Source organism: Streptomyces sp. NPDC001406, assembly GCF_042895285.1.
Lineage (GTDB): Bacteria > Actinomycetota > Actinomycetes > Streptomycetales > Streptomycetaceae > Streptomyces.
The window spans coordinates 286247-341206 of the sequence record NZ_JBIAWG010000002.1; the positions used below are offsets into that span (position 1 = coordinate 286247).

Below are 54960 nucleotides of genomic sequence, written 5' to 3' on the forward strand. Positions count from 1 at the left end.
TCGCCAGGAATCATCCGATGGCGGTGGCCACCGCGGCGGCCGTGACGCCGAGTGTGCCGAGGGCAGGTGGAATGAGGGTGGGTGCGCGAGGGTCAGGAGCGCGAGGGCGTACGCGAACAGCTTCAGCTTCTGCATGGCGGTGTCGTTCGTTCGGGGTTCGGGCGGTGCTGTCCGCCCTTCGGTGATGACCTCCCGTTGTTACTAATTAGTAGCCGACAACAACTGTGATTGTTGTCGCTAAAGTTGGCGCGACATCAGATCACAACGCGAGGCGGGGCAGAGGTGGCCGTGAAGCGGTGGGAAGACATGAACGAGTGGGAGAGCCTGGCTCATAGGTTGAGATGGGCCGGGCACGAGGCACGCGACGTCGAGAACCTGGTGCGCCTCGCCGGTGCACAGAAGGCCGGGGCCCGCGTCATCGAGCGCATCGAGCAGAAGCTGGCCGAGCACAACATCGGTCACCTGCCGACCAAGCTCCCGACCGACAGCACGCGCCGCGTCCTGCTCTACAGCAAGGATCACAACGGAGTCGGCTACCTCCTGAGTCTGGTCCACGAACTCGCTCTCCAGGACCCGGCGGATGAGCGCAACACGACGGTCCACAACCTGGACCACGTCCTCAAGGAAGCCACGTCGTTGAAGCTGAACGCCGACCGCCGTGCAGGAGGAGAAGGCCGGCCGTGGAAGCTGTGAGCGCCGTCAACGGGCAGATCGCGCTCGCCTTCTACGAGTTCATCGACGCGCGTCTCGACGAGGAACTGCACACCAAGTACCCGACGGCAGAAAGCACTCTGGCTGTGAAGGAGTACCGGGAGAAGTACCGCGCCGCGAAGAAGGAGCACGACGACCTGGTCGATAACAGCCACTACGGACCCTCTGCGGAGGCGCGGCAGTGAGCGCGACAAAGGGAAGCGGGCCGAGCATCAACTTTCCGCCCGTGCTCAACGGGCTCGACTTCTTGGAGAGCACTGTCGATCTGCTTGCCGCGCAGGAAGAGGTACCGCCCCGGAACCTGAAGTACGCCGTGGTGCACCTGGCATCCGCGGCCGAGACGTTGTTCAAGGCGCGGCTCGCGATGAAGAATCCCGCCCTCGTGTGGGCAACGCCAGACGGCTACGACCCGGCCAAGCATGCACGAGGGGACTTCAAGAGCTGCGGCTGGGAGGACGCCCGCAAGCGAGTCATCAAGGAGTGCGACCTTGACACCACGCTGCTGGAACCGCGGCACTTCAAGGCTCTCGCTCAGATGCGCAACCGCTTCGCGCACGTCGGAGTCACGGAGGGCTCCATCACCGTCGAAGTGCTCACGACGCCCGTGCTCGACAACTTGCTCACCTTCGTACGCGAGGACCTGCTGCCCTTGGTAGAGGAAGAGGAGCTGACGCTTGCCGAGGAGGCCGTGGAACGCATCCGCCCGGGGCTTGGCCGCATCCAACGTCTCGTAGACCGGCGCATGGAACCCGCCCGGGAGCTGTTGGGCCAGTTTCCCACCATCCTCGGTTGCCCTGTCTGCGCAGCTCTCGCAGTCCCCGTACAGGGCGGCGCCGATCTCACCTGCGTGGTCTGTGACTCCCACCTGGGCCCGCCGACAGAAGCAGCCTGGATCTACGCGGACACCTCAGAGCACGAGATCATCACGGGCGGTGGCCCATCCCCGGTGCACCAATGCGACGAGTGCGGCACAGAAGCCGTGACCGATGTCCCAATCGGAGGTGACGGCGAAGCCTCCACGCTGCTTTGCCTCTTCTGCGGGATCGAATGCGCTGGAGTCTGCGGATACTGCGGGCTCGCCGTCAGCACCTTCGCCATCCCGGAAGCGGACATGTGTGGCAACTGTGTCGAGCACAGAATGCAGCGCTACTGACCACCGCCATATCGAAAGACTGCACCCCCGATTGCTGGAAGTGGAGCGACCGATGACTGATACGCCGTGGAAGACGTACGCCGAAATGATCGCCGGGCAGGACCGGGGTTGGCGGCAGACGAGTGTGCAGGAGCTGCTGGCGGTGGCGGGCGAACGTAAGGCAGGGCGGCGCATCATCGCGGGCATTGAGCGCGAACTCGCGGGCCAACGCGTCGGGCACTTCCCTACGCAGCTCCCGACTGACCAAACTGCCTTCGTTCTGCTCTACAACCAGGACCGGCAGGGAGTCGGAAGCCTCCTGCACCTGGTTCAACAGCTCACCGAGACGGGCACGTCCACCAACTCGCAGATCATCACCCTGCACGCGCTGCTGCATCAGCTCCAGGCGAAGCCCGAGGAAGACGTGACCCCGGAATGAGCCTGCGCGACCAGGACGAGATCGTTGACGCCGAACTCGTCGAGGATGGTGAGCTGCTGCCCTATGCCGAGCCGGCCGGGCGGCCGCTCGTCGACGCGCACACGGTGCTGATGCCCGGCGAGGAGATCCCGACTAGCACGGATCCGGGCACTACGTACACAGAGCGGGACCTGTACGTCAGCGAGGAAACCGCCGCCGCCATCAAGGAGGCCGAGGAGGAGGGGTCACCCCAGCGGCGCACTGCCATGCGGCTGTTCGAGGCGTGGTGTGCGGAGCAGGGGCGGGTGGCGAAGCCGTGCACGACGGCGACGTACACCGAATACGGCCGTCACCTGATGGCGCAGGGCCTCAAGGTGAGCACGATCCGGCACTACATGTCCCTGATCCGGACGTCGATGCCGGCCGGGAAGAAGCCGGACAACAGTCTGTACCTGATGCTTCTGGCGCAGTACCGGCGGAAGAACAAGCGGGCTCTGCGCAGGAAGGAAGCGTTCCCCATCACGCTGCCGTACCTAGTCCCGATGATCGAGAAGGCGGAGGCCGACGACCGGCCGATCGGCTGGCGCGATTCGGCGATGTTCGCTTTCGGGTACCGGTTCCTCGGCCGCAGCATCGAAGACGTCGACCTGGACCTCGAGGACGTGACCATCCTCGACGACCGAGTGCTGGTGTGGCTTGCCGAGGACAAGACCCACAAGGGCGAGGAACAGACGCTCGTCCTCCACGACCGGCCGGACCTCAACTTGATCTTCCGGTTGCGCCGCTGGGTTGGCTACCTTGCCGAGCAAGGCATCACGACCGGCCCTGTGTTCCGAGAAGTTCTACGGAGTGGCAGAGTGGCCTCGCCGGAGACCCGGGCGAGGCGGGGTGCCACCAAACGCGGCGCCTACCTGCGCCCGCAGACCGTCAACGAGCGGGTAAAGCTGTGGTTCGCGGCGGCCGGGCTCAAGACCGATGGCAGGCCCGTGTCCTCGCACAGCCTCCGCGCTGGCGGTGCCACCGACCTCGGCGTGAACGGCGCAACGGACGAAGAACTCGAGGAAGCAGGGCGCTGGAAGAAGGGTTCGCGCATCCCACGGGAGAGGTACGTGCGCCCGGCCAAGGACACGTCCAAGGACCCTTTCAGGAAGATCCCGGTGCACAGCCCGGAGGCTCAAACGTCGAAGTGATCCGCCCAGATCAAAGGGCCCTTACCCGTTCCACGGCTCCGGAGAACGCGACGGAGCGAGTGATGTCCCTGGGGTGATCAGACTTCCTCTGCGGTGGGAAACATCTGATACCAGGAGAGTTCGTGACCAGGTTCGTCAGTGAACCACGCCCAGGTGTTAGGGGCGAGGTCTTTGAGGCGCTTCCTGGCCGGGGCGGCGTTTCGAGACCTGAAGGCGCTGAGAAACGAACAGTGATCCGGTTTGATGTTTTGCTGTGCGGCCCACTCCAAAAGCGCCTTGCGGCGCCCAGTAGTCACGGCTCCGTCTGACGCTACGGCTTCGATGATCCAAAACACGACCGGGTCTGGGTTCGCGTCGGCGATCAAAACGTCGGGGAGTACGTCTTTGGGATCAATCTTGATGCCGAGCGCCTGAAGCATCTTCTTGTCCCCGAGGTGGACTTTGTCGCCTGGCTCAGAGATTGCCAGAACTACCGGCTGCCCCAGGCGAACTGGAGCCCACTCCTCGATGACGCCCTTGATTATGAGGGAGGAGCCGCCAGGTTCGAGAGTCCGAGTCGTGCCGTCGGGGAGCGTTACAACTACGGCATGCTGGGCGGCCTCCGCGTTAAGGGCGCGGAGCGCTTTGAGTTTGGTACCAGGGGTCATACGCTTGTCGCGCCATTGGGCGGCGGCTTCTCTGAAGAGTTCATCCGGCATGTCGGGATCGAACAGGTCTGCGAAGTCGTCGAGCAGTGACCAAGTGGGTTTGCTGCTGTTACTGGGAAGCCCAGACCGCTTTCGGATCGCGTTATGTTCCCGCCAGGCCCGGAAAGTCTCGTCGCGAAGGGTTTCGCGACTGTTGTCTTTGTATTTGGGCTGGAATGGGATGCCCCATGATTCTTGGAGGTCCTGCACGTACTTCTGATTCTTCAGCGCGGCAGCGCGCCAGGCGAGGCGCTCATCGTCTGCCTCGTGCTCAAGCGTGGCCGTGGACATCCATACGACGGTGGAAGGACGTGCCCACTGGACGGTCTCCGCCTCGTCGCTCGAACTGCATACCGCTTCCACGTAGATCAGAGCGGCTACTGCCATTCCCGCCAATGGCGATGAAAGTACCGTGTCGAAGGCCGCGCGGGGGAAGATGACTTGAAGTCGCCGTTCGGCTTCTTCGGGACTAATGATCTTCCTCAACTCAGCTGCCTTCCGGCCGGTAAGCGGCGGCAACGGCGGCTTCGAGCGCGTCGCCCTCAAGGTCGTTCCACTTGGCCACCACATCACGGTCGGGCAGCGGGATCGATTCCAGTTCGTATGCGCTAAGCGCGACGGAACCCGAGATGCAGCGCACTACCCTGTCCAGTGCTCTTGTGGCCAACAATCGCGTCATAGCTTCGTTTGTGAGTACGGGGTCAGCAGCGGTAGGCCGCAGAACGTTGACGTGGTTCTCAACCGTGACCCGCCCATGGCGAACTTTCAGCGCTTCGTCGTCGAGGAGAGCGGCTACAAGTCTTCGTGACTGTTCAGGAGCCGTCGTGCGCTGTACCAGGATTGCCGGCTCATCCAAAACCATGACCTTGAGGTCAGACGCCGCAGTGAGCGCCAGGTATCGCATCGAGTCACGAGCCGCGTCACGGTGCAAAATGCCACCGTCGAGATCTGCTGCCCAAATGACGTGAGACCGAGACGGACCCCAGTTTGCGTGCAGGTCGGTGCTGCGGCGATTCCAAACAAGTGGCCCGGTCGAAGCGCGCCAACCTAGTGAGGCGAGGGACTCCGTCATGGCGGAGGCAGCAGCAGCCACGGGCGCGTCATCCGACCGGCGCGGCAATACCCATGGCTCGCCGGTCCTCTGTGTCTTCACACTCGCGATCGTGGTCTCTGCGCTGCCTAGGCTGCTGATCCGCGTCTTCTTCCGTCGGCGACGCTCGAAAGTGGCCAGGCAAGTCTCTTGCAGGACGGAAGTAAACACGCCGCTGCGGTCCTCAACGAACGTGACGGCACTCATCCCAGCTTCGCGGCCCAGGTAGGTGCGCAGCTTTGAGAAATAGCGTCCGCTGGTGAAACTCGTGGGGACAAGGGCCGCCAGAACGCCCGTCTCGTCCAAGGAGGCCACGGCCGCTGCCATGAAAAGGCCGTACAGGTTGGCGTGCCCGTACAGCACATGCGCGTAGCGGTCGCGTTCGCCGGGCGAGAGTCGAACGCGACCGTATGGCGGGTTCATCATGACGACTCGCGCCTGCTGGTCGGGGGCGGCAAGCCCGTCGCCAACGCGAGCCAGCGACGGCAACGGTTTGCGTACCTTCTCGGGGACGCGGGCGAGGGTGGGAAGCATCTCCGCCGCCAGAACGACGTTGGCGACCCATACGGCAGCTGGGTCGGTATCGACTCCCTGGATCAGGTTGGGGAGACCCGCCAGCGTCAGCGCCGGATCGACGCCGAAGGAGGCATGGAGATGTTCCCTCAACGCTGGTAGGAGAAGGGCTCCGGCGCCACATGCTGGGTCGCGCACCAACCCGGGAAGAACCTGCTTCTGCGGAGGAAGATCCAGGGACGTGCGTGCCAGCCTCCACAAGTGTGAGGCGAGCTCGGGTGGCGTGTAGTGACGGCCGTGGCGCGCGCGCGTGGCAGACGAAAGGGCCTCCACATACGCAGCGCCCACCTGCTCTGGCGTAAGAGATCCCCAGGAGTCGCCTAGGGGAGGATCGCTCGGAACGTCAACGGGCGGGTCTGCTTGGAGCGCCGTTTCGATGTCCAGCCAGCGGCCGGTGAGGCCCGCTGCCGCAGCCTGAGCCCGCCACCAGGCTGGAATTGCGGCCAGCACCGCGGTAGCCGTAGGCGTCAGCTCGGCGGGGCCGCTCTCCGCAATCTCACCGCGAGAACCTCTGGAGCCTAGAGGACGCGCGGCCGAGGCGTTCTCCACAGCCTCTGACAGAGCCGCGACGACGAGTAGGTCGGCCATCAAGTGGTGTCCTCCGGGATAGGAATCGGGCCAACACTACCCAACGGATCATGCCACGTCTGGCATTGGGGGAGAGCAGGCCGGCGAGACCAGGCCAGTGCCCCGTGAGGACGCGAAGCTAGTGGTCTGAGTCACGCACTGTTCGGTGGCTGTCCCGCCAGGGGCGGCTACTGCACCAGCAAGTAAGGTGATCACAGGCCCGGTACCGCATCCCCCGTCGGTACCGGGCTCCTTGTGCGTCGTGGATGATCAGGCCGCCTTTCCGCGCTGCTGCGCGGCCAGGACACGGCGGACGATTGGATTCGCTCCTGGTGCGGAACCAGGGCGGCTGGCGTCAAAGTGCGTAGTCGTGCTGAATGTGCTCGCCCTGGGCGCGGGCGGCGATGGAAGCGACGGCCTGATCGAGGGCGTCGAGGAAGGGGTCCGCGGCGGCGTCGAGGACCGCAGTCCGCACGAACTCCTCAATGTTCTGACCGGCCGCCGCTGCGGCGCGCTGCACCTGGTCGAGCTCAGCGGCTGTCAGGGGCGCGGAAAGAGCCTGAGCCTGAGCGAGATCCATACGGGGACAGTACCAGCGTCCTGCGGACCTTCCGGTCGCTCTAATTGAGCAGACCGCGGCGGCGTGGCTGGTTCAGCGGCTCGGGCTCGTACACGGCCAGCAGGGCGGCCTCGGCCCGGTCGGGACTCTTCATCCCGCGGGCCTTCATGGTCTTCTTCGACTCGATGATGCTGTACCCGGCGGTGTTCGACCCGAGCTTCGGGGTGGAGAGCTGGATACCGGCCTGCCGGTCGACGCGGAGGCGTAGCCGGCCGGTGCCGGTCGACGGGTCCGGCTGCAAAAGTGCCCTGGTCGCGAGCCACATCTCGTCACGCTTGCGGTACGGGCGCATGACGGCGCCCGGGTCGTCCTGGGTGGGGGACTCGGACACCATGACGCCCACGATCTGCGCGTGGTGGGTGCCGTTGTCCGCCCAGACCTCCAGCATGCTCGTGGCGCCGTGGCCGATGCCGTTCTTGTCGATCTTCACGCGGACGGGGTGTGGAGAGTTCAGGGCATCCGCGAGGCGCTGCGCGGCGCGGATCTCCTCGAGGATCTTCTCCGCGACCTTCACCTGGTTGTCGTTGGCGGTGCCGGAGCTGGCGTGCCGCATCTCGATGGCGTCTCCGACCGCCCTGTAGATCGTGAATTCGTCGCCTCCGTCGGCGGCGACGTCGACGCCGAGCCTGATCCAGGCGCCTTCCTTCACGGTGTGCTTGGCGCTCTCCCCTTCCAGGCCGAGGTCACAGAGTCGGTGCCAGCCGGGGCCGGTCGGGTCGTCGTTGTTCTGGGCGTCCTCGACCCAGGTCACGGGTATCGCGAGGCCGCCTCCGCCCTTGGGGAACTTGGCGTGGACCTTAGCGATGACGTAGGGGTGATCTTCGCCGTACTCACGGATGGTGCGGTCCACCCAGTCCTGATCGGGGAGGTGGATGGCGAGGGAGTGCGGGGGGACGCCGTCGGGGCAGTCGTTGCAGTATGGGACGCGTTCCTTGGTGATGGCCGGGGAGTCGAAGGTCGCGATGGGGATGGTGACCGTGGACGGTTCCTCGGGGTCCTCGCCCTCCTCGCACAGCGTCTCGAACCAGCTCCGCGGGTCGTCCATCGCGGGGTTGCCGATCGCCAACATCCTCGCGTCGCCGGTCAGGAGGTTGTTGGTGCCGTTGCCGATGGTGCGGGCGATACCGCCGGCCTCGTCGACGACGATGAGCAGCTTGGGCGTGCCGTGGATGCCCTGCATCGCGGCTTCGTCGTTCTCTGGCGCGGTGAAGCCGTACGCGACGATGACGTCGTTGCCCCACTGGTCGGGGATCTTCCACTGGGTGGTGTCGCAGTATCCAGGCAGGCCCGCGCGGGCGACGGTCTTCCTGATGTGCGGCCAGAGCTGGTTACGGACCTGCCGGAATCTCGTCGCGGTGGTGACGATGACCATGGTCCCGGGGGCGTTGACGGCTCCGGCCCAGGCGACGAGCCTGCCCGCGATCCAGGTTTTCCCGACGCCGAAGCCGGCCGGGACGGCGATGCGCTTCTTGAAGGGGACGGCGTCGACGATTTCGCGCTGACGGCTCCAAATGCTCTCCCCCAGCACGTCCTCGATGAAGCCGCTGGGGGTGTCGTGCCAGAGCCCGTACATCGAGCCGGTGGCCCGTTCGACTTCGCGCATGACGTGCGGCCGTTCGCGGGCGGTGATGTCGTGCTTGAAGGCGTGGCGGCGGGCGGCCGCGGGGGCGCGGAGCAGGATGTCGGCGATGTTGGAGGCGTCACGGGATACGACGCCGGGCTGACGCCGGTTCCGCAGGTCCCGGGCTGGTGGGACCACGCGGGGGCGTGCGGGGGGCGAGAGCTTCGTGCGGGACATGGCGGGGAAGGTGCCGCCGGCAGGGATCTAGTGTCGCGGCCTGGCCGGGGCCCATGCCCAGACCGCCGACCAGGCCGCGAGATCCGGCACGATCTTGAGAAAGAAGCCACCCCGCCAAGGGGACTTGTGCCGGATGTCTGTTGCCGGGGCGAGGGCCCTGCACCGGGGAGGTGGAGCAGGGTCTTCGCCCCGGCCGAGGGGGCGCGGCTGGAGTGCTTTCCCCGAGGGGGTGTCGGGGGCAGAGGGCCAGCCGCACTCTGTAGTACGTCGCGCGCCGAATTCCGTTACGCTTTGTCGGCGGTCGGGGGCTTCCTGCGCCAGAACTCGGCGCGGATGTCGTCGAAGGGGGAGTTCATCACCAGCAGGCGCTCGACGCTGATCGGGCGGCCGTCGAAGGTGACCAGTACATCCGGTGCAGTGCCGTCGAGCTTCCCGCCCAGCCCCCTGATGAGGGCAAGGAACGCGGCGACGGCTGCGCACTCCAGGCAGCAATCCTCCCGGGTTCCCTCGTCGACGGGCGCGGCCGGTTCCGGCTCCTCGGCGGCGGACTTGTCGGTGGCCGCGGCGGCGCGGGTCGCATCGAGGCTGGCGATCAGGTCCTGCTCTTCCTCGGCGCTCCGTATCGCCTGGCGGAAGATCTCCATCTCCGACTCGACCACGGTGCGCTCCATCGGGGAGAGCTGGAACCACGGGGTGGATTCCTGGCCGGCGCTCCGGAGGAACGCCCGGCGGGTCTCATAGAAGTGCCGGGTCAGGTTCGGCGGAAGCATCGTGCGCGTGGGCATGGATCGCATCGTCATGTCTGGGGGAACGCCAACAGCCGGATTTTGTGACACCCCTCCTCCTCGGCGCCCTGTCGCTGCGGCTGTCCGGTGGTTCGTTCGAGGGCCTTCGGAGGTCGATGCGCGCCGATGTCTGAGCGAAGCGAAGGCATCGGAACTCTTACTTCATTGTGGTGCTTGATCTTGTTACTAAAGGCGCCTGATCCACCGGCACCCGGTCTCCCGGCGGCCCCTACACCGGAAGCCGGATTTTCAGGCCCCGGTGACCGGCGCCTGATTTTCAGGCGCCGGTCTGACCTGCGGTGCAAAGGGAAGGCCGGCCCCGAAGGTGCTCGGGACCGGCCGCTGGAACGAAGAGGAGCAGTCAGCTTTCGCGCGCCAGGCGGGCCGTCCGCTGCTGCTGCCAGATCAACTTCTTGGCCACGCCGGCGTGCTCGGCGATCTTCTCGCCATCCCAGCCGTAGGGCTCCTCGGACAGGGCGAGGGCGGCCTCCCGCATGAAGACCACCGCGGCTCCGCGGCGGGCGCGCGCCGCGGCCACGACCCGGGCCAGTCGCGGCAGCTCGTCGGAGGCGTTCTCGACGCGCGGCACTCCGGCCTCCTCGGCGAGCTTGGCAAGCTCCGGGGTCGGCACGTGGGCGGGAACCGGCTCCAATTCGACGTGCCCGCTCTCGGTTCGCTTCCAGTTCCTGCCGTACAGCGCCTTGCTCAGGATCTCTCGGTAGGCGGTGGGGGCGACGCCGATCGTCGTGGCGAGGCCCTTGACGCGCTCGTAGAACCACAGGGAGGCCACGGCCTTGTCGCGGTCCTCGAGGTGCAGGGCGATCTCGGCGTCCGCCTGGCGGATGATGTCGGCTGCGCGCTCAATCCGGTCGTCAGGGCGGGCGATCCGGCCCAGCTCCGCGTTCACGGCCCCTTCCTCATGCTCGCGCAGGGCCTTGAAGTCGGTCCGTTCGATCTTCTTCTTCGAGTAGGTGATTCCGGCGGTGGGCATGGCTGGCGATTCCCATCTCAAGCTGTGACGCTTCTGCGCCTCGCGCAGACCGGGGTACCCCCGCGCCTGCGCACAGCCCGAAAGAGTACAGCAACGAGACTCCCGTGTCAGAGTGGAGCGCGACGCACCGACACTGACCTGCACCGGAGCGCCGCGAACGCCACGCCGCCCACGATCAGGACGCGCCCTTGCCCGTCTCGTGCCAGTGTCTGGCCGGGGGCTGGGTCGCGGGGCGTGTCCGTGACCGCGATCCGCCCTACGCCGAGGTTCGGGCCGTTCGGTATGCGCACAGCCCACAGCAGCACCGGACCAAAGCGCAGCCCGCGCGGCCGCCGCACCCGGGTCTGCATCGTGATCCGAGGGCTCACCGGGCGCTGTCCTTCCGGCGGGCCTCACGTTCGGCGTTCCGCCGCTTGTAGTCGGCCCACTCGTCGCGCGGGAGCAGAGCGCAGACCATCAGCGAGCGGCGCCCGATGCTGACCTGCAGACCGCTACGCCTGGCGTCGGCCTCCGGCCCGTACCGGGTGAAGCCGACCGCGAAGGACGGCGGGGAGTTCTTGCGGCTGACGAAGAACACACCGGCGGTGAACCGGCCGACGTCGACGAAGTGCGGCCGCCGCACGGACAGCCACAGCTCACCGATGAGGAACACGATGGCCGTGACCAGGGACACCGCCCACCACAGCAGGAGGGCGAGCAGCACGGACACGGTCCACTCACCGACGCGGAACGCGCGGGAGCGGGTCAAGGTCGGCCGGTAGCGGATCGTGCCGGGCAGCCACCGGTACCCGAAGAAGTCGGCGCCGTCCGCCCAGGAGTGGTGCATGGTCGAGCGCGCGGAGTACGACGCACCGTGCGGCTCGTCGTGCCCGGCGCGCCGCTGGCAGCGGAGACCGACCGAGGAGAGCGCCCAGGAGGAGCACTGCCGTCGCCAGAGCCGCCCGAGGCGCCTCATCGGGCGGTCGCCACGGTCGTGGAGCGAACACCGTCAGGGGTGAGCCGGTACTCGCGGCCGTCGGGGTAGCGCACCAGGACCTTGTCGGGCAGCTCCGGCCGGCGGACCTTCCACCCGGCCTCGTACGACTCCCGGGGGTGGTCCTCGAACCAGCCGTTGCACGTCGTGCACGCGGTCAGGAGGTTGTGGGCCTGGTTGATGTACTCCTCGCGGGCGCCGCCCATGCCGCGGTTCACGCGGTGGTGGATGGTCAGGTCCTCCCGTGTCCCGCAGCGCACGCAGGCGCCGCCGTCCCGGTCGTAGACGATCGCTTTCACCACGTCGGTGGGGCCAGTCCGTCGTCGTGCCACAACACTGGTCTCCTCGTCTGCCCCGGGCGCCGGACCGCTGAGTCGCGGTCCTAGTCGGGCACGCCCTGGGCGAGGCGGGGAGAGTGGAGCGCCGACGAGCCTTGCGTCGCGCCCTACCCGCGGGCGTCGCGGCGCAGCCGGAGGCGGCACAGCTCGGCGTACTCGGCCTTGGCCTCCACACCCATGGAGTCGAAGCCCTCCAGCCGGGCAGCCTCGAGCGTCGTGCCAGTACCGGCGAACGGGTCCAGGACGAGTCCGCCGGGCGCGGTGAGCAGCCGGACCAGCCACCGCATCAGCGCGACCGGCTTCACCGTGGGGTGCACGGTGCCGTCCGGCAGGCGCGGCCGCTCGCTGGTGGGGGCCTTGGCCTGGTAGCGGAACGCCGGGTAGAAGCGGGAGGCGCCGCCGGAGTCCGCGCCCCGGACCGGCTTGCACGCAGTCTGGCCCTTGAAGTCGCCGTAGACGTCGCGGAACTTGTCGGCGTTGCGGCGCCGCGGGTTCGCCCCAGAGGTAAGCCGCCCCGACTGGCCGTCCAGGTCGGCAACCGGGCAGCCGTCCGCGCAGCCGTCGACGATCCATCCCGCCTCGTCGACGGCCCACGCGTGCGACAGCAGAACGTTGGTCGGCCAACGCCCCTCCGGGTCGCCGGGCGGGGTCTTGCACGCCGCGGTGTTCATCGCCCCGGTCCCGTACGCCAGGACGTTGGAGGCGACCGTGCCCTCGAGCGTCTTCCGCGCCAGGACGATCGGCTCATGGCTGGGCTTGAGGGCGGTGTTCCAGCCGTCCCAGCGGACGGCCGCGGCGGTCGCTGGCACGGTCACGTCGAACGTGTCGGACTGGAGCTGCGGAAACACCCCGGAACCGCCCCGTTTCCGGTGCCCCTTGCCGATGACCTCCCGGTCATCCCACGCCTCCCCGGGCGCGTTCTTCCGCCCGTTCAGCTCGTGCACCAGGTTCTCGACGCTGAACGGGGCCTCGAACCCCATCTCCGCCTTCAACTGCTCCCACTGTTCGACGGTCGGGACGGCGGCGGTCTTGGTCTGCGTCGTCCAGTGCTGCGCCATACCGTTGAAGCCGAACAGGGCGTCGATCTGCGGGTTCGTCCAGCCGACGGAGTCGCGGAGCGCGGCGAACTCGGCGGTGAACCGGCGGCGGGCGGGGCGGTCGTCGCGGCGCCGGTCGATCAGCTTCCCGACGTCCTGGCCCTTGGGGAAGCCGGTGCCGTACAGCCAGTGCAGGGAGTCACGGATCTCGAAACCGGCGTCCTCGACGGCCACGGCCATGCGGTGGTATGTGCGGGTCGCGCCGAACGCTGCCAGGTGCCCGCCCGGCTTGAGGACGCGCAGGCACTCCGCCCACATGTCCACGCTGTACGCGATGCCGGAGGCGTCCCACGCCTTCCCGAGGAACCCCAGCTCGTACGGCGGATCGGTCACGATCGCGTCCACGGAGGCGTCCGGGAGCGTCCGAAGGTGCTCGAGGGCGTCGGCGCAGTACACGACCGGCTCGGGGCCTGTCAGCTCCTCCACGGGTATCAGGGCTTCCTGCCCGGCGGGGGCGAGGTTCGTTGCCGCCACGAGGTTCGTCCGTCCTGCCCCGGCTCGTCGGGCCGGCCAGGAGCGGCGGCCACGGGAGGACGGCTGGAGCGAGGCGGGACCATGGGCCGCCGAGGAGGCTTACGTCGCGATCAGACGCGCGTGAAACTCTGTCCTGGCGGGTTCTTACGGCCTTCGAGGCTGTAGAAACCCGCTCATGGGCTGCCGCCACTCGTTGGTGGCGTCACGTCGCCGGAGCACCTCCTGCACGACTTCCCCCGCCTCCCTGTCGAAGGCGCCGTCCCGGAGCATCACTCGGTGGCACACCATGTCGCTGCTGTCCTCCTTGAACTCCATCCACTTGCCGCTGTCGTACCGCTTCCAGTGACGGTGGACCTCAAGGATCCCGAAGGCCTCCAGCGGCCTATGCGTCTCGTACGCGTCCCGGCCGAGGCCGTAGAAGCCGTGGCGTACGTTGCTCAGCACGAAGCCGAGGGTCATCGGGGTCCCGCCCTCGGGCTTCACCTGCATGCCGTCGAACTTCAGGACGTCGAACCACATCAACAAGGCCGCGATCTCGCTGTTGGTGAGCGCGTAGATCCAGCCGTTGGTGAAGAACCCCACGGGGATCTCAAGGAAGTGCTCGTCATCCGCCGGCACCGTGTACGGGATGCTCGCGGCGCCGGTGTCCTTGCTTTTCCCGTTCTCGCACAGGAGCAGGACACCGCGGCTGACCTGCCCCTTGGTCCCGGTCGCCGACCTGAGCAGCTTCATCCCCTCCAGCGTCTTCATCGCCTGGGTGATCTGCCTCAGCTTGTTCGTGCGGACCGAGGACGCCTGAACGCCGGGACCGGCGTACTTGGCGACGGTCGCCACCAAGCCCTCCCACGAGTCGGTCGTCCGGGCGTCCGGCTCGATCGGATACGGCTGGGGCCACTCCTTCCCGATCGTCGCCTCGCACTGCGCAGCGAACAGCATCACGAGGTAGAGCTTCAGGGTGAGCCCCTTGGGTGTGATCATCTGTGCCGAGAAAGGCCGCTCGGACCGAGGCAGCGGCTTGCGTTCGTCCTCGACTGTCCCGCCGAACTTCTCCAGCCGCACGAAGGACCGCCGCACGCGCACGGTCTGCGGCTTCCTGCCGCGCTCGTAGATCTCGCGAGTCTTCCTGACCGCCTCCGGGAGATCGTTCCCCATCAAGGCCGCCAGTTGCTCCATGCGGACCTCGACCTTGCCGTCCCTCTCGTGGGCCACAGCCCCGGCCTCCTCAAAAAAAACTGCTACGGTTTATCCGCTACCGATTGATCCGCATGTCGGGTTACTAGTCCAGTTGTCATCTATCTGGTTTCAGCTCTATTTACCTGAGACTCAACGCATGCGGATCAATCCGTAGCCCAGTGTACCCCGAGGGCCTGTCAAGCCCGCGCACCATGGATCTCACGAGCTGGAACCCTCCAGCCGTAGAAGTCCCGCAGGCCCCGGGCAGAGAGCCGGCAAGCAGAACTGCCCTGGGCCTGCGCCTACAGGAAAGAGGTGGTCCATCCTGACTACCAACGACGGTACCCCAGCAGATCCGGCACAGCACCAGCCCATCGTCTCCGTGAGCAGGAGGCGTTCCGAGGGGGCGTTCGGCTGGTGTCAGCTCGGATTCTCCGCTCTCTGCGTCGGCTCCGGGGTCGCCCTGTGCTTCACCGGCTTCCCCTTCGTCGGCGGCCCGCTCATCACCGCCGGAACGTGTCTGCAGATCAAGGTCGAGGTCAACCTCTGATGATCTGAGGGGCGGGGCGGCGTGGAGAAACCCCTCTCCACGCCGCCCCGCCGGTTCGCGGCACTCCTGATAGTGAATCCGGCGGCCGCGGTCGCGTCTCCCTCGCTTCCCCCGGTCAGGCGGTGCGGTATCCGGAAAGCGCCCGCTCGAGCGCGTCGAGCATCGTCACGATGTCGTCGACCTTCACGTAGGAGATCCCGAACGTGACGGTGCCGTCGGCGTTCACGTCGAACTCGTACTCGCTGTAGGTCTGCTCGTCCTCGTAGTGGTACTGGCCGGGCTCCGCCTCAGCGAACCCGCCGGGACCCTCGTCGAACCAGTCGGCGCCCCAGCACTCCGTCATGGCGGCGCCCACGGCCTCCTTCGGGACGTTCTCGAACTCGATCGTGGCGCGCCCGTGGTCGTCGAGGCACACCTTCCCCTGCCCCTCTCCGGGCGTCACCCAGCGCAGCGTCGGCCCGAAGCACTGGCAGCGGTCGGCGGGGTTCAGGGCGGGGAACGCCGCGGTGAAGGCTTCCTGAGCGGTCTCCTGGTGAAGCTCCCATGCCCCGTACCAGCAATCGAGTGCCTGTGTGACGTGTGGCTGCACATGTCCTCCCGTCTGCCCAGGTCAGGGGGCCGCCGGGCGGCGGCCGCGGGACGTGTCCCGGGTGACGGCGCACCGTGCCGGCCGCGGAGGGCTTACGTCCGGGGAAACCGCAGGTCAGGCGTTGAGACGTCGATCACGTGTCCCTCGCGGGGCCCCGATCGGCGCCATGACGTGGGGCCCCGCGGGCGCGGCGTTCACGGGGAGGCAAACAACAGCCCGCGCCACCAGGACCAACGACCGCACCGGGCCGGGGTCACCGCCTGGCCGGCCGCGGGGTGCCGGGTACGGCTGCGCCCCGGTCGCGGAGTCGTGCGACCGGGGCGCGGGTGGAGCGGGTGAGGGGCTACGCCTCGCTACCGCCGGAGCTGCCGCCCGTGGTGCCGGGGCACTCGGGGTCGAAGATGTTGCACGCCCCGTCGGTCGGGTCCGAGGGCATGGTCGGGGTTGGCGTCGAGCCGCCGGACGTTGAGCCGCCGGACGGAGTCGGGGCGCTGGGGCTCGGCGTACGCGTTGCGGTGGGCGACGGCTTCGGGTCGGACTTCGCCGACGAGCCGTCCCGGACAACACCGAGCACGCCGAACACGACCGTGACGAGGAGGTTGACCAGGAGCAGGGCCAGGATCGCGCGGCTGTAGCGCACGCAGGTGCGGCAGGTGCCGTCCGAGATGAGCTCGGCGGGGTCCAGCGCAGCCGAACACGGGGAGCTGCAGGGGGCGGGGTCTGACACGGCGGGTCCTTCCGTACGGGAACTGGGCCCGCGGACGGTGTCCGCCACGAGGGGCTTGTGTCGTGCGCTGGCTGGCTGAGGGGTGGGGCACAGCTCGCATCCGGTGCAGAGGCCGAGGTGCCACCCGCACTCGCGGGCGGTCACCGCTTGCCCAGGGAGATCCGCGGCGGGGCTGCGGGCGCCTTCGGTGCCGCAGGAGCCGGGGCCTTCGGGGCAGCCGGGGCCTTGGCAGCGGGCGCCTTCGGCGCGGGCACGGCGGGCTTCCTAGCGGTGCTGCCGGTCTTCGAGGAGTTGGTCGTGCCCGCGGGTATCCCGCCGTACGGCTGGCACGTCACGGGGTCCACGGTGCCCGCGAGGGCGGGGGCGCAGCGGCCGGGGCTGCTGTCGCTGTCGTCGTCGACGGCGTGGTCGACCAGGAGCGCAACCAGGATCACCAGGGCGAGCACGATCACACCGACCGCCACGGAGATGATCAGGCGAGACTGGCGGTCGTCGGACGGGGGCTTGGGCTTCACGGCGCGGCCTTCCAGGTGGAGAGATGAGGCCGCGGATGGTGGAGGCCAGGAAGGGCTTGCGTCGCGTCCTGCCTGGCAGGCGCCCGGAGCGTGCCGTCTACAGTCGGAGGCATGAGCACGATCCCGGAGCCAGAAGCGGCCCGCCCGTGGCGCCCCGAGGACGGGCCCAAGCCAGAGGTGTGGACGTGGCCGAACGCCGATCGTCCGTCGCTGAAGGTGTGGTCGGCCGGGGCCTGGCGGTCCGCGCGGGTCATGGCGCGGCAGAACTGGGCGGACGGCAGCGTGCGCTACCAGGTCGAGGTGGACCTACGCGGCGACACAATGGTCACGATCCGCACGTACCAGTGGCCGCAGCCCGGGTTGCGGAAAGCACACGGAAGCGGCTCGGCGCCGTCCAGGAACACCGATGGGATACGGGTGAGCCGGTAAGAACGCTGTCACCAGCCGCAAACGGCGGTGATCTTGCGGCGGTTTCACCAGGTGAGTATCGAGGAGGCCGACCCGAGCAAGGGGGGACGTCTTGGCGTCCGAAGGTCAAGCTCGATCAGTCGGCCGCACTTCCCGTCGCTGCGGCATTCCTCTCAGTAACGTCTCGTACGAAATCCTCAGCGACTTCGCGAAGCTCTTCGTCGGAGGCTCCAGGGCGCGCAGCGGCGAACATGGCACGCGTCTCCGGATCGCCAAGTAGCCCCTCGACCTTGTTCTTCTCCTCAGGCGTAAGGGGCTCGCGGCTCTTGGACTTCGGCTTCAACTGCACCACACCTCCACGGTACTGCTCAGCTACAGAACGGGCACTTTCCGCGCGAGGAGCCGAAGATTACCTTGTCGATGAAGCTGAGAACCTCGCGCCTGCACGTGGCGTCGCGGTCGGCAGCGTCGTAGACGGTCTTCACCTGCCAGAGCAGCTTGTAAAAGATCTTCAGGAAGTGGTCCTGCGTGCGGTCATCATCCCATTCGTGAATCTCGTAGAAGAGTTGGCAGATCAGAAGTTCGTCCGGCCACCCCCGCATGGCGAAAACGTCACTCACTGGGCGGGCCTCCTTGAGATTCCGCCGGGTGAGGCTGGTTGAAATAGCGCCTCATCAGTTCCGCAGACACGAGACCGGCTGTTGCGCCCACTGTCGCAGGGACCAGAAGCCAACCGACGACGCGGAGCGCGATGACCAGTGCTTGCTGGCCAGGGTTAAGCGACAGAGGCGGATTGAACGGATTCAGGTATCCGATCATGAACTGGGCTGCGCAATCCAACGAATCAAGGGACCAGGCCGTCAGCAGGTACAGAACCGTGCTGAACAGGAAGGCCCAGAAGGCACTCTTCCTGAACCAGATGAAGAGAGGGCGGTACCACCACTTGTACAGGGAGGTCTTGATCTTGTGGCGCCGCCGACCAGACCCCGGCTGTGGCAACGGCGGCGGCTCCCTGTCCATGACCAAAACCTAGAGGGGGAAACGACGGGTCGCCCGACAAGGGATCGTTTCGGGTGAATCGGCGAGCGTGGTCAGCCCGTGCGTGGCCGTCGTTTGCGGCTGGCGACACGGTTCTTACCGGCGCCCCGACACGGCAGAGGGAATACCGCAGGCGCGGCCTCGCCGGGCGCAGAGGGGGCCGCAAGGGCGTTCGACGGCAGGTAGCTGATCAGGCGGCGACGTCGACGTCGTCGCGGACCAGGGGAACGACGCCTTTGGCGTGCTTGAGTGCCCGCCGGGCGGCGACCAGGTCAGCGCCCTTGATCCCTTCCTTCTTGCAGTGCTCCCACCATGGGTGGCACTGCACGGCGGCGGTGGCCTCCCGTAGGGGCCTCGAACAACCGGTCGTACTCGGCAGCCTCCTCGGGTGTCCAGCCGGGCGACGCGGCCGCCCGCGGCGCTCCCGTCCCCGCTCCGTCTCCTCCGTCCAGCGCGGGCGTGGCTCACGGGACCATGGAAGGGTCTTCTGGTGGGCGTGGGGCGCGGCGTACAGCTCGGCGGCCGTGCGCTGGGCGGCGCGCAGGTCGGCGGGGAAGTCGTGCGGGTCGAACGGGGCCGGTTCGGTCGCGGCCGGCCGGGGGGGCGCTGGTGTCCTCCGTGACGGGGGCAGGGGCAGGGGTGCTCATGGTTCGGAGCCTAGTTCGAGCCAACGACAACGCCCGGCCTCCGCGGGGGCGGGGGCCGGGCGCGCTGGGGGTTAGCCGATCAGCTCGTAGTCGTCTGGACTGAGCATGTCGTCCATGTCGTAGAGCTGGGCGAGGTAGTCACGGATCAGAGCCTCGCCGAGGGCGCCGAACATGCCGGACAGGACGATGGCGGCCATGACCGGTGAGACGACGTCGGCGGCCTGCTGGAAGGCGCTAGTGCGGCTGCCCTGCCATGGGTAGGAGCGGCGGAACCCGACGAGGAGACCGGCCTCCGCCTCGGTGAGCCGGTAGCCGTCGCTCTCGCGCTTCCAGGTGCGGGACTTGCCGGTGAGGCACCAGGACGGGCCGTCGGCGGAGAAGCTGTTGCCGCCCTTGGCGCGGCCGGTCTTCGGGTCGACGGGGCGGTTGCCGCGGGTGTTGACGCGCTCGCCGGGCTGCCAGCCGAGGGCCTGGGCCATGGTCGTGGCGGGGAGCGGGCGGATGCGGCGGGTGACGGTGGGGGTGTAGCGGCGGGAGGCGATCATGTAGACGCGCTTGCGGCGGGAGGGCAGGCCGTAGTCGGCGGCCTCCAGGATCTCGCGGTTGGTGTAGAACCACTCGGCGCAGGAAAACTCGCACGACAGGTCGTCGAGGATCTCCTCGGGCAGGTTGCTGGACTGCTCCATGGCCATCCACTGGATGGGCGCACCGGCGGCCTGCAGGGCGAGGGGCCAGATGACGACCTCCAGCATCAGGGCGATGCGAGGGTCGCTGACGTCGGCGGCCATCTCGCGGACCTCGTCCCAGGTGGCGCCGGAGCGCGGGGCGAAGCCGTCGCCGTGGCATCCCTTTCCGTCCGGGGCGTCGGGGTCGCAGCCGCATTCGTCGTCGTAGTCGTTGTGGTGCCACTCCATGGGGATGAACCCGGCGGCCTCGCCGACGTAGGCGATGGCGTCGCACAGGAGCTGGATGTTGCCCTGCTCCAGGCCGGAGAGCTTGCCCGCCGGAGAGAAGGTCGGGCACGGCGGGCTGATGATGACCGCGCGGGTGTGGCGCAGGGCGATGTGCTCGGGGTCCAGGGTGGTGATGTCGGCGCAGATGCGGCGGTGACCGGCGGCGCGGGCGGTGGCGCAGGCGTCTTCGGAGATGTCGACGCCGACGGAGTCGACGGCCACGCCGAGGACGGCGGCGATGCCCTCGGACCAGCCGCCGGGGCCCGCGAACAGCTCGACGACGCGGATCGGGTCGCCGGGGAGAGGGGCGAGCAGCCACTCGGCGGGCCACGGGGCGGCGGCCTCTTCGAGGATCGGGCGGACCTTGGCGGGGATGGGCAGACCGGCCTTGCGGGCGAGCGTGGCGACGTGGATTGCGGTCTTGACCTTGGCGGGCAGGTCCCTCATCTGCGGTGTCCTTCGTTCGGGCTTCGTTGGTGGCTGCTCTCCACCAACGCCACGCACAATACAGCAATGAGACTCGCGTGCCGCGGGAGCAGGGAAAAACCCGGGTGAACTCGCACGGCTGCACTCCAATGCCGTGGCGGTGCGCCTGGCCCCGGGCGAGCAGTCTGGGGCCGGGCACACCGCTCAGGCAGTCGGGCTGGTCTGGCAGTGCCGCCCGGCGTGCTCGGCGATCGGGGTCAGGCACACCGCGCACCGCGGACCCTCCTCGGCGGACCCCTCGGCCCCGAGGCCGGCCTCGGCGCTCAGCCGCTCCCAATCCATCTCGGCACGCCACCGGATCGCCTTCTCCGCGCAGCACTCCGACCGCCAGCACACGCACCGGTAGCAGTCCTGGCAGGTCTGCCGACGGTCGCAGCCACACCGGCAGTCGTGCGGGCGGCACCCCTCCTTGTGGTCCACCACCGGGTTCAGCACCGCGGCGAGCAGCGGCAGAGCGGCGTCCAGCATCGCGACCGCGCGGCGGCCCGCCTCCTCCTCGTCCAGGAGCGTCCGGTTCTCCTCGTGCATCCGGTACAGGGCGCGCCCGATCACCGTCGGGTCGTGCCGCGGGCATCCCTCCTCGCCGGGCTTCACCTCCGTGCGGCACGTACGGCAGAACACGCCGAGGAACGGGTGCGGGGCCACGCCCGCGTACCGGGCCCACTGGTCCAGGAGGACGCCGTTCGCCTCGAGTGTGGAGTCGAACAGGGGGCGGATGCGGTCCAGCTCACCGAGCAGGTCGCGCAGCTCTGGCGACGAGTCGGCCGCGGCGCGGATCTCCTCCAGGCGCTCGGCGGGCAGCGGGTCCTCGCCGGGGCGGTGGCCAGACTTGGGCAGGCGGCGCCACTCATACCCGTCGACGACTTCCGTCCACATGAGGCTGGTCGGCAGCCCGCCGTCGACGCCAGGAAGGTCCCCCTCCCGAGCGGCGCGTTCCATTACGCGATCGGCGGTCTCGTCTCCGCTGCCGGTGAGCGTGAACTTCTGACCGGTGGCCAAGTTCGTTGCGATCACGGTGAACTCAGACAACGTGGTGTGTCCTTCCAGGGGTGGGGTCCGTCCCGAGGCCGGCCTCGGGACGCCGGGCGGTCAGCGGCAGAGCTGCGGGGCGAGGGAGATCAGGAAGTCCGCGCCGAGGCCGTGGAGGTCGACGGACGCCGGGGTCGTGTCGTGCGCGCGGGACACGGGGTCGAGGGCGGGCGCGGCGTACCCGTACGGCCCGGGGCCGCGGCCGGTGCTGAACGCGAGTCCGCCCTGCTCGGTCTGCTCGACGTGCCCGTGCCGGGCGAGGACGGCGGCCAGGCGGCGCTGCAGACGTCCGCGGACGCGGGGGATCTCGGGGCGCCCGTCGGCGGCCGGGGGCAGGAAGTAGGTCACGGCCTTCTCGACGGCGCGCACCGGGCCCTGTATCTGGACGTCGGCCACGGGGTTCGTGCCGTGCAGGGTGACGGAGTACCGGGCGCCGGACGGCGCACCCCACGCCAGGGTGGACGTGTTCGCCAGGAGACCGATCCGGTTGTACGTCGCCACGCCCTGCAGACGCATCGCGTGCCCGATCTCGTCAAGCAGCTCCAGCCGCCCCATCACGCGCGGTCCGTCGGCGGCGGCGCGTCCGGCGGCCTCGTCGTCGAGGACGGGCAGGACCAGGCGCAGCACCTCCCGCGCGATGACGGCCGGACTAACGCTCTCGAGCTGGAGATCGGGCCGGGTCGGCTCGCGGTCGGGGAGCTGCCAGCCGATCTGCGTGTCCCAGGTGCGCGCGACCAGGACCAGGGCGCGGCCACCCTGAACGAGGCGGGCGGCGGGGTACCGGGCGGTCCACCACGCGTCGTAGGGCTCGACAGTCCACGGAATGCCGGCCCGCTCCGGGAGGAAGGCGGCGATGCGTCCGGCGAGGGTCTGGGCGGGGCAGCCGGGGCGGGCGGGGGCGGTGGCGATCGGGGTCATGGCAAGGGCCTTTCGAGGGGGCCGCGCCCCCGGGAGCAGTCCGGGAGCGCGGCCGGGCGGGAGGGGGTCAGACCAGGTACGCGACGGTGGTGAGCAGCAGGTCGACGCCGATACCGCTGATCTCGGCGACCACGCGCCGGTCGTCGTCGGCGCGGTCGGTCGGCTCGTCGGCGGTGGGGAGCGCGATCCAGCCGGAGGGCTCTCGGCGAGCGCCGAACTGGACCTCGCCGTCGTCGACCGGGCGGAGCTGCGGAAGCCGGTCGGTGAGGTTCCGGGTGAAGGCGCTCCCGGCGTGGTCTTCGGCGTGTCCGGCGTACGGGGTGACGACGACCGGCAGGAAGCCGTACAGGCCACGCACGGGCCCGTCGTACGTCAGCACGAGGTTCCGGTTCAGGCCGTACACCCACAGGCCCCAGGTGCCGCCGCTGTCGGCCGTCCACATCAGGCCGGGCCCGTTCACGCCCTCAGCCGGAACGGCATGGGCGCCGTGGTCGATGAGCGAGAAGCCGACTTCCAGCAGCTCCGTCGCGCGGTCGGAGAGGACCTGGTCCCAACCCTTCGCGCGGGCGGTCTCCCGGATCTCGTCGGCGTCAAGGGCGGGGAGGACGGAACGCAGCACGCGCGCGGCGAGGGTGAGGGCGGGCGCCGGGTCGGTCGCGTCGACCACCACGTCGGGGGTGACGGCGAACGCGCCGGGCCGGTCGGCGAAGACCTCGATGCGTCCCGCTTCCTCGGCGACGATCAGGGCGCGACGGCCGTTCGTGAGCCGGGACGTGGGGACGTTGTTGCGGATGCCGTACGGGGCCGGGCCGACCGTCCAGCGGGCGCCCCGGCGGGCGGGCAGAAGCGCGGCGAGCGGGGCAGCGATCTCGGCGGGGGTGACGGCGGACAGGGTCACTGGGGTGTTCCTTCGTTCGGGCGGGTCCGGCGCGGTGCTCTCCGGCCGGGTGATCTGGTCATGCGAGTGGTGCTTGCGTCGCGCCCCGGGGCGGCTCGTACGTCCGGGCCCCGGGGCGCAGCGGGGGGTGTGACCGTGGGCCGGGCGGGGGCGGCTTGCGTCGCGTCCCGCGCAGCGGGGGCGCCTACGGGCGGCAGGTGGCCGTGGAGGGGGCGGTGCAGTCGTCGGGGCAGGCGTGGACGTGCGCGGCCTTGAGGAGCGCACGGGCGGCCTTGGCGCCCTCAGCGCGCGTGGGAGTGCCGTCGTTGCCGTGGATCAGCTCGATGCGGAGCACCTTGCCGCTTCTCCGGCCGATGTGGATGGTGCCGAACGTGCCGTGCTGGCCGCCCGCATTGAGGCTGATCCGGCGGGTGACGTTGCGGTAGCCGGGACCGGCCCAGGTCGGGTGGAGTCCCTTGCTCTCGGCGAGCCGGATGACGCCGACGGTGTACGGGGTGAGGCCGGTGAGGTCGAGCGGCGCGGGCTCGACGGTGGGCTGCTTGCACGGGCGGGCAGCGTCGACGGCCACGGCCTCAGCGAGGCGGGCGTGCTTCCAGTGCAGGGTGAACGCGGCTTCGAGCGCGGCGGTGATGCTCTCCGGGTCTTCCTGCGGGACGGTGATGGCGAGGTAGTGGCCGTGCAGGGCGAGGAGTCGGGCGAACAGGTCGCCTTCCTGGGCGATCAGCACGGGGCCGCCGGGGAGCAGCGACGGGGGCAGCTCGATGTCGTTGCCGAAGACCGGCGCGGTGACGTACTGCGTGAAGTGGGGCGGGAAGCCGATCGCGGGGTTGGCGGCGGCGATGTGGCAGGCGGTGATCAGCGCGTACGAGGCGTCCCAGTCCATGGTGTTCGTGATCACGATGCCGTCCACGGTGCTGGGTTCCTCGGTCTCCAGCGAGTGCGCGGCGGTGTCGAGCAGTTCGGCGATCTGGGTGAGCGCGGCGCGGCCGGTGTCGTCGAGGACGACGGTGGTGGAGGTGGCGCGGGTGCGGGCGATGGCGGCGATGGTGCGGGCGCGGTGGGCGGCGGCGAGGGCGTTGGGCAGCGCGGGCATGGGTGTCTCCGTCTCCGGTGCTTGGTGAGGTGGGGGCCGGGGCGCGGCGGGCGGAAGGGCCGCGCCCCGGCGGTCAGGGGGTCGCTGAGGCGGCGATCAGCGCGGCGCGGACGGCCTTGTACTCGGCCTTGCGCGGCTTGTACTGCGCGGCGATCTGGGCGACCTGGGCGCGGGTGTACCGGTAGGCGGTGACGGCGTGGCGCTTGAAGCCCTGGGCGGTGCGGCGGATGCGGGCCCGCTTGCCCTTTAGGCCGTTGGTCCGGGCGGTCTTGGCAACGCCCTGGAGGGCGTTGACGACGCCCTTGACGGTCGCGCGGTCGGCGCCGGTGGCGATGACGTGCGTGGCCAGGGAGCGGGCGGAGTTGCGGACGCGGCGGGCGGCGCGGGCAACTTCGCGGCGGGCGGCGGAGGCGGCGCGGTGGGCGTGGACGCGGTCGCGGAGGATGCGGCGGGCGGTGACAGAAGCCATTGCGGTGTTCCTTCGTTCGGGCTGTTGGCGGTGCTCTCCGCCAACAACACACACAATACAGCAATGAGACTCGCAAGGGGAGCAAGTCCACGGGAACTGATCGAAGTTTTTCCAGGTGGAACGGCGCGCGCGGGAGCTGTTGGCGCGCGCCGCTAGTCTCACGGCTGCACTGCTCTCACTGGCTAGAAGAGGGTGCCGGTGTCCTCGGTGGACGGTGTGGCCGGCCTGCGGGTGCGGGCGGGGCGCGCGGGCGTCGGGTCCTCCCCGAACAGAGCATCGGTCCCGTTGGAGTGCGCGACGGCGGGCACGGCGCGGCTGACGGCGCGGGCGTCGACCAGGGCGAGCGGGGCGGAGTCGTCGAAGTCGGCGCGCGCCATGCGGCTCCAGTCGCGGCCCTGGGGGTTGGCGGTCACTGCGGTCTCTCCTGTCGGTGCTCGGGCGGTGCCGGGGCGCAGGCGGTGCGCCCCGGCGGGTCGGTGGGGTGTCTAGGTCAGCGCTGGGGGGTGCTTGCGTCGAACTGCGGGCCGCACACGCGGTTGCCCATGCGGTGGCAGTTCCACCCGCTCTCGTCCTCTTCGATCCGGCCGTCACGGTTGTCGTCGCCGAGGGCATCGGCCTGCCCGTCGATCCAGCCGTCTGCCCACGCGACGGTGCCCGGGTCGTTGGCGTCGCCGATGATGTTCGGGTACGTGGGCTTGGTGCTGTCGCCGAGGGCGGCCACGCCTGCCTTCCAACCGGCGTTGTACGTGGCCACGGTGTCGTCTTCGGCGGGCGGCGTGATGGTGACGGTGCGGGCCGGCCGGGGCGCGGCGTGTGGGTCGGCGCCGGTGCACGAGCCGAGGAGTCCGAGGGTGGCGATCGTCAGGCCAGCGGCCAGGATCGCGGCGGGACGAGGGCGACGGAGCAGGCGGGACAGGCGCATGGACGTGTTCCTTCGTTCGGGCTTCCCCGGGGTGCTCTCCCCGGGCCGCCGGGTGGCGGGGCTCCAGAACGTAGCAGGACCCCCGTAGGAAGTACAGCCATGAGACTGCACAGGTGTGCCGGGCACTATTTCACCAGCGCGTTTACGGTTTCTTGCGGGTTCCCAGTTGCGCCAGAGTCGCATTGCTGTACTGTCGTCCTAGCGGGTTCACCCCGCAGCCCCGGAGAGCAACCGGGGCCCGCCCGACCGAAGGAACGCCACAATGCCCGTGTCCCTCAACAAGACCCCGCAGCTCCTGTTCTTCTTGGCCGTCGTCGCCTACCCGGGCACCGAGAAGTCGAAGGTCTACCGCGTCACCCTCGCCCGGGATGAGGACTACGACGCACTGCTCGAGGAACTGCACGGCCTCGCCGCGGTGGTGGAGGCCGGGGAGCTGTGCATCGTGATCGCCGGAGACCGCTCCGCCGCGTACGCCGCCGCACACCAGGGCAGCACCAGCGAGGCCATGCTCGACAAGTGGCTCGGCCAGCAGGGCGTGTAGCCGCCCCCTCGACCGCACCGGCCCGCCGTCCCCCCGGCGGGCGGTGCCCCTCACCGGCCCGCCCGGTGCAGGCCCAGGGCGCACCGCCCCCTCACCAGTCCCGGAGAGCACCGGGACGCCCGAACGAAGGAACACCATGGCCACTGTCACCGCCGCCCCCACGCTCGCCGTCACCGACGTCACCGTGACCACCGACAACATGGGCCGCGCCTACGCCGTCATCCCCGACGCCGTCGCCCGCCCCCTCGCCGTCGCCGCCCTCCAGGGCATCGACCCGAACGCCCGCGGCATCTTCTTCGAGTCCGACGCGCACCCCGCCGACTCCTGGGTGGCTACCACGGTCCGCACGATCTTCGACGCCGTGCTCGCCTCGCCCGTCGCCGCCGAGGTTGACCACGCCCACGGCCTGTGGCTGTACCGCAAGTTCGACGGCGGCACCTTCTACGGGTTCATCGTCGGCGAGTCCGGTTGGGACGCGGACGCCCGCTGGTGGCGCGACTACCCGCAGGCCGGCGACCTCCGCGTCCGGGGCTGCGCCTCCATCGCGTCCAAGGACCGTCGCGCGCTCGCCGGTACCTGCACCTTCTGACCGCCCCGGCCGGCCGCGCCGCCCATCGACCGTGGGCGGCGCGGCGCACCCCATACGCGCACGCGCGCGTGTGTGGACGGTCCCAAAAGTCCCAAAACCCGGTCTGCCAGCGCTTTTCCCGCTCTCTCGGCGTCCGGCCCGCCGGTGGTCTGTTCGCCGCTCGGAGGAAGGTTCCAGCCCCCATGCCGCTGCCGTTCTGGCTCCAGTCCCACCTGCCCGCTCAGCCGTCGCCCCGGTACACGTTTGAGTCGTTCACCGACGAGGTGGCCCGCCTGACGGGTCTGCCGTCGCCGATGGTCACCGGGGAGTTCGAGCGCAGCTCCGAGACGGATCACGTCTGGATGCTGTGGAAGTCCGACCTGGGCGGGGCGTACCTCCGTCTGGACCGGCCGGACTCGGGTGAGTACGTGGTCCTCAGCGTCCGGTGGAGCCAGGCGCCGGACCCGGCGGACGTCGCCGCGATGGTCCGGGTGTACGAGCGCTGTGGCCGTCGTCGGTCCCTCCAGCCCCTGATGGCCCGCGTGTTCGGGCCCCGCTGACGCTCCCTCCCTCGCAGCTCCCTGCCCCGCCCGGCCGTCGCCGGATCTCCCGGAGGAATGCCCGTGTCTGCCCCTGCCCTGTTCGACCTGCCCGCCCCCGCTGCGGCGCCCGCGGCCGCGCCTGCCACGTTCCGCCGGTTCGGCATCACGGTCTTGTCGTACGGGCTCGGCGCGGACAGTACAGCGCTCCTGCTGATGTTCCTCGCCGTGCTGGCCGAGATCGAGAGGGACCTGGTTCTCCGTCGCAAGCGAGCCGAGGAGGAGCAGTGGCTGGGCGAGATTGAGGGCATCGACATGACCTTGACCTTCGTCCGCACCAAACAAGCCGACGCGGCCCGGACCGCCGCCAGAACCACAGTCCTGCTTGGCCTGCCCGGCACTCGTCACCCGAGCGGGTGAACGTCGCCGGATCCTAGGCAAGGCGACCGGCGAGGCCGGAGGGATGTCCGAGCGTCGTGCTCTACTGGTGAGGGTGCAGTCGCTTCCGCATCAATACGCATACAACGGGGGTGAGTTCGTGTCGTCCGTGCTGGACGCCCTGTCTATTGCTGCCACGACGGGCAGCGTCGTCGCCGCAGTCGCATCCAGGTATATCGCGCACCGAATCGGGCGCCGAGAGGCTGCCCGGAGCCGGCAGCGAGGGATCGTCGCCGAGCTGGCACGCAGTCTGCGAGCTGGGGAGGTCCCACGAGACCTGGGCCGACTTGGGGGGTCGGGCCGATGAACCGAGGCCAGAGGGATCAAGATCTTCGGGACATCTATCAGCTCGTGCTGCAGCGGACGGACTTGGACGGAGCAGGCAAAGCCGCGTTGCTCGAGGCATGGAACGCTCGCGAGCAGCGCGAGCACGAACGGGCGCAGCGGGCAGATGAGCGGAAGCAACAGCGCTTCGAAACTGCGATGGGCTTTCTCGCACTGATCGCGTTGCTCCTGGCCACCGTTTGGCTGGCCCAGAGTGGGCACGCCTGGGTCGCAGTCGCACTCATCCCACCGATGGTGGTGGTGGTTGCCAAGTTCCTCGGTCGGCCTGTCACCGCGTCGGAGGCAAGCCTGATCGGCTCGGGGGTCAGCGGCGCCTTCCGTGGCCTCCGGGAGGCCATGAATGGTGCGGCATCCCAGCCTGCGCCTGCCGCTGGCTCAGTGCCGACCAACGGTCCGGCCGGTCCGCCAGTTCCATAAGGGCAGCGCGACGGCAGGGACGGAGCCTCCGTCCCTGCCGTCGTCGCGTCATCGGCGGTCTCCGCTGCTCCCGGCGCACCAAGACCTCGGAGGTTCTCCTTGACTTGGTGCAGAGGAGCTCCGTCAAGTTCAAAGGCTGGTGCCTGGACGCGCGAGCGGCCGCCGAGTTCGGCATGTCGTCGTTCCGGCGGGTCATCGGCTACCACGCCGGGGAGATGGACCGGGCGGACAAGGACACCGCCATTCAGCGGGAGCTGAACGCCGAGGCCGGCCGGACGATCTGCGAGCCGTACTACCCGCTGATCCACGCGCGCATGAAGCGGGCCGCCGTGGAGGCGTACGTCCTCGAGCGGCTCGGCGAGAAGATCCGTAAGTCCTACTGCTGTGCCCTTTCAGTGGCGTCTGTGCCTCCAGGGACACGCACGAGGAGCGGCTGAGGGCCCATCCGCACATCGCGGCCGACGTGTTGCGCATGGAGTACGTCTCCCAGTCTCTGAACGAGCGCGTCGCCCTGTACGGCACGAAGTCGTTGCGGAAGCGGCTCACGGAGGACGGCACCAGCAGACCCCGTACGCGGTGTACGAGGTGCGCAGGATGTACTTCGCGGCCCGTACGGACGACTGCCGCCAGTGGCACGGCAGGACGTGCCGGAAGCCGCGCTGGTGGTGCCGTGAGCCTCGTACCGAGACGTGCCGCGCCGATCACCCGGCCGGGGACTTCGCGCCCTGGTGCTCCGGCCCGGAGGGGTGCTGGGGGAAGACGGCGAAGGGGCAGGCGTGGCGGTCGGTGCGCACTGTGTTCGAGGGGAGCCGGGCGGAGGCGGAGGCGCACGTGCGGGCCCTGGCCGGCGAGCACGGCATGACGCTGGAGCAGGGCGAGCACTCCGGTATCTATCGGGCGCACTACCTGACCGCAGGCGACAGCTACCCAAACGGCATCCGCGTACCTGGTGGCGGCGCCGGCCAGGGTGCACGACAAGCAGCGACCGAAGTTCGAGGAGCGGTTCACGCAACTGACGGGCCGAGATGGGACCGTGGGCACGCCGCTGCGGGAGTTGCCGGAACCGACCCCACCGCGCCGTACAGGCGGTGTCGTCGTCCGACGGGCGAAGACCATCGGCGGCGTCATGCTCATCGCGTGACCCTTCGGCTCAGCAACGCGACTCCCGAACCTCGTTCCCTCCATCTTCCCTGGGGCTACTACACACGGGAGTCTTATTGCTGTACTCTCTGAGGTGTTGGCGGAGAGCACCGCCAACAGCCCGAAGGAAGGAACACCGCAATGAACGCTGCCCTGGCTGTGAAGCCCATGCCGCAGCTCACCGTGCAGTACGGGCCGATGCGCACCGTCCTGCACTCCGACGCCACCACTGACACCCCGCGCGAACAGGCTGACGCCTACCGCTTCAACATCCTGGGCGGCAAGGGCCTGCGCGAGTCCGTCATCAACGACGCGGACGGCGACGCGGTCGTGATCATCCGGTGCGTCGAGTACATCGACCCCGTCACCCAGCAGACCCGCTACGGCGTCGACTACTGGTCGACCGCCCGCTACTGGGCCACCGACCACGGGGCGCGCGCGATCGCGGAGAAGGCGTACGAGGACGCCGTACGGGACGAGTTCGCCCGCCCGACCCCGGGTCTGTGCCTCTCCCCGAAGCGGTTCATGGGCGGCCTGGCCCACTTCTTCGACGTCACCGACGTCATCTGACCGGTCCGGTCCCTCTCTCGCCGGGGCGCGACCCTACGCGCCGTGCCCCGGCACCCTCCCCCAAATCACCGCACCACTCCGAGGAGCAGCACGCCCATGAACAGCAGCACCGAGACCGCGAACACGCCGCAGACCACCCTCAAGGACTCCAGCCAGCTCGTGAAGGGGGACATCGTCTCCGAGCACGGGATGCGCGTCCGGCTGGACAACCTGACGACCGTGGAGCGCCAGGGCCTGACTGTGTACTGCTGGGTCGGCACCGTCCTGAACATGGACGAGGTCCGCGAGGCGAAGCATGTCCCCCTCTCCTTCCTGCGTACCGACAAGTGGGAGCCCGGCAAGGGTTGGGTGACCGACCGAGAGGACGTGTGGACCGTCCAGGGCAACAAGCTCGCCACCTGGGCCGTCGAGGTGTCCGTCCCCGCCGAGCTTGCCGAACTGCACGGCCAGTTCGCCGACGGCTACACCGCCGAGGACATCAACGCCGTGTTCGGCCTCATTCGCGATGCTGGCGGCCCGCGCCTGGTGTGCGTGTGGGACTACTTCGACGAGTACGGCTACGGCGGCAACTCCGAGTTCTACGCCGAGACGAAGACCGGTCTGCATGAAGTTGAGCTGACCGTCCATCAGTGGCTCAGCGGCGAGCAGGACTCGCCCGGCCCGATCGGCATGTGGGTCTGCGCCCTGGCCACGGAACCCGCCGAGTTCGCCGGTGGAGACGACTTCCACAACTACGCCCGGCGACGGGACTGACCCGCTCGTCCCTGGCCGGGGCGCGCCCGTGCCCCGGCCCCGCGGCCCCCTCCCGCCTGCTCCACTCACCTAGAGGACTTCACCATGCACGCCACGATCCGCGCCCACCGTGCCCGCAAGGCCCGCTCCCCCCGCTGGGCCGACCGCCGTCCCCGCCCCGCCGGCGTCCGCTCGACGAACCCCACCGTCAGCGCCGCCCGTGCCTGCCTCGCCCGCTCGTACCGGTACGGGGAGCGCCGTTCCACGCCGTGGCTCAAGACGCGCGTGACGCGGGGGGAGACCGCGTTGCGCTTCGGGGCGTACGGGCGTCCCGTCCCGTTCCCGCCGGTCGACCGCTCGATGCTTCCCTGCGAGGAGCGCATGGGCCGCCCGCAGCGCCGGTAGCCGCCCGTACTCCGCCGGGGCGTGGCCATCGCGCGCCCTGGCCCCCAACGGCCCCTCTCCGCCCGCCTCACGCCCCCAGGACGCTCGCCATGCAGACCGCCACCCTGTTCGACCTCCCCGCCGTCCAGACCCCGCAGGAGACCCCTGCAGGCACCGCGCCCGCGAAGGCGAAGCGGAAGAAGCGGGCCGTGCACCCCTCCGTGCCCTTGAAGCCGTCGACGACCGTCCCCGACGAGCTGATCCGGGACGCCGACTGGGTAGTCGTCTCGAGCTCGGGCGCAAGGCCCCATACGCCCAGGTTTTCTTGTGTTCTTCATCAAGATGCGACCGCGCTGAACGTAGGCGCACACTGAGAGAAGACAGCTTGGATCTCACTGAACCCTCGTGGGGCCTTGATATGACTGTGAATCCTAGGGCTGTGGCTGTTGTCCACGGGCGAAACCAGCAGGCTACTACTGCCATCTTCAATTTTCTTTCCGCCTTGGGGCTGGAACCCCAAGAGTGGGAGCATGCGACAGCCAAGCAACCGGGAACAGCCTTCACCCACGAAGTCGTGGAGAAACTCTTTGACGACATGCAGGCAGTAGTTGTCCTGATGACTCCCGATGACGACGCTTATCTGCGTGATTTCCTTCGAAAGCCATCGGATCCGAACTACGAAGCAGAGCCTACTGGCCAACCTCGACAGAACGTCCTACTCGAAGCAGGTATGGCATTTAAAGCGGAGAGAGGTCGGACGCTAATCGTCCATGTTGGCTCCCTGAGAGCCATAAGTGATTTCGCCGGTCTCAATGAGGTCCGCATAAACGGAGACAGTGAGAGCATCTCACAAGCACTGAACAAATTGGCCGTAAGGCTAGAGCACGTAGGATGCGCCACTAGGCGTGGTGAGCGTTACGCCGATCCCAGCGGTTTTCGAGCGGCGCTCGAGCAGATTTCGGACTATGAAGCGCGGACGCCTGACGCTCTCAATGCTCCCAACGCTAGGGGCGAGACGATGGCGGTCACCATTGAGAAGATGGGTCTAGTCGACATCGAGGACCGCAACGACGACGCCCACCTACTCCCCCCTAGCGACTTTTACGCAAGGGCTCAATTTCAGGTGGCCATATCCGGCCCAAGTCTTTACCGCACATTGGACAGCAATAGGAAGATGATCCATCGGCTACTCGGACAGGGTGTGCATGTCTATCTCTTGCTTTTGGATCCGTCATCCCCGGACCTTCCGCTCGTCATAGCCCGAGAACAGGGGCACCCCGTAGGGGAGGACATATGGAATTCCATTCGAATCATCGAAAACAATTTCGCGGCATCCCGAGGGCTTCACGTCGGGCACATGGAAAGGATGCCTGGATTTACAGGCGTCATGATTGATGGCGACATTGCGCCTACCGGCGCGAGCCCGGCCGACAGTCAATCTCAGCTTCGCGTCCAGCCCGTTCTCCTATATAGCACGCATCATGAGGGGCTAGTTCTCACTCTCAAGAAGATGGAGCATCCATGCGCATATGACTTCTTCGCCAGCGACCTCCGAGAGCAGTGGGAGAAGTCAGCCAAGGGGCTGCCGCAGCGGACTACCTGAACATACTGTGCAAATTGAACGCTGAACATTTTTGGCTTAGCGCATAGGCGGACACACGATCAGGGACTGGCGTTCCTGATCGTGCTCTTTGGTCCGGTAAAGCCTGAGCTGCATGTTCTGTGTCCTCGGGTGCATCGGCGACTTGGTGAACGCCGCGCGGCGTGAGCCGGTGGCGGCCGCGGCCTACGCCCGGACGGAAGCCATCGTCGGGGCCGACTTCAAACACGGTCTGTCGATGCGGGAGATCATCCGGCGCGCGGCGGAGCTGGAGGAGCAGGAGGGGCCCGCGGCTCGCCCGCCGGCCGGTACGGCGATGGCCAGGTACGTCGGCAAGGCCACGACCGCGCGGTACCTCGACCGTCTGTCGATGCTGCGCAAGCAGTACGACCTCGCCGCCTGATCCCGCCCCTGTCAGACCTGCGCCTGTTCCTTCGGGGAGAACGAACCGTGTCCGAGACCCACCTGCTCTACAGCTACGCCATCACGAAGATGACGCCGAGCCAGCGGAAGGCCCTGCTCGCCGGTGTCGACGCCGGGGGGCGTCTGCCCGACGGTGTGGTGTCCGCGCGCGTGCTGGAGTCGATACCGGAGACGTGGGCGCGCACCGACGAGGAGACTGGCAGCCGGTTCCTCACTCTCCAGGGGCGGGCCGCGCTCATCCCGTTCGACCGGTACAGGCAGCTGCGGCGCGCGAACCCCGAGACCGGGGCGGTGCACGGGCTGAACCATCGGGACGGGCAGGGGCTTCACCGTGACGGCCTGGTGGTCTTCCAGAGCCATGACGGCCGGATCGCTGGGCCCACCGACCACTGGATGACCAACGCCTACCCGTACATCACTGAGCGCGGCCGGAAGCTGGTGGGGATGCCGCTGACAGCTCCCGCGCTCACCGCCCGTCTGCCCATCGGCTCCACGGCCGTCTGGAGGCGAGAAGGCCGTCCGGACGAGCGTGTGCAGGTCGGCAGTTGGCTGTTCACGGACGGCACCGTGCGCGTCACGCCGCTCGCCTGGTCCATGCCGCTCAGCCCCGGCACGTGGGCGCCGGCCGCTGAGCTTCACCCCTGCTGAACCACCCCTGCAAGATGACACCCACCGATCCGACGACGGAGAGATGACGATGACCGAGAACCCGCGTACGGAGCCGATGGACCTGGACAAGGAGCTGGAGGCGATGCGCGAGAAGGCCGCTGAGGTGCGCGCCCCGCTCCCTCACGGGGTGGAGACGTGGGAGGCGGTGAAGGCCATCGAGGCGCGTGCGACCGCGGGCTGGCACTTGGCGGACATGTTCATCGGGCTCGACGTCGTGGCCACGGCCAGCAAGCGGGCGCCTCGAGCGTGGCAGCCTGGTCGGGAGCTGTCGGACGGGGAGATTGCGGACTTGGTCGAGCGGCACCCGGACCTGGCGTCCCTCGGGGACGACTGGGTGCGCAGGCTGGCCGGCGTCGGTGTCGCGCCGTTCCAGATGGTCAACCTGGTGCGGCGGGTGCAAGGGCGTAGGGGATTGCCGGAGTTGAAGGCCGGTGACGTCGTGGAGGCCACGTTGTCGGGCGGTACGCCGCGGACGGTCCGGTTGAAGCTCGACCGGACGCCGTGGCCGATCGGCCCGGACGCCACGACGGTGAGCGACGGGCAGTCGGTGACGGCGGTTGTGACGGCCTCGATCCGAGTCGTGGAGGACGACGGGACGACGACCGTGCGATGGGCCGACGTTGAGAGCTGAGCGCCGCTGAGCGTTGCGGGGGCCGTCCGGTTGGGGCCCCCGTTTTCGGGGGGTCCCCTTCCCCGTGGGTCTCATTGCTGTATTGTGTGTGTTGTTGGCGGAGAGCACCGCCAACGAAGCCCGAACGAAGGAACACGCGTGTCTTCTGCCGTCCTCTTCGACCTCCCCGCGACTTCCGCGGACAGTGCAGCCATGCGACCGGCCGCCCCGACGAACCCCGGGCGCCGCTCGTACGACGACGTCGACCGCGTGACGTACCTGGGCACGCATCAGCCGTCGTGGCTCGCCCGGCCGGAGTTCGGCGAGGACTGCGTCCCCCTGTGCGTTGCGAACCACCGTCTCTCCGGCCGCAAGACCCTGCCGCGGGCCGTCACCCCGTGGATGCTGGACTCCGGCGGCTTCACGGAGCTGTCGAAGTACGGGCAGTGGACCGTCAGCCCGTACGAGTACGCCGCGGCGGCGCGCCGGTACTACGACGAGATCGGCATGATGGACGTCTGCGCCATTCAGGACTGGATGTGCGAGGACGAGATCCTGACGAAGACCGGCCTGACGGTGGAGCGCCACCAGTACAAGACCGTGGCGTCCTTCCTCAATCTCCTGAGCTTGGACGCGGATCTGCCGTGGATGCCCGTGCTCCAGGGCTTCACCCTCGATGACTACCTGCGCTGTGTGGACCTGTACGAGCAGGCCGGTGTCGACCTCACCCTTGAGCCGGTCGTCGGCATCGGCTCTGTGTGCCGTCGGCAGACCACGAACGAGGCCGTACGCATCATCGAGACCCTGTGGTCCATGGGCATCCGCCTGCACGGGTTCGGCTTCAAGGTCACGGGCCTGCGCGAGACCTCCCACCTGCTCTACTCGTCCGACTCCCTGGCGTGGAGCCTGAACGCCACCAAGCGGGCCCCGATGCCCGGGTGCACGCATCAGCACTGCGGGAACTGCCCGCGGTACGCCCTGGCGTGGCGGAACCGTCTGCTGAACTCCCTCCCCGATCACCGGCAGCTCCTGACGCTGACCGCCTGATCCCCCGGTCTTCCGGGGCGTCCACCCTGGGGGCCCCGGCCCCACCGGCGGGGAGAGCACCCCGTCACCGACCCGAACGAAGGGACACCACCGTGTACCAGAGGCCCGACCTGAACGGCCCGCTCGCCAACCTGCGGAGCAACGTCGAGGCGTGGAAGACCAGCCTTGCGCGGCACGCCTCCGAGGAGCGCAGGGGCAAGGGCCTCGCGTGGGACGTCGAGCTGATGGAGGAGCGGGACGACCTCGCCGCCAAGATCGTGGAGGACTTCGCCACGATCGACGCCGAGCTGTCTAAGCGCTGGGTCATCGACAACGCCGCCCCGTCGGCGTGGACCATCGACCGCCTCACCGACGAACAGATCGCCGCCGCCAAGGCCGACTGGCCGGAGCTGGGCATGTTCGCCGACTGCACCATTCGCCAGGTCGCTGACGTCCTCGGCATCCGCATGGTGCGGGCCATGGCGCAGGAGGCCGTACGGCGGGCTCCCGCCGTTCTCAAGGCCCGCGACTCCCAATAAGCGCCTCGCGGCCTTCCACGCGGCAGGCTGAGCACCCGAGCCCGCTGCAACATGCGATGGCTGAGATTCAGGCGCTGTACGCCCGTTACCCGCAGAGCTCCATCTGTTGCCGCTGTGCGAGGCACGGTTCGAGGCGCTGCGGGACGACACCACCCGGTAGTCGTCTCGTACGGCCGCGGAGCCGATGCTGCCCGCTGCCCAGCGGATAGCAGAGAGGGGCCCCAGGCGATCCTGGGGCCCCTCTTCTGTTCGGGCCGCCTTGCCTCACCCCGTGAGGCAAACTCAACTACCAGCCAATTCCTTCCGTTGGCGAACCCGCTCACGCAGCGCGCCCAGCATGGGAAAGGTCAAGCCCAGGAAGAGGAACAACACGGCCAGGCCGCTCAGCGAAGGGCTCACAACCTCCTCGACGTCCAGGGGCCACGGGTCGCCCAGGATGTAGAAGATGATGTAGGAGCCCTTGGACAAGGTGTACGCAATGCCAAGCGTCGCGGCCATGGAGGACAGCGCGTAGCCGGCGCCGCTCCAGGGCCGGATGCCCCAGTTGCGCTGCGCGGTCCGTCCACACATGAAGGCCAGCTCGCCGCACGTAACCAGGACGTACGCCAGGTAGATCAGCAGGTATGCGGCCACCGATTCGTTGTGCACGTACGCGGTGGTGAACTCGACGCCCGGCTCGTTCGTCGCCAGGAAAAGTGGCACCATGATCGCCAGCTCCACCATGGCAGCGAAGGTCCGCTGGAACATCGCGGCGCGCAAGTAGTCGGGGCGGTAGGTCAGGTCCACCATCGTGATCTGGAGCGCGGCGCACCAAAGGATCGCGCAGATGTGAGCGATCAGTTTGCCAACGTTGGCGACGCCGGTGGTGTCCTCCGCTGCCTGGGCGACCACGGGGACGGCGAAGAAGACGCCGACGGTGCAGATGCCGAAGGCGGCGGCGATAGACCAGGTTGACACCCGCGGGTTGCCGATGGCTCTCCTGGTGCAGAGAGTTGTGACCAGCAAACCGACCACAGTGCATGTCCCGAAGACTATGCCGTCCACTTAGAGCCCTTCCAATGCATCGGCCGCGTACTGGGCGGCCTCGTTCTTACTTCGCCGGCGTTGACGTCGGGCCGGCTTCTCAGCGGCCTCCCTGCGCGGTACCGGCGCCAGACCGAGGTCGGAGCGTCGTCGCTCCAAGTCTGCAATGACATTCTGCAACTCACTCTCGGGCAACCCGTTTAGGAGAGCTAAGACACGGCGCGCAGACGGATCCTCGAACGACTCAAGCGCGTCTAGGTCGTCGTAGCTGTCGTGAGGAAGCAGGTATGCGGGCGGTACGCCGCCCAGGGCTTCGCACAGGGCCACGATCGTCGAGACGGTCGGGTTGTCCTGCGAGCCATTCGCCAGTTTGGCGACGGCGGCGTGGGAGACCGATACGTGACTGCCGGGAAGCGCATCGACAGAGGCGGACAGTGACCGCGAAGTGTATGCCCGGCCGTTGGCATCCCGTCGGCTGGCCATGAGTGCCTTGAGCTTGTCTGCCAGCGACGGATGGTCGGGCCTCACCGCGCACCGGGCTTGCCGGGCATGGCCGGAAAGCCGTCCGACCGATGACTGCACTCAACCACGTACCGTCTCGCTCTCTTCGATCTTGTTCTCTGTGTACTTTAGTTGACACGGGTGGGTGTGGAGGGCAGGATCACGGATTGTGCGAAGGTTGCGCACAATCCGCTTCTGGGTCGTGGTCCCGTAGGGGTCCACTGGCCTGCCTTCCGGGGGGTGCAGGGGGCACCGGTTTGCTGTCCGGTCCGATGCCCGGGAGAGCACATTACTGAGGGGAAGCAGGCGTGAACGAACCTGGGCGATGGGGAACGCCCGTCCTTCCGTACTTGGCTCGCCGGCGTCTGCGCCGCTTGCGGCCTTGCGGGAGGGTGGCGGCCCTTCTCTCCGCGTCACAGGGCGCTGACCTGCGCACTCATGCATATCGAACTAACATTCGCCCACGAGTTATCTGACGGGATGGATCAGCCATGACGATCTCCGACGCCATGCCTCAGCTCTGGGCCTCCAGCCTGCAGTCCGCCGCAGTCAGACCGGGCGCTTCCGCGCAGCTGGGCTTGCCGAACCCTGAGAACTCGATCGAGTTCCGTCTCGGCCCCGAGCACACCCCCGCCCAGAGCATGCGCCGCGCACGCGCTTTCGTTGCGAAGGTGCTGCCGGCGCTGCTCGCGGGCGCACCCAATGCCAAAGCCGTCGAGGAGGCGACGCTCGCCGTACTGGCCGAACTCGTCGACATCACCGCGCGACACCGTGCCGGCATCGATCTGAGCGGCCGGGTCTCGTACGACGGGGAGCACGTCTTGGTCACCGTCGGAGCGATGGATCAACCGTTGCCTGGCCCGGAGGAAGAGCCGGGTCTGTACCTCGTCCACCGCCTGGCCGACGACATTGGCCAGCATCGCGACGATGGCGAGGGGTACGAGACCTGGGTGTCCATTCCGGTTCGGTCGAAGGTTCAATAGGCCTATGTGGCCCGGCATTTCTGCTCACTTGCCGTTTCGGGAGGGGCGAGACTTCGGCCCCGACTCCGGCCGTGGACTCGGAAATCGGGGCCAGGCCCGCCGTTAGGCGACCGCAGAACAGGCCTACGGGCGTCCATGGGGAGCAGAGTGGAATCGATCCGTTGGTGTTTGGCCGGAATGACTTGATGTCGGGTGGCATTTCGGTCGAGGCGGATTGTGGACTGGCGCGGCTTGGGGCTCTGAATTTTGTAGGTATCGCGTCCAGAAATGCCGCCCTATGTCGCCGATCGCTGCGAACATGTGATGCGAATCACAGGCGGCGTCCGCATGCTGGACACACTTCCAGGTCGGGCTGCCCCCTGCATGACGGTGCGCGCCCTCGTTCCTGCTCTTCGGAGACTGACAGACCTAAGGGGTGACAGCCTCCGGGAGGCAGGCTGTTTTGGCGTTAGGTGTGGTTACACGCGGCAACTGTCAATGTGGGTGACTTCACGCCAATCGGCGATGATGGGGCTGGCCATGGATTCGCGGTAGACGACTACTGCGCGGCCGTAGGGCCAGGCGGTGTCGTTGTGGAAGTCCTGCTGGGCTTCCGAGCAGGTGCCGAACATCAGGCCGCGTACGATGTCGGTCCAGTTGGTGTCGTCGTGGTAGTCCTGCCCCTCCGGGTATATCCCGGGGCCGAAGGTGACGAACATGGTCTGCGCCGCGGGGTTGAAGGTCACTGTCACGCTGTCATCCACGTACTGGGGTCCCTGAATGATGGGGGCTGCTTCCTTGACCAAGCGCTGGGCGGCGGCCTTTTCCGCAGGTGTGGCGGGCACCCGGGCGGCGACCCATTCGTCGACGGTCGGCTGGGCATTGTCGCTGCGGGTGTATGCAGGTGACGGAGCAACAGCCTGCGGGTTTTCCGAGGCGAGTTGTGCCGGGGAGACGGACGGCGTGGGGCTGCCTGGACGGCTGGGGGAGTGCTTCGCCGTAAGAGTGGGGGTACCGGTTACGGCTGTCGGCCGGCTACTCGATGCAGAGGCCTGTTCCTGTGCGGCATGGGATGACTGAGAGGCTGCGATGGCGCCGCCGAGACTACCGAGAATGGCAGCGGCTGCGCCGACTGCCAGATACAGCCGGGTACGGCTACGGCGTGACGGTCCAGGCCAGGCGGGTTCGTCTTCGGACGGCAGGTCCCAGTGCAGGCTGACCAGATCGGATATCAGCGTGGGCGGCTGGTGGTCGGCCGGGGAGATGACGGCGGTTGCCTGGGCCGCGAGCAACGTGGTGCAGGCGCCTTCGAGTTCGGCGGCACTCGGCCGGTCGGAGGGCTCCTTGGACAGGGCCTTTTCCACCAGGCGTCCAAGGTCAGCCGGTACCCCGTCCAGATCCGGCTCGGCTGACATCACGCGGAAGGCGACAGCGTCCGCAGCGCCGCTACCAAAGGGAAGGCGGCCGGTGGCGGCGTAGGCGACGAGGGCTCCCCAGGCGAAGACGTCGCCTTCGGGACCGACCGCACCGGTGCGGTAATGCTCGGGGCTGATCCAGCCTGGTGTGCCGGTCATCACTCCGGTGCGAGTGACGGAAGTGCCGTCGAGGGCGTGGGCGATACCGAAGTCCAGCACCTGCGGGCCGGACGGGGCCAGGATGACATTCTGCGGTTTCACGTCCCGATGGACGATGCCCGCCGCGTGCACCGCGGTCAGTGCGGCTGCGGTGCCGGCTGACAGCGCGTACAGATGCGCTCCGGCCAGGGGGCCGTTGGCCGTCACGTGTCGGTCGAGGGTGGGGCCAGGAATGAAGGGCGTAGCAAGCCACGGGGCCGCACCTTCGGTGTCGGCGTCTTGGACCGGAACCAGGCATGGCCCTATCACCCGCTGGGAGAGCTGTACTTCCCGCCGGAACCGAGCACGGAACTCATCATCTGCAGCCTGCGCTGGATGGATGACCTTGACGGCCATCCGCTCTCCTGTCGCGCCGAGCGCGGCGTACACAGTGCCCATGCCACCAGCTCCAAGTCGTCCCACGACGCGGTAAGGACCTACACGGCGCGGGTCGCCCTGCTGCACCGGCTGAACACGACATTTCCCCCTGGTGATCAACGGCGCACATCGGGCCGAAGAAGCGATCAATCGTATCGTCTGCCACACTCTGAGCGCGGTTCGACCGCTGCAGAACTTGTGCCGGAGACGCTACTTCGAAGGCGTGGAGCACGACGGGTAGCGTGCGTAGCCATCAAGGTAGCCATGGAGAGGGGCATCCTGCGTGTTTACGCAGGTGATAGCGCTGCGGCGACTCTCCCTGATGTACGAGACGGGCTGGACGACCTGGATCCAGTTCGCGGTGTTCCTCGCGGCCGGATTCCTGGTGTACGTCCTCTACGGCCGCCGGAACTCCACGCTCACCACGGCGCGGGACGCCGAGGTCACGCGGGACGCCGCTGACGCGGTACGACAGGCAGTCTGAACCAGACGGCCTTGCCCGACTCGGTCGGGCGGTGGCCGCAGGACGAGCTGAGGGCGCGGAGCAGCAGCAGACCGCGCCCGTGCTCCTGCCAGGGGTCGGGCTGCTCGACGACGGGCCGGGTGAGATGGCCGGGCGGCGCCGGGTCCGGGTCGTGCACCTCGACCTGGCAGCCGGTCGGCCGCAGCTCCACCACCAGCTCTATCGGGCCGTTTCCCGAGGTGTGCTCCACCGCGTTGGCGACCAGCTCGGCCGTGAGCAGCTCAGCGGTGTCGCTGTCGGCCGCATGCTCCAGTTCCGCCAGTGCCGTACGGACCAGCGCACGCGCCACCGGCACCGCGGCGGCGGTGTGCGGCAGCGCGATGCGCCACGAGGCTGGGGCGGAGGGGCTCTCGTACAAGGCGGTTCCGTTCATGGAGCAGGCTGTCCTGCTTTCAACCCAAGAGATGGTACGGCGCCCCGCTTCAGCGTCTCTCAAGGGGCACCGCAGGGGGCCTGTGGCCCCGGTACCGGGCGGCTTACCCCCTACCACGTTCCGCCTAGCGCGGCCGCTCCCACTGTTACCTCCCTGTCGACGACCCGTGACCGGCGTGACCGCACTCGGCCAAATGCGCCACTCGTGTCGCGTACTCGTGACGACAGTCATAAATGGGTGATAGCTTCATGGGGTAGAGCTACGTGAGGCACCGCCGCCCTGGGAGGCCGCCGTCATGAGTCCCTTCACCGGCTCCGCCGCCCGCACCTCCGACTGGGAGCACCTGCGGGTTGAGATCGCCGACGGAGTCGCCACCGTCACCCTCGCGCGCCCCGAGAAACTCAACGCCCTCACCTTCGGCGCCTACGCCGACCTGCGCGACCTGCTCGCCGAGCTGTCCCGCGAGAGGTCGGTCCGCGCCCTGGTGCTGACCGGCGAGGGCCGCGGCTTCTGCTCCGGCGGCGACGTCGACGAGATCATCGGCGCGACGCTGTCCATGGATACCGCGCAGCTCCTCGACTTCAACCGGATGACCGGACAGGTCGTGCGGGCCGTACGGGAGTGCCCGTTCCCGGTGATCGCGGCGGTGCACGGGGTGGCGGCCGGAGCGGGAGCGGTACTGGCGCTCGCGGCCGACTTCCGCATCGCCGACCCCTCGGCCCGCTTCGCCTTCCTCTTCACCCGCGTCGGCCTGTCCGGCGGCGACATGGGCGCGGCCTATCTGCTGCCCCGCGTGGTCGGCCTCGGCCACGCGACCCGACTCCTGATGCTCGGTGAACCGGTGCGGGCGGTGGAGGCCGAGCGGATCGGCCTGATCAGCGAACTGACCGAGGAGGGCCACACCGACGAGGCCGCCCTCGCCCTGGCCCACCGCCTCTCCAACGGCCCGGCCCTCGCCTACGCCCAGACCAAGGCCCTGCTCACAGCAGAGCTGGACATGCCACTGGCGGCGGCGGTGGAACTGGACGCCTCGACACAGGCGCTGCTGATGAACGGCGAGGACTACGCGGAGTTCCACGCGTCGTTCACAGAGAAGAGGCCACCGAAGTGGAGGGGGCGGTGACCGTGGAAGCCGACGGAAAGGTGCCGACCCCAGGGGCGCGGGGCCCTGTCGATATGCGGCTCCGCCGCGGGGCGCGACCAGCCACAACGAACCCGCAGCCGCCGCACATGTCTGGCCACCCCCAACGCATCGCAATCATCGGCGGCGGCCCCGGCGGCCTGTACTCAGCCGCCCTGCTCAAACGCCTCGACCCCGCCCGCGAAATCACTGTCTGGGAACGCAACGCCCCCGACGACACCTTCGGCTTCGGAGTGGTCCTCTCCGACGAAACCCTGGGCGGCATCGAACACGCCGACCCCACGGTCTACGAGGCACTGCAGAAACACTTCGTCCGCTGGGACGACATCGACATCGTCCACCGCAACACCCGCCAAACCTCCGGAGGCCACGGCTTCGCGGCCCTCGGCAGAAAACGCCTCTTGGAAATCCTGCACGAGCGCTGCCGCAACCTGGGCGTGGAGCTGCGCTTCCGCAGCGAGGCACCGTACCCGGCCTGGCTCGCCGAGGCATACGACCTCGTCATCGCCGCCGACGGGGTGAACAGCACCACACGTGAGGCCTACACCCATGTGTTCCAGCCCCATGTGGCCACCCACCGCTGCCGCTATATCTGGCTGGCCGCGGACTTCGCCTTCGACGCCTTCCGCTTCGAGATCGCCGAGACCGAGCACGGCGTGATGCAACTGCACGGCTACCCCTACGCCCGCCCGTCTCCCGACCACCACCCCTCAACGAGGCACTCCGGGCCGCAGAATCAATTCGGCGCCTCCACCGTGATCGTCGAGATGCGCGAGGAGGTGTGGCGGGCCGCCGGGTTCGACGAACTCGGGGAGCAGGAGTCGGTCGAGCGCTGCGCGAAGATCTTCTCGGACGCGCTGGGCGGGCGGCCCCTGCGCTCCAACAAGTCCGCCTGGATCAACTTCCGCACCGTCGTCAACGAACACTGGTCCTACGGCAACATCGTCCTCCTCGGCGATGCCGCCCACACCGCCCACTTCTCCATCGGGTCCGGCACCAAGCTGGCCGTCGAGGACGCCCTCGCGCTCGCCGCCTGCCTCGAGGAACAGCCCACCCTGGCCGAGGCGTTGACGGCCTACGAGACCGAGCGCAAACCCGTCGTCGCCTCCACCCAGCGCGCCGCCCGCGCCAGCCTGGAGTGGTTCGAGAACATCGCGCTGTACCTGCGCCAGCCGCCCCGCCAGTTCGCCTTCAACCTGCTCACCCGCAGCCGCCGCGTCACCCACGACAACCTCAGGCTGCGTGACACCGGCTTCACCGAGTCCGTGGAGCGCGAGTTCGGCTGCCCGCCGGGTACGCCCCCGATGTTCACCCCCTTCCGGCTGCGCGGCCTGACCCTGCGCAACCGGGTCGTCGTCTCGCCCATGGACATGTACTCCTCGGTCCACGGCATCCCCGGCGACTTCCACCTCGTCCACCTGGGCGCCCGCGCCCTCGGCGGTGCCGGTCTGGTGATGACCGAGATGGTGTGCGTCAGCGAGGAGGGCCGGATCACCCCCGGCTGCGCCGGTCTCTACACCGGCAGACAGGGCGAGGCCTGGCGGCGGATCACCGAGTTCGTGCACGACCGGTCACCGGGCACGGCGATCGGCGTGCAGCTCGGCCACAGCGGGCGCAAGGGCTCGACGAAGCTGATGTGGGAGGGCATCGACGAACCTCTGCCCGACGGCAACTGGCCGCTCGTGGCCGCCTCCCCGCTCCGGTACAGGCCCGAGAGCCAGATCCCGCGCCAGCTCTCCCGCGCACAACTCACCGACATCCGGGAACAGTTCACCTCCGCCGCCTGGCGTGCCGCCCGCGCCGGCTTCGATCTGCTCGAACTCCACTGCGCCCACGGCTATCTGCTCTCCGGCTTCCTCTCCCCGCTGACCAACCGGCGTACCGACGCCTACGGCGGCTCGCTGGAGAAGCGGCTGCGCTTCCCGCTGGAGGTGTTCGACGCCGTACGCGGGGTGTGGCCGGAGGAGCGGCCCATGACCGTGCGTATCTCCGCCACCGACTGGGCCGAGGGCGGCACCACGGCCGAGGACGCCGTCGAGATCGCCCGCGCCTTCGCCGCCCACGGCGTTGACGCGATCGATGTGTCGACCGGGCAGGTGGTGGCCGAGGAGGAGCCGGAGTACGGGCGGTCGTACCAGACACCGTTCGCCGACCGGATCCGGCACGAGGTCGGTGTCCCGGTCGTCGCGGTCGGTGCGATCTCCTCCTGGGACGACGTCAACTCGCTGATCCTGGCCGGGCGTACGGACCTGTGCGCGCTGGCCCGACCTCACCTCTACGACCCGCACTGGACACTGCACGCCGCCGCCGAGCAGGGGTACGAGGGTCCGGGCGTCGTGTGGCCCGACCCGTACCGCGCTGGCAGCCGGCCCCCGCAGACCGGACGCACGGACGCCCCCAAGCCGCGGCTCACCCTGGAGAGCTGACCTCGGCCATGCCCGCGGTCGGCGTCGCGCCGTCCGCCGGGTCGATCAGAGAACACCCGCTCGGCCGGCTGCTCGTACGGGTCGTCGACCCCCGTGAGCCCCCTCAGTTCCCCCGTGGCCTGCTGGGCGTACAGGCCCTTCACATCCCGTTCGCTGCACACCTCCACCGGGGTGGCGACATGCACCTCCAGGTAGGGCGTGGCGCTCTTCTCGTGCCGGGCCCGCACCGCGTCGCGGCTGTCGGCGTACGGCGCGATGACCGGCACGACGGACAGCACGCCGTTGCGCGCGAGCACCTCGGAGACGAGCCCGATGCGCTGCACGTTGGTGTTCCGGTCCGCCCGCGAGAAACCGAGTCCGGCGGAGAGGAAGCGGCGTATCTCGTCGCCGTCGAGGACCTCCACCCGGTGTCCCTCGGCCGCCAGCCGGTCTCCCAGGAGGCGGGCGATCGTCGTCTTGCCCGCGCTCGGCAGCCCGGTGAGCCAGACAGTGGCTCCCTGAGCCCTTGCCGTGGTGGGCGTGTTGTCGCCGGGCTCACAGCCCGGCGAACGTCGCTCCTGCGTCCCGCAGCCGCTCGTGGAGTCCGTGGAACACCTCGGCCGACCGCGCGCCCGGCCAGTTCGCGGGCAGCAGGTGCACGGGGAGGCCCGGGTCGGTGTAGGGGAGGTGGCGCCAGGTGTCCAGGGCCAGGAGGTAGTCGCGGTAGGCCTCCTCGGGCGGGGTGTCCGTGCGCCGCTCCCAGTCGTGCAGCACGCCCTCGTGCGCGTCGAGGAACGCCTCGTGCTCCTTGGCGATCGCGGCCAGGTCCCACCAGCGGGCGACCGCCTCGACCGTGGGCGCGAAGCCGAGGTGCGCGCCCCGGAAGAAGTCGACGTACGGGTCGAGCCGCAGCCGCTGCAGGGTGTGCCGGGTCTCCTCGTACAGCCGCGCCGGGGCGATCCACACCCCGGGGGCCGCCGTGCCGAAGCCCAGGCCCGCCAGCCGGGAGCGCAGCACGTGCCGCTTCTGCCGCTCCGACTCCGGCACCGAGAACACGGCGAGCACCCAGCCCTCGTCCTCGGGCGGTGCGGTCGCGTAGATACGCCGGTCGCCGTCGTCGAGCAACTGCCGTGCTTCGGGCGAGAGTTCGTACCCGGCCGCGCCCTGCTCCGTACGGGCGGGCCGCAGCAGGCCGCGCCGCTTGAGCCGGGACACCGACGAGCGTACGGAGGGCGCGTCCACGCCGACCGCGGCCAGCAGCCGGATCAGCTCGGCGACGGGTACCGGACCGGGTGTGAAGCGGCCGTACGCGCCGTAGAGCGTGACGATGAGGGACCGTGGTGCGTGTTGCTCGGACACGTTGATCATCTTAGGTCTTCGGCATCACGGCTGGTCACCTTCGGTACGGAGGCGATAGCGCTGGAGCTTGCCGGTCGCCGTGCGCGGCAGCGCGTCGAGGAAGACGATCTCGCGCGGGCACTTGTACGGCGCCAGCTCGGACTTGACGAAGCCGCGCAGCGCGTCGGCGTCCCGCTCCGCGCCCTCCTTCAGCACGGTGTACGCCACGACCACCTGTCCGCGGGCCTCGTCGGGCTGCCCGATCACCGCCGCCTCGACCACGTCCGGGTGGCGCAGGAGCGCGTCCTCCACCTCCGGTCCGGCGATGTTGTACCCGGCCGAGATGATCATGTCGTCGGCGCGGGCGACATAGCGGAAGTAGCCGTCGTCCTCGCGGACGTAGGTGTCGCCGGTGACGTTCCAGCCGTAGCGCACATAGTCCCGCTGCCGAGGATCGGCGAGGTACCGGCAGCCGACCGGCCCGCGCACGGCGAGCAGTCCGGGCTCCCCGTCCGGCACCGGATCCCCGTTCGCGTCCTGCACGCGCGCCTGCCACCCCGGCACCGGAACACCGGTCGTCCCGGGCCTGATCCGCTCGTCGGCGGCGGAGATGAAGATGTGCAGCAGCTCGGTGGCGCCTATGCCGTTGATGATCCGCAGGCCGGTGCGCTCGTGCCAGGCCCGCCAGGTGGCGGCGGGCAGGTTCTCCCCGGCGGACACACAGCGTCTGAGTGACGAGATGTCATGGCCGTCCAGGTCGTCGAGGATCGCGCGGTACGCGGTGGGCGCGGTGAACAGGACCGAGACCCGGTGCTCGGCGATCGCGGGCAGCAGCCGCTTGGGGGTCGCCTGTTCGAGGAGCAGCGCGCTGGCGCCGGCCCGCATCGGGAACACCACGAGCCCGCCGAGGCCGAAGGTGAAGCCCAGCGGGGGACTGCCCGCGAAGACATCGTCCACATGTGGTTTGAGCACATGCTTCGAGAAGGTGTCCGCTATGGCGAGCACATCCCGGTGGAAGTGCATGCACCCTTTCGGGCGACCGGTGGTGCCGGAGGTGAACGCGATCAGCGCGACGTCGTCGGACGCGGTGTCGACGGCGGGGTACGGGGTGCAGGGCGCCGGGCGGTTGAGGAGGTCGTCCGGGGCGTCACCGCCGTACGTCGTGATGCGCAGCCCGGGGATCTCGGCCTTGGCGAGGTCGTCGACGGCGCGGATGTCGCACAGCGCGTGGCCCACCCGGGCGATCGAGCAGATCGTGCCCAGCTCGTGCGGGCGCTGCTGGGCCAGCACGGTGACGGCCACCGCGCCCGCCTTCAGCACCGCCAGCCAGCAGGCCGCGAGCCAGGGCGTGGTGGGGCCGCGCAGCAGGACGCGGTTGCCGGGGACTACGCCCAGGTCGCGCGTGAGGACATGCGCGATGCGGTCGACGTGGGCGCGGAGGTCGCCGTAGGTCCAGGTGTCGCCGGTGGGCGCGTGGAACACGGGACGCGCCGGGTCGGCGTGGTCCAGGAGCTCGACGGCGCAGTTCAGCCGCTCGGGGTAGTGCAGCTCCGGCAGGTCGAAGTGGAGCTCCGGCCACTCGTCGGGTGGTGGCAGGTTGTCGCGCGCGAAGGTGTCGACGTGCGCCGAGACGTTCATGACGGTTCGCCCCCTTGCCTGGTGGGCTCGCGTGGGCTCGTGGTGCGCTCGCGCAAGGAGCGTATCGTGTTGGTGACGGCAGTCAACAGTACGCGATACCGTCGAATGGGGGTCGATGGCGGCCCGCCGTGGAGGGAGGACCGGCAGTGCCCGCATTCTCGCTCGAACCGGAACAAAATGCCTGGTGCGCCGAGCTGCGTGTCCTGGCCGCGGAGCGGCTGCGCCCGCTTGCGGAGAAGGGTGAGCCCGGCCGGGTCGACCGGGCGCTCCTCGCGGAACTGGGCCGGCTCGGTCTGCTGTCGCGCCTGTTCACCTCGGGCGCCCTGGATCTCTGTCTGATGCGCGAGTCCCTCGCCCAGGCCTGCACGGAGGCCGAGACCGCCCTGGCCCTGCAGGGCCTCGGCGCCCACCCGGTCCACGCCCATGGCACCCCCGCCCAGCGGGACCGCTGGCTGCCCCGGGTGTCCGACGGCAGCGCGGTGGCCGCGTTCGCGCTGAGCGAGCCGGGGGCGGGCTCGGACGCGGCGGCGCTCGCCCTGCGGGCGGAACCGCGGGGAGCGGGGCGCTGGCGGCTCACCGGGCAGAAGTGCTGGATCTCCAACGCCCCCGAGGCGGACTTCTACACCGTCTTCGCGCGGACCACCCCCGATGCCGGTGCCCGCGGGGTGACCGCCTTCCTGGTGCCCGCCGACCGGCCCGGCCTCACCGGTTCGCCCCTGGAGATGCTCTCCCCGCACCCCATCGGCAGCCTCGACTTCGATGCCGTACTCGTGACCGAGGACGACATGCTCGGGGAGGTCGACCGCGGATTCCGGGTCGCGATGGGCACACTCAATCTCTTCCGCCCGAGCGTCGGTGCCTTCGCCGTCGGCATGGCCCAGGCGGCGCTCGACGCGACCCTCGCCCATACGGCCGGACGGGACGCGTTCGGCGGCAAGCTGAGGGATCTGCAGGCGGTCGCTCATCAGGTGGCGGAAATGGCGCTCCGCACGGAGGCGGCCCGCCTGATGGTCTACGCGGCGGCGACGGCGTACGACGAGTCCGCCCCCGACGTCCCCAAGCGCGCCGCGATGGCGAAGCTGCTGGCCACCGAGACCGCGCAGTACGTCGTCGACGCGGCCGTCCAGTTGCACGGCGCCCGGGCGCTGGAGCGGGGCCATCTGCTCGAACACCTCTACCGCGAGGTGCGCGCCCCGCGTATCTACGAGGGTGCCAGCGAGGTCCAACGCGGCATCATCGCCAAGGAGTTGTACGCCACCGCCGACCGGGAGGCCCGTCCGTGACGACCGAGCGCGTCAATCCGCCCGACCTGTCCCCGCCCGCCGGCTTCTCCCACGCGGTCGTCGCCACCGGCGCCCGGGTGGTCTTCCTCGCGGGCCAGACCGCCCTCGACACCGACGGCAAGGTCACCGGCGACACCCTCCCCGAGCAGTTCGAGAAGGCGCTCGGCAATCTCCTCACCGCCCTGCGCGCGGCCGGCGGCACTCCCGCCGACCTCGCCCGCGTCACCGTGTACGCGACCGACGTCGCCGCCTACCGCACCCAGGCCCCCGAACTCGGGCGGATCTGGCGCCGGTTGGCGGGCCGCACCTATCCGGCCATGGCGGTCGTGGAGGTCGTACGACTGTGGGACGAGCAGGCGCTGGTCGAACTCGACGGCTTCGCGGTGCTGTCCTAGAGCCTTTCCGAGAGCCTTTCCGAGCCGGGGCTCAGGCGGCGACCGTCTGCCGTTCGGCCGGTGCCCGGTGCGGCGGCACGACGCTGCCGTCGGCGTGCAGCTCACCCGTGTCGTCGAAGACGATCCCCCCGTCGCACAGCAGGCTCCAGCCCTGCTCGGGGTGGGCTGCGACGATGTGCGGGGCGCCGCTGTCGTGAGTCGGGGTCCGGTGGGAACACATGGCACACCTCCGCGTCGGATGTGACGGGTGCCTGCGGCCTGTTCGCCGCCCGGCACGAGTAGACCATGCCCCCCTCGTGAACTCCTCGGAACGGCCTGAAGCGAAGTGTGACAACTCGCGGACAACTCCCTGACCGTTCCACGACCGCCGTGACTCGCCCCCGATGGAGTGACGTTCACACACCGTGCCGTGCCCGCCCGGTACCAGTGGGAACCCCCCACTGCACGATCGGAAAGGCCCCCCATGTCCGTACGTCCCGCCCTCGCCGCGGCCGCCGCCGGAGCCGCCGCGCTTGCGCTGCTCTGCGCCGCCGTCCCCGCGACCGCCGACCCGAACGAGACCGTCACCGTCGATCCGACGGGCCGCGTCGCGGCGGACGGCACCGTGACCCTCTCCGGCACCTATCGCTGCACCGGCGGCACGGGACCGGTGTTCGTCAGCAGCACCGTCGGCCAGGACTCCTCGACCGTCCGCTACGGCATCGGCGGCACCGAGGCGGTGTGCGACGGCGCCGCACACACCTGGGTGAACACCGGCAAGGTCGAAAAGGACCGGCTTCGGCCCGGCGCGGCCCGCGTCGAGGCCACCGTGATGGAACTGCGCCCCGAGGGTGGTCTGCCGCTGCCGTACTTCCACGCCCACCAGGAGCAGGAGGTGACGCTCGGCCAGGGCTGAGCGCGCGCACGCGGCGGCCCGGCGCACCTGGTGCGCCGGGCCGCCGCTCCGCGTTCAGGCCGCTCCGCGTTCAGGCCGCTCCGCGTTCAGGCCGCTCCGCGTTCAGGCCGCTCCGTGGCTCATGACGTCGTCCGTGCAGGCGATGTGGATCGTCAGGTCGGCCGGGGCCGAGCGGCTGAGGAAAGGCCAGGTCTGGGCCTTGCGCGCGGTGATGATCCAGCCGGTGGCGTGGTCGTTCATACGGTCCTCGGTGACATCGGTCCGGTCCGTGCCGAGGACCGCGTCCTGCTTGGCGCTGATGGTGTATCCGCCGCTGTAGGCGTGCTGCGCGGCCGGGCAGAGCGCCTCGTGCGGTCGGCCGTCGGCACCGCCGGGGACGAACACCGAGAAGTGGTGCGGCGGTTGGGGCGGGTCCGCCACGGCGGGGGCAGCACAGACGAGCAGGGCCGCGGCTCCCGCGGCCACGGTGACGGCGGTACGTGTTCGGGGCATGGGGGTGCTCCTCGCAAAGGGGACAGGGGACTGGCCGGGACCATTGCAGCCGTCGTCCCGTCCGGGCCTCCGCCGGACACGCAGCGTTGCACCCCATCGGGGCAAAGCGGTCAATCTTTCGAGAAAGCGGTCACATATCGCTACGCTGTGTGATTTACTGGCGCCATTCCGTCACTCTACGTGGTCGCCCTGCACTGCCCCGTACCCGGCTCAGGGCATCCCGTGTCCCCATGAGGAGTCCCCATGCCCCGCAGAGGGAGGTGGACGATCGCGGCGGGCTGCGCCGCGGTCGTTCTGTCACTCACCGCCCCCGCCGGCCGCGCCGCCCCGTTCCGTCTCGTCCCCCTGCCGTCGTCGGCACGGCCGGCCGATCCGCACCCGCACGGAGTGCACATCTCGAAGGCGGAGCTCGCCGAGGAGATCCGCCCCGACGAGGTCAAGGCATTCGGCAGGGCCCGCGCCGAACAGATGGCCCGCGACCGCATCGGCCTGCGCGCCGTCGACCGGGGCTACCCCCAGCCCATGCGGAACCGCAGCCTCAAGCGGCTCACCGACTCGCAGCAGGAGCAGAACGCGGCGTTCGACCCGGCCACGTTCGGGAAGTTCACCGACTACTTCGCCAGCCCGGACTACGGCGACCACGTCGCCCTGCTGCCCACTGGCAAGATCCTGCTGTTCTCCTTCGAGGCCGTCGAGGACAGCCCCAACAAGGAGACCGCGCCCACCGAGGTCATCGGCCGGGACAACGCCGGACGCGCCTATGTCTGGGACCCCGCCAAGGGCACCGGCGCCGCCGCCTTCAAGGCCGTACCGCCGCCCGTGGTGAACATGGACGACGGCCTGGACGAACCGCGTGCCGCGCCGATCTTCTGCGCCGGGCACTCCTACCTGCCCAACGGCATGGTGGGCGTCTTCGGCGGCAACCTCGGCGGCAACCACGGCACCGGCGCCCACCTCGCCCTCGTCTTCGACCCGTGGACCGAGACCTGGTACCGGCAGCAGGACATGGCCGAGGGCCGCTGGTACCCGTCCGTGGTCACCGGCGCCGACGGCCGGCAGTTCATCACCTCCGGCCACGGCGACACCGGCTGGGGCAAGCTCTCCATGACGATCGAGCGCTTCCCGGCCAAGAGCACCCCGGTCTCGACGGACCCGAAGACCAAGCCCGTCGGCCAGGCGCTCGACAAGTGGCCCGTCAACGCGGAGTACATGGCCGACTATCCGCATCTGTTCTCGCTGCGGGACGGCCGGATCTACGGCTTCGGCCGCAACTACAACGAGCAGTTCGTCTTCGACCCGGCGACCGAGACCAGCCATCCGCTGCTCAGCCGCCCCGGCGGCGGCATGCGCAACTACGGCTCGGCGGTGGCCCTGCCCGGCACCACCAAGGGTCAGGGCCCCGACTCCGTGCTGATCCTCGGCGGCGACCGCAACGACCCCAAGACGTACAAGTTCTCCGGCGGCCGCTGGACCGAAGGCACTTCCCGGGCCTTCGGCCGCACCCAGGACGACACGCTGATCTTCCCCGACGGCCGGCTGTTCACCGTCAACGGCGGCTACGACATCCGCGACTACGGCAACGGCCTGTACAACCCCAACGCCGACGAGAAGTACCGCCAGACCGAACTGCGCGGCCTGGACGGCGCCTGGCGGCTCGGCCCGGTCCAGCGGCTGCCCCGCGGTTACCACTCCAACGCCGTGCTGCTGCCCGACGGCCGCATCATGGTCACCGGCGACGAGCTCCAGGAGATCGCCAACAACCCGGACATCAAGGCCGGGATGAACGGCACCATCGAGATCTACGAGCCGCCGTATCTGCACCAGGGCGACCGCCCGACGCTGACGGACGTGGCGAACCCGACTGTGGGCTACAACGCCAGGCTGAGGGTCAGCACGGACACGCCCACCCGGGCCGCGAAGGCCGTCCTGATGGCGCCCATCACCTCCACCCACTCCGTGGACACCAGCCAGCGCCGCATCGAACTGGACATCTCCAGCCGCGCCGGCAACAAGCTCGAACTGACGACCCCGCCGTCCGCCAACGACGCACCGCCCGGGTACTACCTGCTCTTCCTGCTCGACCAGCGGGGCGTGCCCAGCGTCGCCAAGTGGGTCCAGCTCCGCCCCTGAACCCGCCGTCCCCGGCCGTTCCGTCCCCGACGCTCTCGTCTTCGTCCCCTGCCGCCGGACTCCCGGGCGGCGGTGCCCCTGCCGCCGCCCGGTGCCGTCCGGTTCCTTCCCTCGTCCGTCCCACCAAGGGAGTTCCATGTCCGCTCAACTACCGCTGCGCGACAGCACAGAGATCCAGGGCGACATCCTCGCCGGGTTCAAGAAGGACTACATGACCCTGCTCTTCCTCCAGTTCGGCGACGTGGCCGCCGCCCGGAACTGGCTGGCGGAGCTGGTCCCCCGGATCGCCACCACGGAACAGGTCGCCAACTTCAACGCCAAGTTCCACGACGCCCGCGAGGCCTCCGCGGGCGACGACCCGAAGAACCTCAAGGCCACCTGGCTGGGCCTGAGCCTCACCCATGCGGGGCTGCAGCGCCTGACGGGCAAGACCGAGGTGTTCGCCGACGTGCCCCTCGGCGGCACCGTCGAGGCGTTCGTGCAGGGGTCCGCCACCCGTGCCGGGGCCCTAGGCGACAAGGGCTGCAACGCCCCGGCGAACTGGGCCTTCGGCGCCGACCACCGCCCGCCCATCCACGCCGTGCTGACCATCGCCGCCGACCTGGAGACCGACCGCAACACCGAGCTCAACCGGCAGCTGGAGGCCGCCTCCCGGGCCGCCGTACTGATCGTCCACCAGCAGAACGGCGCCACGCTGCCCGGCAAGCGCCGGGGCAAGGAGCACTTCGGCTTCAAGGACGGCGTCAGCGAACCGGCCGTGATCGGCTTCGACGACCCGGCGAAGGCCAAGAGCGACCGGATGATCCCGGCCGGCCAGTTCGTCCTCGGCACCGACGACACCCCCCTGCCCGACGGCGCGCCCGACTGGATGAAGTACGGCTCCTTCCAGGTCGTACGGCGTCTCGGCCAGGACGTTCCCGGCTGGTGGGCACAGGTCGGCACCGAACTCCAGAAGCTGAGGGAAGCCAAGGTGGTCGGCCAGGACACGAAGAGCGAATGGCTCGCCGCCCGTCTGGTGGGCCGCTGGCGCTGCGGCGCCTCGGTCGCCAGGTTCCCGGACGCGGCGCCCCCGCCCGGCACCGATGCCGACAACGACCTCAGCTTCAGGGACGACCCCGACGGCGTCATCACCCCGCTCTTCTCCCATCTGCGCAAGACCGCCCCGCGCGACGGACTGGTCGACAAGGGCGAATTGGTCGACGAGAAGTTCATGGACGTACGCCGCATCATCCGGCGCGGCATCCCCTTCGGCGCCCCGTTCGACCCCGCCAACGAGGACGGGCGAGGCCCCGACGAGCCCCGCGGTCTGCTCTTCGTCTGCTACCAGGCCGACCTGGCCCGGCAGTTCGAGTTCATCCAGGCGGACTGGGTCAACGATCCCAACTTCCCGCACGACCGCGACCCCATGCCCGGACCGGACCCGATGATCAGCGGTCTGCTGCCCGACGTCACCACCGGCGAGATCGCCTTCG

General features: G+C 69.1%; 65 protein-coding genes and 1 pseudogene (1 of these 66 running past the window's edge). 32 read left to right on the top strand and 34 right to left on the bottom strand.

Going from position 1 to position 54960, the window contains the following annotated elements:
* Positions 1-306 precede the first annotated feature (306 nt).
* From ACFY1J_RS05345 to ACFY1J_RS05365, 5 genes are read left to right on the top strand one after another with little or no spacing between them, the layout of a single operon-like run.
* Positions 307-693, top strand: coding sequence for a hypothetical protein (locus tag ACFY1J_RS05345; protein ID WP_390730680.1), 387 nt, complete (start codon positions 307-309; stop codon positions 691-693).
* A complete protein-coding gene (locus ACFY1J_RS05350; protein ID WP_390730681.1) occupies positions 681-896 on the top strand; it encodes a hypothetical protein in 216 nt (71 codons plus the stop codon). Before ACFY1J_RS05345 ends, ACFY1J_RS05350 begins: the two co-directional genes overlap by 13 nt.
* Positions 893-1864 (top strand): hypothetical protein, encoded by a 972-nt coding sequence (locus tag ACFY1J_RS05355; RefSeq protein WP_390730682.1) that lies wholly within the window; start codon positions 893-895, stop codon positions 1862-1864. Before ACFY1J_RS05350 ends, ACFY1J_RS05355 begins: the two co-directional genes overlap by 4 nt.
* Positions 1865-1916: 52 nt before the next feature.
* Positions 1917-2282: a hypothetical protein gene (locus tag ACFY1J_RS05360; protein WP_390730683.1), complete on the top strand. Its 366-nt coding sequence runs from the start codon at positions 1917-1919 to the stop codon at positions 2280-2282.
* Positions 2279-3451: a tyrosine-type recombinase/integrase gene (locus ACFY1J_RS05365; RefSeq protein ID WP_390730684.1), complete on the top strand. Its 1173-nt coding sequence runs from the start codon at positions 2279-2281 to the stop codon at positions 3449-3451. The genes ACFY1J_RS05360 and ACFY1J_RS05365 overlap by 4 nt, the downstream gene beginning before the upstream one ends.
* 77 nt (positions 3452-3528) lie before the next feature.
* On the opposite strand, the gene ACFY1J_RS05370 is transcribed toward ACFY1J_RS05365, so the two are convergent.
* The 10 genes from ACFY1J_RS05370 to ACFY1J_RS05415 all read right to left on the bottom strand — a co-directional run bounded on the left by ACFY1J_RS05370 (position 3529) and on the right by ACFY1J_RS05415 (position 14651).
* Positions 3529-4623, bottom strand: a complete 1095-nt coding sequence (locus tag ACFY1J_RS05370; RefSeq protein WP_390730685.1) for a BsuBI/PstI family type II restriction endonuclease — start codon at positions 4621-4623, stop codon at positions 3529-3531.
* A 1-nt stretch (position 4624) separates the two neighbouring features.
* Positions 4625-6388: an Eco57I restriction-modification methylase domain-containing protein gene (locus ACFY1J_RS05375; protein ID WP_390730686.1), complete on the bottom strand. Its 1764-nt coding sequence runs from the start codon at positions 6386-6388 to the stop codon at positions 4625-4627.
* 334 nt (positions 6389-6722) lie between these two features.
* The gene (locus ACFY1J_RS05380; protein WP_390730687.1) at positions 6723-6947 is read right to left on the bottom strand and encodes a hypothetical protein; all 225 of its coding nucleotides are present in this window, start codon (positions 6945-6947) and stop codon (positions 6723-6725) included.
* Between the two features lie 40 nt (positions 6948-6987).
* A complete protein-coding gene (locus ACFY1J_RS05385) occupies positions 6988-8784 on the bottom strand; it encodes a hypothetical protein (protein WP_390730688.1) in 1797 nt (598 codons plus the stop codon).
* Positions 8785-9068: 284 nt separating this feature from the next.
* A complete protein-coding gene (locus tag ACFY1J_RS05390; RefSeq protein WP_390730689.1) occupies positions 9069-9569 on the bottom strand; it encodes a hypothetical protein in 501 nt (166 codons plus the stop codon).
* 361 nt (positions 9570-9930) lie between these two features.
* The gene (locus ACFY1J_RS05395) at positions 9931-10560 is read right to left on the bottom strand and encodes a hypothetical protein (protein WP_390730690.1); all 630 of its coding nucleotides are present in this window, start codon (positions 10558-10560) and stop codon (positions 9931-9933) included.
* Between the two features lie 364 nt (positions 10561-10924).
* Positions 10925-11515 carry a hypothetical protein gene (locus tag ACFY1J_RS05400; protein WP_390730691.1) on the bottom strand — a complete coding sequence of 197 codons (591 nt, stop codon included), beginning with the start codon at positions 11513-11515 and terminating at the stop codon, positions 10925-10927.
* On the bottom strand, positions 11512-11865 hold the full coding sequence (locus tag ACFY1J_RS05405) for an HNH endonuclease (RefSeq protein WP_390730692.1): 354 nt from the start codon (positions 11863-11865) through the stop codon (positions 11512-11514). The genes ACFY1J_RS05400 and ACFY1J_RS05405 overlap by 4 nt, the downstream gene beginning before the upstream one ends.
* A 113-nt stretch (positions 11866-11978) precedes the next feature.
* A complete protein-coding gene (locus tag ACFY1J_RS05410; protein WP_390730693.1) occupies positions 11979-13442 on the bottom strand; it encodes a DNA-methyltransferase in 1464 nt (487 codons plus the stop codon).
* Between the two features lie 144 nt (positions 13443-13586).
* A complete protein-coding gene (locus ACFY1J_RS05415) occupies positions 13587-14651 on the bottom strand; it encodes a hypothetical protein (protein WP_390730694.1) in 1065 nt (354 codons plus the stop codon).
* A gap of 346 nt (positions 14652-14997) precedes the next feature.
* Between ACFY1J_RS05415 and ACFY1J_RS05420 the strand changes: the two genes are divergently transcribed.
* Positions 14998-15165, top strand: coding sequence for a hypothetical protein (locus ACFY1J_RS05420; protein ID WP_390730695.1), 168 nt, complete (start codon positions 14998-15000; stop codon positions 15163-15165).
* Between the two features lie 115 nt (positions 15166-15280).
* Here the strand turns inward: ACFY1J_RS05420 and ACFY1J_RS05425 are convergent, their stop codons facing one another.
* The 3 genes from ACFY1J_RS05425 to ACFY1J_RS05435 all read right to left on the bottom strand — a co-directional run bounded on the left by ACFY1J_RS05425 (position 15281) and on the right by ACFY1J_RS05435 (position 16996).
* Entirely contained in the window at positions 15281-15754 is a 474-nt protein-coding gene (locus ACFY1J_RS05425; protein WP_390730696.1) for a hypothetical protein, read from the bottom strand.
* Between the two features lie 343 nt (positions 15755-16097).
* On the bottom strand, positions 16098-16481 hold the full coding sequence (locus ACFY1J_RS05430) for a hypothetical protein (protein ID WP_390730697.1): 384 nt from the start codon (positions 16479-16481) through the stop codon (positions 16098-16100).
* A 140-nt stretch (positions 16482-16621) separates the two neighbouring features.
* Positions 16622-16996, bottom strand: coding sequence for a hypothetical protein (locus ACFY1J_RS05435; RefSeq protein WP_390730698.1), 375 nt, complete (start codon positions 16994-16996; stop codon positions 16622-16624).
* 111 nt (positions 16997-17107) lie between these two features.
* On the opposite strand from ACFY1J_RS05435, the gene ACFY1J_RS05440 reads away from it, so the two are divergent.
* Complete coding sequence (locus tag ACFY1J_RS05440; protein WP_390730699.1) at positions 17108-17425, top strand: hypothetical protein; 318 nt, start codon at positions 17108-17110, stop codon at positions 17423-17425.
* Between the two features lie 115 nt (positions 17426-17540).
* Here the strand turns inward: ACFY1J_RS05440 and ACFY1J_RS05445 are convergent, their stop codons facing one another.
* The 12 genes from ACFY1J_RS05445 to ACFY1J_RS05500 form a co-directional block, all read right to left on the bottom strand.
* Positions 17541-17756, bottom strand: coding sequence for a hypothetical protein (locus ACFY1J_RS05445; protein ID WP_390730700.1), 216 nt, complete (start codon positions 17754-17756; stop codon positions 17541-17543).
* Positions 17757-17772: 16 nt separating this feature from the next.
* The gene (locus ACFY1J_RS05450) at positions 17773-18024 is read right to left on the bottom strand and encodes a hypothetical protein (protein WP_390730701.1); all 252 of its coding nucleotides are present in this window, start codon (positions 18022-18024) and stop codon (positions 17773-17775) included.
* Positions 18017-18424 (bottom strand): hypothetical protein, encoded by a 408-nt coding sequence (locus ACFY1J_RS05455; protein WP_390730702.1) that lies wholly within the window; start codon positions 18422-18424, stop codon positions 18017-18019. Before ACFY1J_RS05455 ends, ACFY1J_RS05450 begins: the two co-directional genes overlap by 8 nt.
* Before the next feature lie 208 nt (positions 18425-18632).
* Positions 18633-18770 (bottom strand): hypothetical protein, encoded by a 138-nt coding sequence (locus ACFY1J_RS05460; RefSeq protein ID WP_390730703.1) that lies wholly within the window; start codon positions 18768-18770, stop codon positions 18633-18635.
* Positions 18771-19160: 390 nt separating this feature from the next.
* On the bottom strand, positions 19161-20489 hold the full coding sequence (locus tag ACFY1J_RS05465) for a DNA cytosine methyltransferase (RefSeq protein WP_390730704.1): 1329 nt from the start codon (positions 20487-20489) through the stop codon (positions 19161-19163).
* A 183-nt stretch (positions 20490-20672) separates the two neighbouring features.
* Positions 20673-21557, bottom strand: coding sequence for a hypothetical protein (locus ACFY1J_RS05470; protein ID WP_390730705.1), 885 nt, complete (start codon positions 21555-21557; stop codon positions 20673-20675).
* 60 nt (positions 21558-21617) lie between these two features.
* Positions 21618-22475, bottom strand: a complete 858-nt coding sequence (locus ACFY1J_RS05475; RefSeq protein ID WP_390730706.1) for a hypothetical protein — start codon at positions 22473-22475, stop codon at positions 21618-21620.
* A gap of 67 nt (positions 22476-22542) precedes the next feature.
* Entirely contained in the window at positions 22543-23373 is an 831-nt protein-coding gene (locus tag ACFY1J_RS05480; RefSeq protein WP_390730707.1) for a hypothetical protein, read from the bottom strand.
* 184 nt (positions 23374-23557) lie between these two features.
* Positions 23558-24466 carry a hypothetical protein gene (locus ACFY1J_RS05485; protein ID WP_390730708.1) on the bottom strand — a complete coding sequence of 303 codons (909 nt, stop codon included), beginning with the start codon at positions 24464-24466 and terminating at the stop codon, positions 23558-23560.
* Positions 24467-24539: 73 nt separating this feature from the next.
* Positions 24540-24935 (bottom strand): hypothetical protein, encoded by a 396-nt coding sequence (locus ACFY1J_RS05490; RefSeq protein ID WP_390730709.1) that lies wholly within the window; start codon positions 24933-24935, stop codon positions 24540-24542.
* Between the two features lie 182 nt (positions 24936-25117).
* Complete coding sequence (locus ACFY1J_RS05495; RefSeq protein WP_390730710.1) at positions 25118-25348, bottom strand: hypothetical protein; 231 nt, start codon at positions 25346-25348, stop codon at positions 25118-25120.
* A gap of 77 nt (positions 25349-25425) precedes the next feature.
* The gene (locus ACFY1J_RS05500; RefSeq protein ID WP_390730711.1) at positions 25426-25857 is read right to left on the bottom strand and encodes a hypothetical protein; all 432 of its coding nucleotides are present in this window, start codon (positions 25855-25857) and stop codon (positions 25426-25428) included.
* A gap of 262 nt (positions 25858-26119) precedes the next feature.
* On the opposite strand from ACFY1J_RS05500, the gene ACFY1J_RS05505 reads away from it, so the two are divergent.
* From ACFY1J_RS05505 to ACFY1J_RS05580, 16 genes are all read left to right on the top strand, one after another.
* Positions 26120-26398: a hypothetical protein gene (locus tag ACFY1J_RS05505; RefSeq protein ID WP_390730712.1), complete on the top strand. Its 279-nt coding sequence runs from the start codon at positions 26120-26122 to the stop codon at positions 26396-26398.
* A gap of 136 nt (positions 26399-26534) precedes the next feature.
* Positions 26535-26987 (top strand): hypothetical protein, encoded by a 453-nt coding sequence (locus ACFY1J_RS05510; RefSeq protein WP_390730713.1) that lies wholly within the window; start codon positions 26535-26537, stop codon positions 26985-26987.
* 182 nt (positions 26988-27169) lie between these two features.
* Positions 27170-27526 carry a hypothetical protein gene (locus ACFY1J_RS05515; RefSeq protein ID WP_390730714.1) on the top strand — a complete coding sequence of 119 codons (357 nt, stop codon included), beginning with the start codon at positions 27170-27172 and terminating at the stop codon, positions 27524-27526.
* A 63-nt stretch (positions 27527-27589) separates the two neighbouring features.
* On the top strand, positions 27590-27925 hold the full coding sequence (locus ACFY1J_RS05520; protein ID WP_390730715.1) for a hypothetical protein: 336 nt from the start codon (positions 27590-27592) through the stop codon (positions 27923-27925).
* A 321-nt stretch (positions 27926-28246) separates the two neighbouring features.
* The gene (locus ACFY1J_RS05525) at positions 28247-28705 is read left to right on the top strand and encodes a hypothetical protein (RefSeq protein ID WP_390730716.1); all 459 of its coding nucleotides are present in this window, start codon (positions 28247-28249) and stop codon (positions 28703-28705) included.
* Between the two features lie 107 nt (positions 28706-28812).
* The gene (locus ACFY1J_RS05530) at positions 28813-29142 is read left to right on the top strand and encodes a hypothetical protein (protein ID WP_390730717.1); all 330 of its coding nucleotides are present in this window, start codon (positions 28813-28815) and stop codon (positions 29140-29142) included.
* An 844-nt stretch (positions 29143-29986) separates the two neighbouring features.
* A complete protein-coding gene (locus tag ACFY1J_RS05535) occupies positions 29987-30415 on the top strand; it encodes a hypothetical protein (protein WP_390730718.1) in 429 nt (142 codons plus the stop codon).
* Between the two features lie 96 nt (positions 30416-30511).
* On the top strand, positions 30512-31168 hold the full coding sequence (locus ACFY1J_RS05540; protein ID WP_390730719.1) for a hypothetical protein: 657 nt from the start codon (positions 30512-30514) through the stop codon (positions 31166-31168).
* Positions 31169-31252: 84 nt separating this feature from the next.
* Positions 31253-31552, top strand: coding sequence for a hypothetical protein (locus ACFY1J_RS05545; protein WP_390730720.1), 300 nt, complete (start codon positions 31253-31255; stop codon positions 31550-31552).
* A gap of 89 nt (positions 31553-31641) precedes the next feature.
* Complete coding sequence (locus ACFY1J_RS05550; RefSeq protein WP_390730721.1) at positions 31642-31905, top strand: hypothetical protein; 264 nt, start codon at positions 31642-31644, stop codon at positions 31903-31905.
* 11 nt (positions 31906-31916) lie between these two features.
* Positions 31917-33134, top strand: coding sequence for a TIR domain-containing protein (locus tag ACFY1J_RS05555; protein ID WP_390730722.1), 1218 nt, complete (start codon positions 31917-31919; stop codon positions 33132-33134).
* A gap of 112 nt (positions 33135-33246) precedes the next feature.
* A complete protein-coding gene (locus ACFY1J_RS05560; RefSeq protein ID WP_390730723.1) occupies positions 33247-33534 on the top strand; it encodes a hypothetical protein in 288 nt (95 codons plus the stop codon).
* A 47-nt stretch (positions 33535-33581) separates the two neighbouring features.
* The gene (locus ACFY1J_RS05565; RefSeq protein WP_390730724.1) at positions 33582-34202 is read left to right on the top strand and encodes a hypothetical protein; all 621 of its coding nucleotides are present in this window, start codon (positions 33582-33584) and stop codon (positions 34200-34202) included.
* A gap of 49 nt (positions 34203-34251) precedes the next feature.
* Entirely contained in the window at positions 34252-34854 is a 603-nt protein-coding gene (locus tag ACFY1J_RS05570; RefSeq protein WP_390730725.1) for a hypothetical protein, read from the top strand.
* A 138-nt stretch (positions 34855-34992) separates the two neighbouring features.
* Entirely contained in the window at positions 34993-35880 is an 888-nt protein-coding gene (locus ACFY1J_RS05575) for a hypothetical protein (protein WP_390730726.1), read from the top strand.
* A 92-nt stretch (positions 35881-35972) separates the two neighbouring features.
* Positions 35973-36398 carry a hypothetical protein gene (locus ACFY1J_RS05580; RefSeq protein ID WP_390730727.1) on the top strand — a complete coding sequence of 142 codons (426 nt, stop codon included), beginning with the start codon at positions 35973-35975 and terminating at the stop codon, positions 36396-36398.
* A gap of 282 nt (positions 36399-36680) precedes the next feature.
* Here ACFY1J_RS05580 and ACFY1J_RS05585 read toward each other — a convergent pair whose 3' ends face one another.
* The gene (locus tag ACFY1J_RS05585) at positions 36681-37412 is read right to left on the bottom strand and encodes a hypothetical protein (RefSeq protein WP_390730728.1); all 732 of its coding nucleotides are present in this window, start codon (positions 37410-37412) and stop codon (positions 36681-36683) included.
* Between the two features lie 30 nt (positions 37413-37442).
* Positions 37443-38003 (bottom strand): helix-turn-helix domain-containing protein, encoded by a 561-nt coding sequence (locus tag ACFY1J_RS05590; protein WP_390730729.1) that lies wholly within the window; start codon positions 38001-38003, stop codon positions 37443-37445.
* Between the two features lie 410 nt (positions 38004-38413).
* Here ACFY1J_RS05590 and ACFY1J_RS05595 point away from each other — a divergent pair, with 410 nt between their 5' ends.
* The gene (locus tag ACFY1J_RS05595; protein ID WP_390730730.1) at positions 38414-38905 is read left to right on the top strand and encodes a hypothetical protein; all 492 of its coding nucleotides are present in this window, start codon (positions 38414-38416) and stop codon (positions 38903-38905) included.
* Between the two features lie 458 nt (positions 38906-39363).
* Here ACFY1J_RS05595 and ACFY1J_RS05600 read toward each other — a convergent pair whose 3' ends face one another.
* Complete coding sequence (locus ACFY1J_RS05600; RefSeq protein ID WP_390730731.1) at positions 39364-40896, bottom strand: protein kinase; 1533 nt, start codon at positions 40894-40896, stop codon at positions 39364-39366.
* Between the two features lie 262 nt (positions 40897-41158).
* Here ACFY1J_RS05600 and ACFY1J_RS05605 point away from each other — a divergent pair, with 262 nt between their 5' ends.
* Positions 41159-41359, top strand: coding sequence for an amino acid permease C-terminal domain-containing protein (locus ACFY1J_RS05605; protein WP_390730732.1), 201 nt, complete (start codon positions 41159-41161; stop codon positions 41357-41359).
* On the opposite strand, the gene ACFY1J_RS05610 is transcribed toward ACFY1J_RS05605, so the two are convergent.
* A complete protein-coding gene (locus ACFY1J_RS05610) occupies positions 41319-41771 on the bottom strand; it encodes an ATP-binding protein (protein WP_390707447.1) in 453 nt (150 codons plus the stop codon). The genes ACFY1J_RS05605 and ACFY1J_RS05610 overlap by 41 nt on opposite strands.
* Before the next feature lie 295 nt (positions 41772-42066).
* Between ACFY1J_RS05610 and ACFY1J_RS05615 the strand changes: the two genes are divergently transcribed.
* Together ACFY1J_RS05615 and ACFY1J_RS05620 are read left to right on the top strand one after the other, a co-directional pair.
* A complete protein-coding gene (locus tag ACFY1J_RS05615; protein WP_390707446.1) occupies positions 42067-42894 on the top strand; it encodes an enoyl-CoA hydratase family protein in 828 nt (275 codons plus the stop codon).
* A gap of 53 nt (positions 42895-42947) precedes the next feature.
* Positions 42948-45338: a bifunctional salicylyl-CoA 5-hydroxylase/oxidoreductase gene (locus ACFY1J_RS05620; protein WP_390707607.1), complete on the top strand. Its 2391-nt coding sequence runs from the start codon at positions 42948-42950 to the stop codon at positions 45336-45338.
* A 62-nt stretch (positions 45339-45400) separates the two neighbouring features.
* On the opposite strand, the pseudogene cysC reads toward ACFY1J_RS05620, so the two are convergent.
* From cysC to ACFY1J_RS05635, 3 genes and pseudogenes are all read right to left on the bottom strand, one after another.
* A pseudogene (cysC, locus tag ACFY1J_RS05625) lies at positions 45401-45811 on the bottom strand (adenylyl-sulfate kinase); the annotation flags it as partial.
* 61 nt (positions 45812-45872) lie between these two features.
* Positions 45873-46685, bottom strand: a complete 813-nt coding sequence (locus ACFY1J_RS05630; RefSeq protein ID WP_390707445.1) for a PaaX family transcriptional regulator C-terminal domain-containing protein — start codon at positions 46683-46685, stop codon at positions 45873-45875.
* A gap of 15 nt (positions 46686-46700) precedes the next feature.
* Positions 46701-48293 carry an AMP-binding protein gene (locus tag ACFY1J_RS05635; RefSeq protein ID WP_390707444.1) on the bottom strand — a complete coding sequence of 531 codons (1593 nt, stop codon included), beginning with the start codon at positions 48291-48293 and terminating at the stop codon, positions 46701-46703.
* Between the two features lie 146 nt (positions 48294-48439).
* Between ACFY1J_RS05635 and ACFY1J_RS05640 the strand changes: the two genes are divergently transcribed.
* Entirely contained in the window at positions 48440-49576 is a 1137-nt protein-coding gene (locus ACFY1J_RS05640; RefSeq protein WP_390707443.1) for an acyl-CoA dehydrogenase family protein, read from the top strand.
* Complete coding sequence (locus tag ACFY1J_RS05645) at positions 49573-49971, top strand: RidA family protein (protein ID WP_390707442.1); 399 nt, start codon at positions 49573-49575, stop codon at positions 49969-49971. The genes ACFY1J_RS05640 and ACFY1J_RS05645 overlap by 4 nt, the downstream gene beginning before the upstream one ends.
* Positions 49972-50002: 31 nt before the next feature.
* Here the strand turns inward: ACFY1J_RS05645 and ACFY1J_RS05650 are convergent, their stop codons facing one another.
* On the bottom strand, positions 50003-50191 hold the full coding sequence (locus ACFY1J_RS05650; RefSeq protein ID WP_363299341.1) for a DUF5999 family protein: 189 nt from the start codon (positions 50189-50191) through the stop codon (positions 50003-50005).
* Between the two features lie 243 nt (positions 50192-50434).
* Between ACFY1J_RS05650 and ACFY1J_RS05655 the strand changes: the two genes are divergently transcribed.
* Positions 50435-50866, top strand: a complete 432-nt coding sequence (locus tag ACFY1J_RS05655; RefSeq protein WP_390707441.1) for a DUF6299 family protein — start codon at positions 50435-50437, stop codon at positions 50864-50866.
* A gap of 102 nt (positions 50867-50968) precedes the next feature.
* Here ACFY1J_RS05655 and ACFY1J_RS05660 read toward each other — a convergent pair whose 3' ends face one another.
* On the bottom strand, positions 50969-51358 hold the full coding sequence (locus ACFY1J_RS05660; RefSeq protein WP_390707440.1) for a hypothetical protein: 390 nt from the start codon (positions 51356-51358) through the stop codon (positions 50969-50971).
* Positions 51359-51601: 243 nt separating this feature from the next.
* On the opposite strand from ACFY1J_RS05660, the gene ACFY1J_RS05665 reads away from it, so the two are divergent.
* The gene (locus ACFY1J_RS05665) at positions 51602-53488 is read left to right on the top strand and encodes a galactose oxidase-like domain-containing protein (protein WP_390707439.1); all 1887 of its coding nucleotides are present in this window, start codon (positions 51602-51604) and stop codon (positions 53486-53488) included.
* Between the two features lie 136 nt (positions 53489-53624).
* Positions 53625-54960: the 5' portion of a Dyp-type peroxidase gene (locus ACFY1J_RS05670; protein ID WP_390730733.1), read on the top strand. The gene runs 980 nt beyond the window's last position; the window shows 1336 of its 2316 coding nt (coding positions 1-1336); its start codon is at positions 53625-53627; its stop codon lies beyond the right edge, outside the window.

Bases quoted from the DNA above. Each gene is read 5' to 3' on its own strand.
- ACFY1J_RS05345 (WP_390730680.1), top strand. From the start codon at position 307: ATGAACGAGTGGGAGAGCCTGGCTCATAGGTTGAGATGGGCCGGGCAC.
- ACFY1J_RS05360 (WP_390730683.1), top strand. From the start codon at position 1,917: ATGACTGATACGCCGTGGAAGACGTACGCCGAAATGATCGCCGGGCAG.
- ACFY1J_RS05365 (WP_390730684.1), top strand. From the start codon at position 2,279: ATGAGCCTGCGCGACCAGGACGAGATCGTTGACGCCGAACTCGTCGAG.
- ACFY1J_RS05375 (WP_390730686.1), bottom strand. From the start codon at position 6,388: ATGGCCGACCTACTCGTCGTCGCGGCTCTGTCAGAGGCTGTGGAGAAC.
- ACFY1J_RS05380 (WP_390730687.1), bottom strand. From the start codon at position 6,947: ATGGATCTCGCTCAGGCTCAGGCTCTTTCCGCGCCCCTGACAGCCGCT.
- ACFY1J_RS05385 (WP_390730688.1), bottom strand. From the start codon at position 8,784: ATGTCCCGCACGAAGCTCTCGCCCCCCGCACGCCCCCGCGTGGTCCCA.
- ACFY1J_RS05390 (WP_390730689.1), bottom strand. From the start codon at position 9,569: ATGCCCACGCGCACGATGCTTCCGCCGAACCTGACCCGGCACTTCTAT.
- ACFY1J_RS05395 (WP_390730690.1), bottom strand. From the start codon at position 10,560: ATGCCCACCGCCGGAATCACCTACTCGAAGAAGAAGATCGAACGGACC.
- ACFY1J_RS05400 (WP_390730691.1), bottom strand. From the start codon at position 11,515: ATGAGGCGCCTCGGGCGGCTCTGGCGACGGCAGTGCTCCTCCTGGGCG.
- ACFY1J_RS05440 (WP_390730699.1), top strand. From the start codon at position 17,108: ATGAGCACGATCCCGGAGCCAGAAGCGGCCCGCCCGTGGCGCCCCGAG.
- ACFY1J_RS05455 (WP_390730702.1), bottom strand. From the start codon at position 18,424: ATGGACAGGGAGCCGCCGCCGTTGCCACAGCCGGGGTCTGGTCGGCGG.
- ACFY1J_RS05465 (WP_390730704.1), bottom strand. From the start codon at position 20,489: ATGAGGGACCTGCCCGCCAAGGTCAAGACCGCAATCCACGTCGCCACG.
- ACFY1J_RS05475 (WP_390730706.1), bottom strand. From the start codon at position 22,475: ATGACCCCGATCGCCACCGCCCCCGCCCGCCCCGGCTGCCCCGCCCAG.
- ACFY1J_RS05485 (WP_390730708.1), bottom strand. From the start codon at position 24,466: ATGCCCGCGCTGCCCAACGCCCTCGCCGCCGCCCACCGCGCCCGCACC.
- ACFY1J_RS05490 (WP_390730709.1), bottom strand. From the start codon at position 24,935: ATGGCTTCTGTCACCGCCCGCCGCATCCTCCGCGACCGCGTCCACGCC.
- ACFY1J_RS05500 (WP_390730711.1), bottom strand. From the start codon at position 25,857: ATGCGCCTGTCCCGCCTGCTCCGTCGCCCTCGTCCCGCCGCGATCCTG.
- ACFY1J_RS05505 (WP_390730712.1), top strand. From the start codon at position 26,120: ATGCCCGTGTCCCTCAACAAGACCCCGCAGCTCCTGTTCTTCTTGGCC.
- ACFY1J_RS05510 (WP_390730713.1), top strand. From the start codon at position 26,535: ATGGCCACTGTCACCGCCGCCCCCACGCTCGCCGTCACCGACGTCACC.
- ACFY1J_RS05515 (WP_390730714.1), top strand. From the start codon at position 27,170: ATGCCGCTGCCGTTCTGGCTCCAGTCCCACCTGCCCGCTCAGCCGTCG.
- ACFY1J_RS05525 (WP_390730716.1), top strand. From the start codon at position 28,247: ATGAACCGAGGCCAGAGGGATCAAGATCTTCGGGACATCTATCAGCTC.
- ACFY1J_RS05535 (WP_390730718.1), top strand. From the start codon at position 29,987: ATGAACGCTGCCCTGGCTGTGAAGCCCATGCCGCAGCTCACCGTGCAG.
- ACFY1J_RS05540 (WP_390730719.1), top strand. From the start codon at position 30,512: ATGAACAGCAGCACCGAGACCGCGAACACGCCGCAGACCACCCTCAAG.
- ACFY1J_RS05545 (WP_390730720.1), top strand. From the start codon at position 31,253: ATGCACGCCACGATCCGCGCCCACCGTGCCCGCAAGGCCCGCTCCCCC.
- ACFY1J_RS05550 (WP_390730721.1), top strand. From the start codon at position 31,642: ATGCAGACCGCCACCCTGTTCGACCTCCCCGCCGTCCAGACCCCGCAG.
- ACFY1J_RS05560 (WP_390730723.1), top strand. From the start codon at position 33,247: ATGTTCTGTGTCCTCGGGTGCATCGGCGACTTGGTGAACGCCGCGCGG.
- ACFY1J_RS05570 (WP_390730725.1), top strand. From the start codon at position 34,252: ATGACCGAGAACCCGCGTACGGAGCCGATGGACCTGGACAAGGAGCTG.
- ACFY1J_RS05595 (WP_390730730.1), top strand. From the start codon at position 38,414: ATGACGATCTCCGACGCCATGCCTCAGCTCTGGGCCTCCAGCCTGCAG.
- ACFY1J_RS05600 (WP_390730731.1), bottom strand. From the start codon at position 40,896: ATGGGCACTGTGTACGCCGCGCTCGGCGCGACAGGAGAGCGGATGGCC.
- ACFY1J_RS05610 (WP_390707447.1), bottom strand. From the start codon at position 41,771: ATGAACGGAACCGCCTTGTACGAGAGCCCCTCCGCCCCAGCCTCGTGG.
- ACFY1J_RS05615 (WP_390707446.1), top strand. From the start codon at position 42,067: ATGAGTCCCTTCACCGGCTCCGCCGCCCGCACCTCCGACTGGGAGCAC.
- ACFY1J_RS05620 (WP_390707607.1), top strand. From the start codon at position 42,948: ATGCGGCTCCGCCGCGGGGCGCGACCAGCCACAACGAACCCGCAGCCG.
- ACFY1J_RS05630 (WP_390707445.1), bottom strand. From the start codon at position 46,685: ATGATCAACGTGTCCGAGCAACACGCACCACGGTCCCTCATCGTCACG.
- ACFY1J_RS05635 (WP_390707444.1), bottom strand. From the start codon at position 48,293: ATGAACGTCTCGGCGCACGTCGACACCTTCGCGCGCGACAACCTGCCA.
- ACFY1J_RS05650 (WP_363299341.1), bottom strand. From the start codon at position 50,191: ATGTGTTCCCACCGGACCCCGACTCACGACAGCGGCGCCCCGCACATC.
- ACFY1J_RS05655 (WP_390707441.1), top strand. From the start codon at position 50,435: ATGTCCGTACGTCCCGCCCTCGCCGCGGCCGCCGCCGGAGCCGCCGCG.
- ACFY1J_RS05660 (WP_390707440.1), bottom strand. From the start codon at position 51,358: ATGCCCCGAACACGTACCGCCGTCACCGTGGCCGCGGGAGCCGCGGCC.
- ACFY1J_RS05665 (WP_390707439.1), top strand. From the start codon at position 51,602: ATGCCCCGCAGAGGGAGGTGGACGATCGCGGCGGGCTGCGCCGCGGTC.